This is a genomic window from Rhizobium sp. BK176 (assembly GCF_024808055.1).
Genome location: NZ_JANUBV010000024.1, coordinates 1 through 57,671 on the forward strand (window position 1 = coordinate 1; position 57,671 = coordinate 57,671).

The window sequence follows — 57,671 nt, forward strand, 5'->3', positions numbered from 1 at the left end:
ACCAGTCTTAGCGCTGTCCAGGGCCGGGCAGATGAGGCAGAGCATACCTTCGCCAAGCTGAAGGCGGATAGACAGGCGTTCATCGAAGACTTCCGGCGCGCGGCCATGGAGCAACTCGTCGATCTGCGCAGTCAGCGCGATACTGCCTCCGAGGAAGTGAAGAAGATGGAGCTGCGGCGGGACATGGTGGCGATGACGGCGCCCGCCGATGCGGTCGTGCTTGATCTCGCCGCGCGCTCGGTCGGCTCCGTGGTGCGTGAGGCGGAGCCGATCGTCACCCTCGTTCCGCTCAATGTGCCGATTGAGGCGGAGGTCTCGGTCAATACCCGCGACATCGGTCGTATCACGACCGGCAAGGAAGCTCGCATCAAGTTCGATGCCTATCCGTTCCAAAAGTTCGGAACCGCATCTGGAACAGTCAGGACCGTGAGCCGCGACGCCTTCACGCCAACACAGCAGGAGGCTGCGACCCAAACTGCGGCTCCCTACTTCAAGGCCCGCATCCCGCTGGCAGATCCAAGGTTGAAAGGGTCGGACGAACCCGTCCGCCTGCTTCCAGGCATGACGGTGTCAGCCGAGATCATGGTCGGGCGCCGCACGGTCATCTCCTACTTCCTCTATCCCATCCTGCGCGGGCTCGACAGCGCAATCCGGGAGCCGTGATATGCGCTGGCATGGGAAAATGAAAAACCATCAACACTGATCGGCGCTTGCCGTCTGCGCCTTCGTCCACGACGAGGGTGCAAACGGTCGTCGCAATATGATAGTCGCAGTTCCACCACCCAAGGAGGAACCGGTGACGGCAGCGGCGAATTCGGCACATGCAGAAGCAAGTGGGTTGATAAAGCGGATTCTCGAGGAAACCCCGCTGAAGGCCGCGGGTTTCATCGTGACGATCTACGGCGATGTCGTAGAGCCGCGCGGCGGCATTGCCTGGATCGGAAATTTGATCGAGACCTGCGCAGGCGTCGGCATCAGCGAAACGCTGGTGCGCACCGCCGTCTCCCGCCTCGTTGCTGCCGGTCAATTGTCAGGGGAAAGGGAAGGTCGACGTAGTTACTACCGCTTGTCAGAATCGGCAGGAAGCGAATTCGCCGCTGCGGCACGCGTACTGTTCGGCGCACCCGAGGACGACGGATGGCAATTCGTCCACGTCACTGGGGAAGCAGTCGAAGATGCAATGCAGATGCTAAAGCGATCCGGTCACGCGCGCATCAACAACCGCTTGGCCGTCGGCCCCGCGCATGTGATGGCAACAGCAGTTGCAGGCCTCGTATTCCGGGCGAATTCGCCGGACGACCCGAAGGCGCTGAGGGATTTCGCGTCCCAGTATTGGGATCTGTCGGCGCACGAAGAAGCCTATAAGGTGTTCCTGGCGCAGTTTGACGGCCTTTCCACTCTCAACGTGCCGCCAGCCACAGCGCTGACAATGCGCCTGCTCCTCGTCCATCGCTTCCGCACCGTTCACCTGCATGACCCGAGATTGCCGGTCTCGGCACTCCCGGACAACTGGCCAGGGGGCGCGGCAAGGCGGTTGTTCGCGAAGCTTTACCGACACCTTTCCACCAAGGCCGACGCTTATGTCGCCGAAAGGTTCGTCACGGCATCCGGTTCGCTGCCGGCGTGGACCGAAGGGACGGACCATCGGCTCGACATGCTGGAAGGCAGTGAGCGGTAAGCCATGAGGTTTTGTGAGCACTTGCGCCGCCACGGTCGTCCCCTGGCGGCGCGGGTGAAGCGAAATGCGGACGCGCGGCTCGCATCATTCGGGAACCGCGCGACAAACCCGGATGTCGGAAGATATAAGCCTGAATAAAACCCCGACCGGGAAGCCCGGTCGGGGAGGCGCGCTCGACCCCTCAAGAGACGCCGTTGAAGTCGCTGGCCGTCAGGTTGTAGTTGCCCTTCAGCATCAGCACGAAGTCGGCATCGGTGTTGCTGTCGACATTGCCGTGGATCACCGTGAACTCGTCGCCGTTCAGCACCTCGTGCGTCACCACCACCTGGCCGGCCGCCGTCAGCGCACCACCAGAGGCCAGCGAGAAGTGCTGCACCCCATCCATCCCGCTGTTGGCGTCGATCGCCGCAAAGTCGATCTTGTCGCCGGGCTGGAAGCCGTGGATCACGTCGCCATTGGCCGCCCCTGCCGACAGGAAGCGGAAGGTGTCGTTGCCGAGCCCGCCGTCCATGACGTTGACCGCAGCCGTGGCCGTGATCGTGTCGTGGCCGGAACCGGTGATGACGTTCTCGAAGCCGTAGACCACATCCGTCCCGGTGCTGCCGCCCGACACCTGGCCACGCTGCATGAAGCCGTTGCCAAGGTCGACCGTCAGGTTCGCCGTCGCCACCGCATAGTCCAGCGTGTCGTTGCCATAGCCGCCCCAGTACTGGTCGTCGCCGTCACCGGCCGAGGCGATCACCGTGTCGTCGCCGTCACCAGCCCAGACCTGATCCTCGCCGGCCCCGCCCTCGATGAAGTCGTTGCCCGCTTCGCCATGGATCATGTCCTTGCCGGCATTGCCGAACAGCATGTCGTCGCCGGCCCCGCCATGCAGCTCGTCATCGCCGGCTCCACCAGTGACACTGTCGTTGCCGTCGCCGGCCGTCACCACATCGTCGCCGTCCTCGCCGCGCAGGATGTCATTGCCCGCATCGCCGGCAACGATATCCCCACCACCACCGGCAAGGATCGTATCGGCACCAGCCGCCCCAATCAGAACATCCCCAGCAACAGTCCCGATCAATGTCCGAGCCGCAACAGGAAGCGGATCCGTGCCGCCGTCACCGGAGCCATCGTCATCGCCGCCGCCCTGGTTTTGGCCATCATCGTCACCGCCACCGTTGCCGCCACCGTCGCCACCACCGGTCTGGCCATCATCGCCACCACCGGTCTGGCCATCATCGCCCCCGCCGGTCTGGCCATCGTCGCCACCGCCGGTCTGGCCATCATCGCCACCACCGGTCTGGCCATCGTCGCCACCGCCGGTCTGGCCATCATCGCCACCACCGGTCTGGCCATCATCGCCACCACCAGTCTGGCCATCATCGCCCCCACCGGTTTGACCATCATCGCCACCACCCTGATTATCCTGCTGGTTGGTTCCGAAGATGTCTTCGGGCAGGCCAGTCAGCCCGGTGTTGCGTGCAATGATCGCGGCAAAGCCCTGTTCTTCAACGATGTCGTAGAAGTCGAGGTTTTCCACGCGGTCGAGGTAGTAGAGGCGATCGCCTTCCTGAATGCGGTCCAGTTGTTCGTGCAGGATGACCCAGAATGTCTGCCCGACGACACCGCCGTTGATGTGCTTCTCGGCAAGGCCGCCGACGAATAAGTCGACACGGTCTATGCCCTTGACGACGCCAGTGCCATCCGGCTGCATCGCGACGTCAATATTGGGATTGATCTGCTTGAATTTCGCAATGTCGCCCGCCTGCAGTACGAGGTCCGGATAGGCTTGGCGGAACTGGTTGATGACAGTGTCCGACAGGCCGTTGCGGGTCTGGAAGTCCTCCCAGGACGTATAAGGGTTGAGGTCGCCGGCGAAGCCGACAGCCTCGTGCACATAGGGATCGGTCGATGCCAGGAGATCCGCGCGGATCTGGTTCATCGAGCCGAGGCCCACATCCCATTCGCGGGCAACGTCGAAGGCGAACACGTCAGCGCTGCTGCGGACAAGATCGTTGCGCACAGCATCAACGAGGTTGACATCGACTTCTTCTGCCGGCTGCACGACGCCACCGGCAAGGATGCCGTTGATTCCGAGCTGTTCATAACCCGGTTGTGGCACGTAGCCGGGAGGCAACGGGGCAGTGAACGCGCTGACGTCATTCGTCGGATTGAGGAAGGCGTCGAACAGTGCAACCTGGGTCGGATGGCCTTGCGCATCCATAACGGTCAGGTTCTGGCCGATCAGCGAGTGGCCGAAGCGATAGGCCGCCGTCGCGAATTCGTGCGACACGCGGGCATCGACGTCGGGGTTGTACTCGTTGAAGCCATGCTCGCCGTCACCCTTCATCCCACCGAGCAGCTTGTCGGCAAACTCGGTATAGACGACACGCTGGTATTCGGCCTCGTTGATCACCTTGGCGGCCTGGAAGAGTTCCTCGGCCGTACCGGCGAAACCAGCCTCCAGCAACCCGGCCACATGGAAGTTATGGTTGCGTGCCCAGATGGTATGGATCGCCGTCAGGGCAACGTTCTCGTTGGCCCGTCCATCGCCGGCCACATAGTGATCGAGCAGGCTGATGAAGGGGTTTGTGTCGAGCAGCAGTGCAAAACCGCTGCCCATGAAGTTCTTCGTCATCTGCGGCAGCATCGTCTCATCGATGTGTCCGGTAGCATCCACCAGACCGGCGAAGTAGTCGCGGAAGGCAATATGGCCACCCGGCAACGAAGCTGCCGTAAAGACCGTGTTGTTGGCCCAGTGATGCATGATCAGTTCACGCAGGTTGGGCAGCAGGTTGAAGTCCGGGTTGGATGGATCGGGTGCACCGGCCAAGAGCCGACCGCTGAACCCACCATGACCGTCGCCTTCCCTGAGGAACTGACCGACGAGCTCATCGGAGCCGTAAGCCTGGTTCTGGTCGGCAAAGGGCGAGGTCTTGTTGAGGTTCTCCGGAATGCCGTTGGCATCGAAGCCGGAGACCGTTCCGCGGGTCAGATCCGCCGGATTGTCGGTACCAGGCGTATGTCCGGCACCTGCTGCACCGATCTGGATCGTGCCGTTGCCACCCTTCGGCAGGAAGTCGAGTCCATGGTCGAAATACTGGCCAAACGCCATGAACAGGCTGTTGGCGTGTTCGGCACTGGTCGGCAGGTTTGGTTCCTGGGTGCCGAGCGCATTGCTGATCGCACGCGGATCCAGCCCGTTGAAAAGCGGGTTGATATCCCGGTTGTGGATGGTGTCGTTGTAATCCCCGAAATGCGCACCCGTGAGACGGATGAAGGGCTGATCGGCAGATCCATAGTCGGCATGCGCGCGATTGTTGCCGGTGCCTTCGAGGTCACGAATGCCGACCGCGTCATTGTCTTCGCCGCCCGGAAGGCCGTTCACCAGGTTCTTCAGGGCCGTGAGATCGCTGGCCGTCAGATGGAAGGCGCCACTGCCTCCGGGATTGTCGTTGCCGCCGCCTCCACCATTGCCGCCGCCACCGTTTCCACCGGTGTCGCCGCCGCTGCCGGAGCCGGAACCGGAGCCGGCCTCAAAGGTCGGCGTGCCGGCGCTGGCAAAGGTGACCGAGTGCGTGCCGTTCGACATCGTGGTCATGCCATTGGCCGTCGTCGATGTGTAATCAGCCAGGGTCGAACCTGGTGCAAGCTTAATCACGTCCTGCGGACGCAGAGTGCCGACGATGGTGTCATGGCCGCCGTTCGAGGTGAACACGATCCGGTGTGCTGACGTCAGCGAACTGATGTCCACTGTATCGTCACCGGCCGAGCCGTCGATTGTGATGGTGCTGGTAAGCAATGTGGTCGGAGCGAAATTGCCGATGACCTGGAACGTATCGCCACCACCACCGCCGGTGATCTGGATCTCCTCGATATTCGCAAGTTCCGCGACGACCACATCATTGCGCGTGATCACGATCTGGGTCGCTGCCGCAATCGTGATGCCGGCCGCGATTGCATCGGCGCTGGCATAGACCTTGAAGTTCTCGGTAGTCGCGTCGCCCACGATCTGGACGGTATCGGTGTCGCGACCGCCGTCGATAATGTCACGTCCGTCGGTGGAGCCAACGATGATCAGGTCATTTCCGCGATCCCCAAGGATCGTGTCATTGCCCGGACCGCCATTGATGATGTCGTCACCACGGCCGCCGTCGATCGTGTCGTCCCCAGCACCGCCATTGAGAATGTCGTTGTCGCGATCGCCGAGGATGGTATCGTCGCCGTCGCCTCCGTCGACAGTATCGGCCCCGCGGCCTGCGTCGATCGTATCACTGCCGCCAAGGCCAAGGATGATATCATCGCCTCGGTCGCCGGTGATCGTGTCTGCAAACGCTGTGCCTGTGAGTGTGTCAGCAGCACGCGTGCCGACCAGGGTCACGCCAACACCAGGTATTGGCGGCAGCGCCGAATAGATCTGCTCCAACGTCCCATGGCCGTCCTGGTAGAGGGCACGCACACGCAGGTTAAGCCCTGCCTCCCCGTCAGTCACCGTGAAGCTCGTGCCATGGGCACGCTCCACCTCGCCGGCACCGAAGGTAAGGATGTCCTCGTAGACGCCGGATCCGGGAACCGTCTCGACCTGCCAGAAATAGTCGACTGGTCCGGTGATTGTCCCGGTCGGATTGGTGGCGCTCACATTGTCGGCATCCGTGATTCCAGCAAACGACACCGTCAATACCGTACCGGCAGCAGCCGTCTCGACAGGTGTTACACCGTCGAGGATCGACATCACGCCGGAAGGCGCAGCATTCGTAACGCCGGGAGCCGCATTCGGGAGCAAGACCGAGCCATCGGAGAACTGCAGCCGCTCGATGTTCGTCAACCGGTCGGTGCCGTCGGTGCCGACATTGTCCGTCACCGTCGTCAGACCACCGACCGTCGTGATCGTGTAGTTCGCCTGCCTGCCCGAGAAAACCGCCGTGTCAAAGGCGGCCGTGCCGGTCTTGATCTCACGCACGATGTTCAACTGGCCAGGGCTCCACGTGCCATCCAGCATCCTCGCCTGGAATTCCAGATCGGCCATGCTGTCGAAGGAGGCAATTTCCGGGCCGGTGTGGTTGGTGTCGCCTGCCGCGTAGACGGCGATGCGGACGTTCAGCCACTTGTCGCCGTCGATGACGTCGTCGCCGCCGCGACCCTCGATGATGTCACTTCCGTCACCGCCAAGGATGATATTGCCGCCGTCGTAGAAAGTCTTGTGTGCCCCGGGCGCGAGATCGGCCGCGTAGGCTGTATCGAGCAGCTCCTGCAAACCGTTGATCAGCGCGATGTTGGTCAGCACGCTGCCCGTTGCGCCTTCTGTGGGCAGGGCTGCAGCGTCGACGTCGTTGCCGTGCAGCACGTCGCCAAAATGCGAGCCGGAGATGCCTTCGACTATATCGAAACGGATCAGCGGCGTTTGCGAACCCGGCATCTGGGGCGAGTCGAAGAAGCGATCCGAGATGTCGATGTAGACGCCGCGTTCGTTGTCCTTGAAGTCGGCCCAGTCGTAGCCGGAGCCGCCGATGTAGCGGTCACCGAAGCCGGTCTTGCCGACCATGATGTCGTCGCCGCCTTCGGCATTGAACTTGTCGTTTTCACCGTCGCCGATGAAGACGTCGTTGCCGATGATCGGGTCGTTGCCAAGCGGGTCGAAATTGTCGCCAGGCGCTCCGTCCGACGTTCCTTTCTCGATCCAGTCATCACCCTCATTGCCCATATCCTGTTCGTTGGCCTTGCTGCCCAGGATGAAGTCGTTGCCCTGGCCGCCAATTGCTTCCGAGGCGTCCTCTCCGGTGATGATGAAGTCGCTGCCGAAGCCGCCGATGATCAGGTTGACGCCGTTGCCGCCCTGGATCACGTCGTCGCCGTCGCCACCCTGGATGTTGTCGTCGCCGCCGATGTCGGTGATGATGTCGTTCCCGTCACCGCCGCGAAGCTGGTCGTTGCCGTAGCCGCCTTCAATGCGGTCGTTACCTCCGTCGCCATAAACGGTGTCGTCGCCGGCACCCGAGATCAGTATGTCGTTGCCACTCGGATTGGCGAGGCTGCCAGGGTTGGTGCCGCCAAGCACGATGTGGTCTTCGCCGGTATACTTGATGTAGTTGCTGTCAGGCCCGGCAGTGTCGGGATTGTCGCGAACGACCAGCGGATTGAGATCCGTGCCTCCTTCTGTCGGGTCAGCGCGACCGTCCGCGCCAAGCCCGGTGAACTGTTTGGTCGGATCGACCTCGAGTGTCCAGGTCGGCGTCGAAAAGACAAGTGCCGACAGGTGCGTCGCGCTTGTGTTAGCCATGATGAGCTTGGCGAACGAATTCCCCTCCAGCTCGGCGTTGAAGGCCAGGCCCGCGGTGCGTTCCAGATAATAGAAGCGGTCGCCGTCCTGCAGCTTTTCGAGCTGGTTCTCGAAGATGAAGTTGAAGGTCGAACCGAGCATGCCCCCGAACGGGTTCTTCTCCTCGGCAAGGCCGCCGATCCACAGATCGATGGCGTCGAGACCTGTGGTGGTCACGCCGTTAGCGAGGCTCGCCCAGGTACCGGTGGAGTTGAGGAAGTCGAGCCGGTCGGCAGGTTCGCCAGCTCCGCCGAGCACGAGGAGTGTAGCTGCCGCGCGCTTGGCCGCCGTTGTCGTGGCAGTGGTGATCGAGTCGTGCGTGCCGTAGGCGGCAATGAAATTGATCACCGATTCCGCGTGCTTCAGGTGCTGCACCAGGTCGGCCCAGCTCGTGTACGGCTTAAGGTCGGAGTTTCCGGTCTGCCGGTAGATGTCGCGGCGAACGGCATTCAGCGAGGGAATGCCGACATCGCGGCCACGCGCGATGTTGATCGCCGGCAAGTCGAGGGGCAAACCAAGCAGATTGTTGCGAAGCGCTTCGGTCACGAACTCGTCGATCTCGTTGCCGACCTGGCGGGTGACGCCGCGTACGATAGCGCTGGTTGCATCCTCCGGAGTGGTCCCGCTCGCGGCGAAAGCCAGCGGGTTCAGGAAGGCTGCGATCAGGCCGGTCTGCTGATTGCCGGCTTCGGTCGGGTTTCCATCGCCCACAACGTTGAAATTCTCATCGTAGCGGTCGACCGTCTCGGTCAGCATCGAATGGCCGAAACGATAGACGGTATGGGCGAACTCGGCCACGATCGACGGGTCGAGGTCGGCGTCATAGACCTGCGTCGGGGCGAAGAACAGGTCGACATTCGGCTGAATGGTGCGCGCGAACTCCTCGAACACCAGATGCTGGTACTGCATCTCGGTGCCGAATTTGGCTGCCTGGAACAGGCGTTCGCCGTCCCACTGCAGGGCCGCTATCTCTGTAGGTGTCGTCGGGAAGGCAGCTGGTCCGGTACCTTCAACCAGCCATTCCTTGAGGAAGTCGAGGTTGTTGGCCGCGAGGACCGTTTCCTTGGTCTGGTCGACCAGCCGGTTGTGTTCGTGGTGGAAGATCGAGTGCACGGCGGTGAGGCCGATGTTCTCGTTCACGCGTCCGTCGCCGGCGATGTAATGGGCGTCGAGCAGTTCGTTGTCGTAAGCAAGGTTGTTGCCTCCCGGTCCGACGGGAACGGCATTTCCGGTATCCGTATCGGCATCGGGCGCGAGAACACCGGCATTGAACACCGGCACGGCGTTATGCGCGATATCGTTGAGGAAGGCGTGGCCGGTGCGCACGGCATTGGCAAGCGAGATCGGCGCAAGAGGATTACCCTCGACAAGGACGTCGTCACTCGTCCCGCCGATGCCGTCAGCCCCCTTCATCACGACCTGCGGGAAGCCATTCGGCCCGCGAATGAAATTGCCGTAGGCGTCGGTGGCCAGCAGAGGCACGTTGTCGAAGTCTGCATCGGTGAGATTGATGCCAAGGATGTCGTTCGCCTGTGCCTTGACAACCTTCCAGGTCGCCATGCCGCCGATCTCGCGATCATCACCGCCGCCGAAGTGACCATCCGCGCCGAGATCCCAGTTGGTGATCAGCTTGCCGGTGGCGTGCGCCCCGGTACCGTCCAGACTGTAGGCACGCAGGAATACCTGGTGCGATGGATGCGAGGAATAGGTCTGGTTCTGGTCGACAAATGGCGTCGTAGTGTTGGTGCCAGCGTGGGTATTGTCGGCGGATTCGTCAACGGCGGTCGCCGGGTTGTCGAGCAGGATGCCGTCTGGGCCTGCTTGCGTCGCCCGCGTCACCACCATGAAGTTCGAATTGCCGCCGGGGACATAAAGCGGATCGTCCGGCTGCAGGGGAATGTAGATGGTGCCGTTCCCCCCCTTGGTGACGAGGTCAAGTCCGTGGTCGAAGAACTGACCAAAGAACGTGAACCAGGAATTGAAAGGTGCCGAGAGGCCTACGTCAGGCGCGACCGCGTCGATCTTGAATACGTCTTTGTCATCAGCCGTGCCGAAGAGACCGTCGATTCCCGGGCTTTTGACGATCGAGACGCCGTCTTTCAGGACGTCGTCATTACCCGGTGCGCCGAAGTCAAGTTGGCCGTTGAGGCCCGGATCGAACGCGGCAGCGTAGGCCGCCGGGTTGTTGGCGGTCTGGTCAACGACGAGATTGCTGATCGTGCGCGGATCCGAATCGACGACACTGATCGATGAATTGTAGTTGGTGTTGGTGACGGGCGGCGGCCCGCCTGGTCCCAGGCTGAATGGACTTTCATCCTGCTCGTCCAGGAAGTTCGGTGGTACCACCCGCGGGAACGTGTTGTCGGCCGCCCCGAATTCGCTCTGGTCGATACCGTTGAGGTGCACGAGGTTGTTGTTTGAGCCGTCGACAGCACGCAGCCCAAGCGGCGAGCGAACGTTCGGGATCAGTGACAGGAGGCTCGCACCGTGCGCGTGGGCTTCGGCAATCTTGATCTGATCAAGAATGAACTGCAGGTCGGAGACCGCCATATGAATGCCGGCGCCGCCGGCGGTGACTTCGTTGAGCGGAGCTGCGACGGTCGGCGGGACGACAGGTGCAGCGGCGATCGCTGCAGTCGGTGCCGAGAAGACCGTTTCCGTCACACCATGGGCGTCCTGGTAGTAGGCCTTGACACGGATAGGCAAGCCAACAAGGTCTGGCGTCACGCGGAAGTTGACGCCATCCGCGCTCAGGAAAGCAAGGTCGCCCGCTGGCAGGAGGATGATGTCTTCAAAGACGCCATCGCCATTGCGATCGACTTGCCAGTAGTAGGAGACGGACTCGGTGATTGCCCCAGAATCGGGATTGTCTCCATCGGTCACGCCGGCAATCGACACCTCAAGCAACTGGCCGGCTGTCGGTGTGCCGTCTGCGGCATGCGTTGTAGCATCGCGAATCTCAAGCAATCCAACCGGTTCCGCGTTGAGGCCGGGTACGACGACCTGGGCCTCATCCGCGAATTGCAGCCGCTCGATATGGGTCAGCGTATCCGTGCCATCGCGGGCAACCACACTGTCGGCGACCGTTACGATGTCGTCGCTGAAGTCTGCCGTTCCCCTGTCGTCGATGGTGACGGTATAGTCGGCCCTGTTGCCCGAGAAGACGGCCGTGTCGAAGGCGTTTCCGCCGGTCGAGCTGCCATCCATGATCTCGCGGATCGCATGCAATTGGCCCGGATTGTAGGTGCCCGCCAGCATGAACGGCATCAACTGGACCATGTTGTCGAATGAGGCAATCGGCGTGCCGGTGTGATTTATGTCATCGGCCGCATAGACGCCGATACGCACGTTCAGCCACTTGTCGCCATCGATCAGATCGTCGCCGCCGCGGCCCTCGATGATGTCGCTGCCGTCACCACCGAGGATGATGTTGCCGGTCGCAAATCCCGTCGTCGACAGCCCGGCACCCCCGAGCAGCGCGTCGAGTTGGTCGATGAGTGCAACGTTGGTCAGTGCGCCTCCGGTGGCGCCTCCATGGTTGACGATCGTGACGGCGTCAACGTCGTCGCCGCGCAGTACGTCGGCATACCTCGAACCTGACAGGCCTTCCACCTCCGCGAAACGGTCGAGGATCGAAGCAGGCGAAGCGCCGATGGGCTGGAAAGCGCCGATGTTGGTCGCCGGTGCGCCGTGTGGTTGCGCCAACGCAGCCAGCGTCAGGTCAACGGTCACGCCGAAGCGGTCATTCAGATAGGTGACCCAGTCGAAACCCGACATCCCGTCCATCTTGTCCTGGGCGTCGCTGCCGGTGAAGATATCGTCGCCGCCTTCGCCGATCATTTCGTCGAAGCCGCCGCCACCGATGAAGATGTCGTTGCCGATCACGTCGTCGGCCAGCACAGGCGAGAAGTTGTCGCCGGGCGCTCCGTCCTGAGTACCCATTTCGATCCAGTCGTCGCCTTCATTGCCGGTCGGCGGCAGATTGGTCTTGGCACCGAGGATGAAGTCGTCGCCGGTGCCGCCGAACGTCGTCGAGATGTCTTCCGTGGTGATGATGAAGTCCTGGCCGTCACCGCCGAGGATCAGGTTGCCAAGAACCGACATGCTGCCGACGACAATGACGTCGTTGCCGGCGCCGCCTTCAATGCGATTGTCGCCAAACGAGTCGGACAGGATGTCGTCGCCGTCGCCGCCGAGAATTGTGTCGTTACCCGCGCCCCCCTCGAGCCTGTCATTGCCGCCATCGCCATAAAGAGTGTCGTCGCCTTCGCTCGAGATGATGATGTCATCGCCAGCCGTACCACCGAGAACGACATGGTCCTCGCCCGTGTAGTGGAGATAGTTCGTGTCCACTCCACCCGTCGCCGGATTGTCGCGAATAACAAGAGGAACAACTTCGATGCCATTGATCTCGAGACCGCCGGTCGGATCCGCGCGGCCATCGGCACCGAGCCCGGTGTGCTGCCGTGTTTGGTCGACTTCGAGCGTGAAGGCAGGTGTTGTGAAGATCGCGTTCGGCAGATGCGTCGCGTCGCTATTCAGCATCACCAGCTTGGCAAAGGAGTTGTTTTCCAGCTCAGTGCCGAAATGCATGCCAGCCGTGCGCGACAGATAGTAGAAGCGGTCCCCGTTCTGCAGCGATTCAAGCTGGGTCTCGAAGACGAAGTTGAAGGTCGAGCCGAGCATGCCGCCAAACGGCATTTTTTCTTCCGCAAGGCCGCCGATCCAGAAATCGACGTCGTTGAGGCCGCCAAGCGAGCCACCGGCATAGGCGCCGGTGGCGTTCAGGAAATCTAAGCGGTCGCCCGGAGCTCCGGCTCCGCCAAGGACGATCGCGGTCGCAATCGCGCGCTTGTCGACCAATGTCGTCGCGCTGGTGATCAACGGATGCGTGCCATAGGCCGCGATGAAGTTGATCAGCGACTCCGCGTGCTTGAGATGATCGGCAAAGTCGGCCCAGCTGATATAAGGCTTGAGCTGGCTGTCGCCGGTCATGGCGAAGAATTCGGCCCGCGCGTTGTTGAACGAGGGAATGCCGGTGTCACGGCCGCGCGCGATATTCAGCGCCGGCAGGTCGAGCGGCAGGCCAAGCAGGTTGTTGCGCAATGCCTCGGTGACGAATTCGTCGATCTCGTTGCCAACCTGGCGGGTTACACCGCGAACGATCGCGCCGGTCGCCTGTTCGGGCGTCAGGCCACTATTGGCATAGGCAAGCGGATTGAGGAACGCCGCGATCAGGCCGAGTTGCGGGTCGCCACCGACGGTATTGAAGTTTGGATCCAGGCGATCGACCGTCTCGGTCAGCATAGAATGGCCAAAGCGGTAGACCGTATGTGCGAACTCGGCAAGAATCGCCGGGTTGATCGTGGTATCGTAGCCGTTCGGCGCTAGAAATTCATCGACCTGAGGCTGGACTGTGCGAGCGAACTCCTCGAACACAAGATGTTGATACTGCATCTCCGTGCCGAATCTCGCAGCCTGGAATAGGCGTTCGCCATTCCACTGCAGGGCGGCGATCTCTTCCGATGTAGTCGGGAAGGTGTCTGGCCCTGTATCGGGAATCAGCCATTGCTTGAGAAACGCAAGATCGCCGGATGTCAGCACCGTGTCCTTGGTCTGCTCGACCAGCCGGTTATGCTCGGAGTGGAACACAGCGTGCACGGCGGTAAGGCCAATGTTCTCGTTCACACGGCCGTCGCCGGCGATGTAGTGCGCGTCGAGAAGCTCATTGTCGTATTGGCCGGCAGCAAGCGGGCCGGTGTTGACGATGTTGTCCGCATCCGGGGTCTTGCCGGTGGGATCGGCATTGTGCGCGATGTCGTTCAGGAAGGCATGGCCGGTGCGGGCCGCGCCGGCGAGGCTGATCGGCGCGGCCAGGTTGCCCTCGGTGAAGGAACCGTCGGTCATCATGACCAGCGGCATCCCGTTCGGCCCCTTGATGAAATTCCCATAGGCATCGACAGCCAGAACCGGCACATTGCCGACATCAGCATCGGTGAGATTGATGCCGAGGATGTCGCGAGCCTGTGCCTTCACCACGGCCCAGGTTGCCATGCCACCGATCTCGACATCGTCGCCGGTCCCGAACAGGCCGTCCGCCCCGAGATTGCGGTTGGTAATAAGTTCGCCAGTCGCCACGGGATCGCCATTGGCATTCAGCTCATAGGCGCGCAGGAATACCTGGTGCGAGGGGTTCGAGGCGTAGGTCTGGCTCTGATCGACGAAGGGTGAAGTCGTGTTGGTCGCGTCCAGTCCGCCCGCAGCTCGTTGCAGGACCATGAAATTAAGAGCGCCAGGCGCCGTGCTGAAAAGAGGATCATCCGGTTTCAACGGGATGAAGACAACTTCGGTCTGGCTCTGGCTCTTGGTCACCAGATCGAGTCCATGGTCGAAGAACTGGCCGAAGAAGGTCATCCAGGCGTTGAACGGCGCCGACAGGCCTGCATCAGCGGTGACGTTCGGGATGAAGTTGACTGGAGTGTCGTCAGCTGTACCGAACAGACCGTCCAGCCCGGGGCTCATGACGACGCTTGATCCGGGCGTCTGGGCGGCTGCGGCCTGAGCTGCCGGGTTGTTGTCCGTCTGATCGACGATCAGGTTGCTGATCGTGCGCGGCTCGGAATCCACAACCGTCGTTCCCGGTGTCGCATAGCTCGTGCCGCTCTCCGCGGCCTGAAAGGATGGGTCGGTAAGGCGCGGGAAAGCCAGATCTGCGGCGCCGAATTCGGGATGAACCAGATTGTTGAAAGATCCGTCGACGGTCCGGAGGCCCAGGGGCACCTCGGCGTTTGGCAGGATGTCGGTGAGGCTCTCGCCGTTAGCATTGCGCTCCGCAATAATGATTTGCTGCAGGATGAAATCCAGATCTGAACGAATGAATTGTACCATAACACCCTCCCCAAAGTTGCCCTTCGCCCTGGACAAAGCTTCGCCCTTCGCACAAACGAAGTGCGCTGCGGGCTGCTTACGTCGCCGAAGCTATGGCCGAGACAGTTGGTCGGTCCTCAAGGACCACCCTTCGATGATTATGCAGTTCCAGGGGTCAGTGCACGAGGGGACTAGGTCGCATAATCATCTGGACAACCGTCCAGCCATCGACGGCACTATGGTCGCTCTTTGTCGAGACTTTGGTCTGAGACCAAGGCCGCTTTTTCGGCGATAGTGACTATCCGCCAGAAGCCGCACTCCTATTGAGAGGGAAGCGATTTGGCACTGAGGTCGGAGACCGTCCGGTTCAGATCAACGACACACACTGGCCTAGCGAACAGGGTTTGGGAGAGGGAGGCGGCTGTCGTGACCGCAATTCGGGCCCCTCTTGTTGCAGCTTTCGGGCCTACGCTTTGGCAACCCCGCGCCAGTGATTGCCTTCCCTCAACCAAGGCGAGCGGGGACTGCCAATGACATTGACGAGCTACATTCGAATGGGAGTGCCGTCGGAAGGTACAGTTAGCAAAATGGTGATCGAAACGCCGACGTCGTGGCCAATGAGGCAGAATCAATGCGGCAACGACACGGGACCGCGTCTCAACGTCCTCGAAAACAAGGCCACGGCTTCCCGCGCAGTCGCGCTATGGCCTGGCGGACGGTGCCGAAGACCGCGAACTGGCCCGAGGGTCGCTGCAAGGCTCGACACGCTCGCAGCAGCGAGGATGGATCCCCCTACACTGCACGCCTTTTTTGACCGAAGGTGTTTAACTTCTTCGTCGTCGACTTCGCCTCTATGGATTCCGCACCGGTCTAGTAGCCGTATTGTTCCTGGCTATAGGCACTCTTGTTTAACACAACACCGAGCACGTTTGTCTTTTCACGCAGGCTCTGCTCGCAGATATCGACTTCACTGACCGTGCTCTGTTCGGATGCGGCAACAAGAATGACCCCGTCCACGTTCGGAAGAAAGGCGAGCACATCGTCGGTAGAGAGCATCGGGGGCAAATCATACAGGATGACGTCTGGTTTCATTTCCTGACGCATCTCTTCGAGGGACTTTGCGGCCGCGGCGCTTTGAAGGAGCTCGGCCGAAAATTGCACTGGATGCCGGTTTGGTCCGATTGCCAGGTTGTCTCCGTAACGGAAGAATGTCTCTCGCAAACCCGCATCGCCCTTCAAGAAGCTCTCGATAGAGCCTGAACTTCTGATCGAGAGCGTTTTGCCGATCTGCGGGCGCCTGAGGTCAAGGTCAATCAGGACCGTCCGGCAATCCTTTTGATTGGCGAGGCTGAAGGCAAGATTCAGCCCAATGCAGGTCTTGCCACAGGCCGGCGTGGGAGATGTTATCGCAACCGAGGTCCAGTTGTTTTGTTTGAGGATACGCAACAGCTTCGTGCGCATCATGTCGAAAGCGGCGTGGGCCGAAGACGATCGATTCAAGGTGATGATGCGATTATTGGCGGCTGCCTCATGGTCAACGACCAGCGGAGAAAGCCCTTCCCATGCCCCCCTTACAATTCCGAGCGGCTCGGACATGACAAGACTGCGATCGTCCATCTCGGAAATTCCTCTACTACGCGACGATCTGCCAACAGATTCCATTACCTGTCCTCGATCCCTACGTCGAACCATGACGTTACTCGGTTTTTAATTTGACATTAACGCACGTCATCCGTGCCTCATTCTCTGTCAGCGGAACATTCGCGTGACGCTGTTGAGCTTTCGTTTCAAGGGCGGCGTTCGATTTTCGTAAGGTGTGGGGATGAATGGGATCACCGCTAACGGCTGTGCCTCAAGCATCTGGACGAGTTCACTTGGCCGGCGGATCGTCTTGTTCAAAAATTCAAGCAGCGCAATGATTGCAAAACTCAATGCGAGCCCCGCAGCAAAACCAGCAAATACGATAAAGCGACGCTTCGATCGCATCGGTTCCAGCGGTGCCGTGGCTTCCTCTAGAAGCGAGAAGCGTCCACCATCCGACCGTGTCTCGATCTGCTTGCCGAGCGATGCCTCCGCCCGCTTGGCGATCGCCGTGTTGTACAGGGTTTGCGTGTTCGCGAGTGTGCGTTCCAGGGCATTCAATCGGATATCAGTTGCCGGCGTAGCAACGATGGATTGATTGAGGGCCGCTATCCTTGCTGTAATTTGCACTTTTTCCTTATCGATGGCGTCTATGCGCCTGTCGACGTCGGACAGCTGAAGGTCCAACCCAGATTGAGCCTTTGAATCCCCGTTCCCTTGCTTCTCTGGAACGACCTTCGCTCGCAAGGCGGCGATACGAGCTCTCAATGAAATGATGTTGGGGCTTGTCTCTGCAAATACCGTCAGCTGATCGGAGAGCGCCTTGTTAAGATCGAGCAACATCTGTTGTTCGGCAGTCAGCGGTTCCCCGGTCGGGTACTTCCCGGTCACCATGTAGGTTTCGACCAGAAGACTGCGCCTGGTGCGCAAGTCCGATTGCTCCCTATCAAGAGATATCAACCGCTCCTGCAATCCACTCTGCTCGGTACGGCGAAATGTGAGGCTTTCAGGCAGCGTGTCCCTGTTGTCATTCTTGAATTTCAGGAGATCCGCCTCGATGTGATTGAGTTCACCGTCGAGCCTCTTCACTTCCTCATCGAAAAACTGCAGCGTGTTGCCGGCACTGTCGTTTCTTTGCTTCTGATTGCTGGTCAGGATGGACGTTGCGAGTTCATTTGCGACATTTGCCGCCAGGGTCGCGCTGCCGGCCTCGAAGCCGATCGTGAAGACAGATGCTCCATCGGCGCTGCTGACCTCGCCTTGCTCAAAAATGATCCTCGAGCGAAGATTCTTAACAAGAGAATCGACCGGAGGCTGTTCCTTTTCACCGGCATAGATATTCAGTTTGGCCGCCAGTTTTACGAGATTGTCACGTGTTGTCAGTTGCTGCTTGATGATCTGCAATTGGCCAAGTGAACTTATGGGAACGGTCGATTGGACCAGAGCCACTGGAATCTGCGGTGCCTCGACAAGGATCTTCGCAGCCGACATGTAGCTGCGTGGCATGAGGGTAGCGATTGACAGAGCGATCAGCGTGGTCGCAGTCACGCATACGAGGATATAGGGCAGCCTCCGTCGCAGAATGGAAAGATAGAAACCAACATCAATGTCACCCATTGCGAATTCATCCGAACTTGAGAACCAGAGCGGCGTAGTTTGACCGACATCTTCATTCAGTTTTCGGGGCGACGATAGTTCATCTATAGTGGAGACGTTGCCTGGTGCCCGCTAGTCCATTTGGGTGATGCCATATGAAAACCAAGTCGATTGCGTCAAACCTTGCGAACAACCTTTCGTCTTGGTTCCTCCCCGAACGGGGTTAAACTGTAAGCATTATTGGTTATACGTGCGCACTTGCACATTGAATGCTGGGAAAACTAATATAACGCCAGATCATGTTGCTTTACATCGACCCGTTTGATGTCCGGCGAGTATCTTGAGTATTGTAGACAATCCGGAACCTAGCTGATGCAAGAACAGCAACGTCGGGTACGCAGCAGCAAGTTTCTCAGCGGGATCTCGCGGGCCATCACGTTCGCCGTGGCCGCTTCTTTTCTGACCGGGGTCTGCTCAGCTGTTGCGAGCCCTCTTTTTCCAAATACGAAAATCCGTCTAACGCTCGTGCAGTGGATGCCGACCAAGGGCAGTTACGAGCAATGGGCAACCGTCGGTGGCGAGTATACCGTGTCGGAGGAAGGGACCATTTCTGTTCCACTCCTCGGTCCGATTTCGGTTGACCAGCTGGACGAGGTGAGCCTGGCATCTTTCATAGCAAAGCGGCTAAAGGAAAAGATCGGACTGGTAGATGAACCCGCCGCCACCGTCGAAGTCTTGAAGTACCCACCCATCTATGTCGTTGGCGATGTCGAGAAGCCTGGCGAGTATGATTTCCACGGCGGGATCACCGTCCTTCAGGCCTTGGCAATGGGCGGGGGCCAGCGTCGCGCTGCCAGCAACTTACAGAGCTCCACCGATGTTACAAAAATGGTTGGAGACCTGAAGGAGATCGATAATTCGATCGTCCGAAGTACAGTGAAGATCGCCCGCCTCAAGGCCGAATTGGCCGGGGAGAAGTCTTTTCAAGCTCCAAAGGAGAACTCTGACGCAACGGCCTATCCGGATGCCATCTACACGCAGGAGCAAACGATTTTTTCCGCCAGAGCCAACGAACTTTCCAGACAGTCCAAATCTCTTGGTGCCCTGCGCGACCTCCTGTCAGAGGAGATAAAAGTTCTCGAGGAAAAGACCAAAAGCACGGATCTCAATATTGCGTCGATACAACAACAACTTGAAAGCACGATCGCCCTCATCGAGAAAGGTGCCATTGTCGCAACCCGTCAAGCAGACGTCGAGCGTGTCATGAGAGGTTATCAGAACGATCGCCTCGATCTGACCGTTGCAATCATGCGTGCGCGCCAAAGCATAAGCCAGACGACGCGGGATCTGGAAGGACTCTACGACAAGAGACAAACGCAAATCGCGTCCGATTTGCAGTCGGAGCAGGCAACGATAAGTCAGCTCCGATTGAAGAAAGAGACCACGCAGAAATTGTTGACGGAGGCCTTGTCGTCAAGCAGCGCCATTCAATCAAGCGAACCACCGAGGCTTCAGTTCACGATTGTCCGACCTGCCAAGAGTGAAAAGAGCGCTGAGATAGACGCATCTGAGACGTCAACGATGGCGCCCGGCGACGTGCTAAAGGTGACCTTGCGCGCGGAGTTGCAACCATTAGCGTCAAATTCGTCAGACGAAGGTGAGGTCACTGCGCCGACCCCGGGTCAATAATCCATCTGCGGTAACAACGAAATCCTGGCGAACTCGATCAAATCTGGACGAATGTTTATGACCCTCCCTGTTGGCGACGGTAACAGAAGTTACATCCAGATCATCAGATCAACCGTCCTCATTGGCGGATCATCCGTTATAAATGTGGTGTTCTCGATCCTTCGTAACAAAGCGATGGCGCTGCTCCTTGGGCCTGAAGGCATCGGCGTGATGGCACTCTACAACTCGATCGTGGACATGTCCCAGACCGTTGCTGGAATGGGGATCAATGCAAGCGGCGTTCGCCAGATCGCCGCTATCAATAAGCAAGACACTCTCCGAGTAGCAGAGGTCGTAACCGTTTTAAGACGCGTCTCGCTGCTTCTCGGGCTCCTAGGAGCGGTGTTGCTGCTGCCATTTTCCGGACTCGTGGCACAATTGACCTTTGGGGACCGACAACACACCGCCGGCGTGATGATCCTCTCGCTCGCCATCTTCTTCCAGGTAGCAGCCGGTGGCCGCACGGCACTCATGCAGGGGACACGTGATATCCCCGGTCTCGCCTGGATGAGCGTTCTTGGAGGTCTGTTCAGCCTGGTGATCGGAGTGCCATTTGTCTATTTTCTCGGAAAGCCAGGCATTGCGATTTCGCTGGCGGCAGCGGCCTGCGCAAGTTTTGTCGCTTCCTGGTGGTTCAGCCGCCGGATCGATATCCCGAGCATTTCTCTTACGGCGCGTCGGGCGTACCAGGAAACAGCGGCGTTGTTCAAGCTGGGCATCGTCTTCATGGCAAGCGGTTTCCTGACGATGGGCAGCGCATACGCGATCCGGTTAATCGTGGCGTCAGAGGACGGATTGCACGCAGCCGGCCTGTATCAAGCGGCATGGTCTCTGGGCGGCCTCTACGCAGGCTTCATCTTGCAGGCCATGGGAACGGACTTCTACCCCCGGCTGACGGCGGTCTCCAGTGATAACGTTGAGTGTAACCGCCTCGTCAACGAGCAAACTGAAATCAGCATCATGTTGGCTGGCCCAGGTCTCATCGCAACACTGACCCTTGCCCCGGCGGTGATGGCATTGTTCTATTCCTCCGAATTTCGGGATGCGGTCGACATTCTCCGTTGGATCTGCCTCGGAATGATGCTTCGAATTGTCGCTTGGCCGATTGGATTCATCATCCTGGCGAAAGGTGCCAAAGGGATATTTTTCTGGTCGGAAGTTGCTGCCACCGTTGTCCACGTCGGCATCGCATGGCTGTGCGTGCCGGTACTGGGACCTGCGGGCGCCGGCCTCGCATTCTTCTGCCTTTATGTCTGGCACACCGGTCTGGTGTATTACGTCGCGCGACGGTATACCGAGTTTCGCTGGTCACTCGCCAATCGTAGACTAATACTTGCCTATCTTCCTATCGCGACAACGGTTTTCGGGGCTTTTCAGCTTCTGCCGCTCTGGGAAGCGACGGCCGTAGGACTGGCCATCACGACGGTTGTGGGTTTCTTTTCCCTGAGGACACTCGCCAGCCTGCTGCCAGAACACGTCTTTCCGAGAATGATCCGTCCCCTCCTCGTTCCTCGCGGCGGCTAATGCACCACACTCCTCTTGTTCCGTCGGCGACAGGCGATTGGTACCTGTTGACCGTGCCATGCGGCACAAACCGGCCACGTGTGAGGCTAACACGTTGGGAGGAGCAGAAGCTGCATTCAGGCGACGGACAAGTGCGTTTCATGCCTCGGCAGGGTTCCCAAGGCTGGTATACACAATTTTCGTTGGTGAAGTGGTGCGCTACTTAGACAGCAATGGGGTGACCAGTTGGCAAGAGAGGCCAAGGGAAGAACCTTCGACGAAATCCGATCCACGCAGCCCCTCGGCGAACGAGCCACGACGCTGCTTCCCCAGATGTCCCTTGGCAGGGATTGAGGGAATTTCTGGGTTGTCTACCGTCGCTGTGACGTAAATCCCCGGTGGAAGTCAACGACAAGAAGCTTGTCGCAGCGCCGATCCCACCACGTCTCCAAGCTCGCGGCGAGGTGCCTGCAATATTGGTCGATGATGTCGTGGTTCGCTTTCGACGAAGGTCTTAGCGCTCGTCGCCTGCCGCGCATGACACTGCAGGAATTGGCGCGCAGAGTGCGCAAGGGACGTCACAAGCCGCTACGCACCGGTTTCGTGGACGCGTGCTCTCAGCTGCGACCAATGCCTGCCCGTTCTCTTCTAAGGGATGGCCGGCGGATCAACCCGCCCGTTCAACCATCTGGAACGAATAAAGCGACGCCTTGATAGCATCGACGACAGACGTCAACTCGATGTCCGTCATCTGCGCGTACAGGGGAAGTATGATGCAATGTTCCTGCGCTGCGGTGCTCTCTTTCAGGCTCGCGGCAACGCGAGACAGCCCAGGCTCGGCATAGGCTTCTTCCAGATGGATATTCATGATCCCGCGCCTGGTCGATACGCCGCGATCAAGCAGTTCCTGCATGATATCCCGCTGATCGAGATATCCAGACAGACTGACGCAGAAGCTCTGCCAGTTGCTCCGCGCCCAGGCTGGTTCAACTGGCGGCATGACATTGGCTGTTGAGCGAAGTTGTTCGGTATACTGGCGCGCAATTTCGCGCCGTCGTGCGACGATGCCCGGAAGGCGTTTGAGTTGTTCGCGACCGACCGCGGCCTGCATATCGGTCATCCGGTAGTTGTACCCCAACTCAGGGTAGGATTCGAAAATAACCTGTCTGGACCCATGCCGTACCGCGTCCGTGACACTCATCCCATGCTGACGCCAGAGACGAAATTTCCGGTCGTACTCCGGGTTGGCGGTCGTCAGCATGCCGCCATCGCCCGTGGTCACGACCTTTCGGGGATGGAAGGAAAAACAGGCAATGTCGCCGTGCGGCTTCCCAATCTTTTCCCAGCGTCCCTTCCAGAGAATCTCACTGCCTGTTGCGCAAGCGGCGTCCTCGATCACAGGGATTCCATGCCTCGATGCAATGGCAACGATGCGATGTAGGTCGCAGGGCATTCCAAGCTGGTGGACGCAGATGATGGCTCTTGTACGAGGCGTTATGGCAGCCTCGATAAGATCCGGATCGATATTATAGCCGTCCTTTTCGATATCGACAAAGACAGGCATAGCGCCACAGTAGCGGATTGCATTTGCGGTGGCGATGAATGTGTGGCTGACGGTGATGACTTCGTCACCGGCCTCAACGCCGACAGCCCTTAGGGCAAGATGGAGTGCCGTCGTACAATTGGAAACCGCGCATGCGTGTTGCGCGCCAACATAGTCTGCGAACTCCTGCTCGAACGCTGCCACTTCTGGGCCTTGCGTTACCCACCCCGACAAAATGACACGGCGGACAGCTTCAACCTCCTGCTCGTCCAGGACAGGCTTGGCAACCGGGATCTGGCTCATGCAGCTTCTCCTGCAGTCAGGGTTTTCTCCTGGCGCCACCATTCAACGAGATCCCGCAGGCCCTCTTCCATGGTCACCTCAGATCGGAAGCCGAGCATCGTCTCCGCCTTCTCGGTGGAAGCCAGACGCCGCGGCACGGCGTTGACCTTGCGCGCCGGCCCGAACTGCGGCTCCAGGGACGAGCCCATGACCTTGGTCAGCAGAGCCGCAAGCTCTCGAAGGCTCGTCTCGGTGCCACTCGCCACGTTGAACACCTCATCGCTTACGTCGGACTTTGCGGCAAGGAGGTTGGCCCGTGCGATGTCATGCACATGCACGAAATCCATTGTCTGTGTACCATCGCCAAGGATGATCGGCGGCAAACCGCCAGCAATGCGTTCCATCCAACGGATCAGGACTTCGGTATAGGCGCCGTAGACGTCCATGCGCGGACCGTAGACGTTGAAGTAGCGAAGCGCGACGTAACGCAGGCCATACATGTCCGTAAAGCTGCGCAGCAGCCCTTCGTTGAAAGCCTTCGCAGCCCCGTAGATCGTCCTGTTATTATAGGGGTGATGTGTCTCGGTGGTGGGGAAGATGTCCGCCAACCCGAGCACGGAGGCGGATGAGGCCGCGACCACTTTCGAAACTCCTGCCTGCACCGCCGCTTCGAGCACATCAAATGTCCCGCCTGCAAGGACATCGAATGCTAGTCGGGGCTCCTCCGCGCACTGTGTAATTCGGATAGCTGCCTGGTGAAAGACAACGTCGATGCCCTGGCTGACCTCTTTGAGAAGCGCCCGGTCCCGGATGTCACCCTCGACTATGGTTACAGGAGCCATCGCGATGGCATCAGCGAGATTTTCACGCCGGCCGCGAACGAAATTGTCCAGGATCAGGATTTCCCGCGGCTCCTCGCGAGCGACGAGATCTGCAATGTGCGAGCCGATAAGACCCGCGCCGCCGGTGATCAATATTCTCTTGTCTTTCATACTCAACACTCCGAATTTGTTTCGCTCGAATCCTGTTCCGCTCGCCAGCGGAGAAATTTCGCGGGAACGCCGGCCACCACAGAAAAGGGAGCGACATCATCGACAACGACCGCGCCCGCGCCAACAATCGCACCCTTGCCGATGGTCACGCCGGGAAGAATGGTCGCATTCGTGCCAATGTCTGCCCATGCGCCGACACGGACCGGCTTTATCTCGAGATCGGTCCGAATGATCGGCATGTCGACCGGTATCGCCGTATGGCTTGAGCCGAGTACCTTCGCGCCGGGTCCCCATCCGACGTGATCTTCAAGGACGAGATCACGCGCATCGAAGTAGGCTTGGGGCCCGATCCAGACGTTGTTGCCAATCCGGCAAGTGCCGTCAAAGCGTCCCTGGATGTAGGCCTGTGCGCCAACAAACACGCCGTCGCCAATTTCGAAGGTTTCGGGATGCTTGAAACCGGCACCACTTCCGACTTGCAAACCGCTGCCGCATTCGCGCGCAAGGCTCTTCCAGATTGCCCTGCGCATGAAACTGTCGACAAAACCGTCACCAGTCGCAAAGCGCGCGTAGAGTTCCACAAGCCCTGCCCTACCATAGGACTGCTTCAGTTCCTCGGCCAATTGGACGACATAGTCGGGATCTAATGCCGTTTTCTGACGGCCGTGAACGGCAAGGACAAGGCGCGCACCGGTGATGGAATCAACTGACATAGGCATCCTGCTCCACGACGGCAGCAATTCGTTCGACCTGCTTCAATGTCAGCTCCGGATAGATTGGCAGCGAAAGGACTTCGCGGGCTGCAGCTTCCGATACAGGAAGATCTCCCGGCTGATACCCAAGGTCCAGATGAGCTTTCTGCAGGTGCACCGGGATTGGATAGTGAAGGCCCGAATGGATGCCCTCTGACCGGAGTGTTTGTTGAAGCTGCTCGCGATTACCGGTGCGTACGGCGTAAACGTGGTACACGTGACGACGGTCGATTGCCGCAACTGGGGTCCGCACCGACCGCGATTGAGCCAGAAGAGCGGAGTAATGCTCGGCGCGCACGCGGCGTGCTTCTGTCCATGCCTCGAGATGCCGGAGCTTAATGCGAAGTATCGCTCCCTGTATTTCATCCATGCGATAATTGAAGCCCTTGAGGGTGTGATGATATCGCTGTTCCTGGCCCCAGTCCCTCAGCATTCTGATTTTCCTGGCATGCGCGTCGTTGTTGGTGACGACGATGCCCCCTTCGCCACAGGCCCCAAGGTTCTTGCCTGGGTAAAAACTGAAGCAGCCCGAGGCACCGATGCTTCCGGCGCGCCGTCCCTTGTATTCGGCACCGTGAGCCTGGCACGCGTCCTCAATGACCGGAATTCCGTATCTGTCAGCAATCTCCTTGATTGCGTCCATGTCGGCCATCTGTCCATAAAGATGGACAGGCATGATAGCTTTCGTTCGCGAGGTAATAGCGGCTTCCAGCTTGGCCGGGTCCATGGTGAGTGTGACTGGATCGACGTCCACAAAGACCGGACGAGCGCCGGTATAGCAGACTGCGGACGCCGTCGCGACGAATGTGAAGGCGACGGTGATGACTTCGTCTCCTGGACCAACGTCAGCGGCGAGCAGCGCGAGATGCAATGCGCTTGTACCGGTGTTCACAGCGATGGCATGACTGGCATCGCAATAGGTCGCGAATTCCTCTTCGAAACGAGCGACTTCCACGCCGAGAACGTAGTGACCCGATGCGAGAACGCGCAGCACGGCGGGTTCAACCTCATCCTTGATCGATGCGTACTGGGCCTGTAGATCGAGAAGCGGAATCATGCAATTAGCCTCGCCTGTTCGAGCTCGATAACGCGCCCACGTTGAGCGAGCGACTGTGTGGCGGCTTCGAGGATGCGGACAACCCGAAGTCCTGCGTGGCCATCCGCGATTGGTTGGCTGTTGGTGACAACGCAGTCCACAAACTGCTTGAGCTCGCGGCCGAGCGCCTCTGTCATATCGAGTTGGGGCGCATACATGTCGCCGGTCCGATATCCGACGCGCATGTCATAGACCTTTTCACCGTCAGTCTGCGGGTTACCGTTGAGAGTAATGCCCTTGTCGTAGACCTTGATCTTCTCGCTCGGCTCAAGGTCGTCATAGACGATCATCTTGCTACTGCCCCCGATCAGCGTGCGACGCACTTTGACCGGCGCCAACCAGTTGACATGGATATGCGCGATTAGCTTGCTCTCGAAGAAGAGCGTCAGGTAGGCAATGTTCTCAGGCTCGCCCGCAACATGTCCCATGCCCGTCGCTGAGACCGCCACCGGTTTTTCAGGCAGGACGTAATCCATGATAGACAGGTCGTGGACGGCGAGATCCCAGATGACGCTGACATCATGCTGGAAAAGGCCGAGGTTCACGCGCACCGAGTCATAGTAATAAATGTCTCCGAGACCATTCTCGATGATTTCACGCATCTTGCGAACTGCACCCGTATGAATAAACGTGTGGTCCACTGCGAGAATAAGCCGTCTTCGCGCGGCCTCTTCAACCATCCGCCGAGCTTCCTCGGAAGTCGAAGCCATCGGCTTTTCAACAAAGACATGCTTGCCTGCCATCAGGGCTTTCATAGCCAGCATGTAGTGAGCCGATACCGGCGTCGCGATCGCGACCGCGTCCACGCGGGGATCGCGCAACACCTCGTCAAAATCGTCTGTAATCTGGACCGTTGGGTAGCGCAGCTGGACGCCGGCGAGGCGATCCTTCTTGAGATCGCACACCCAGATAAGCTTTGCGCCGGGTGTCTCTGCAAGATTTCGAACCAGGTTCGGTCCCCAATACCCGTAACCGACGACGGCAACCCCAATCATCTTGCTCTCCCGGATGAAATGACTTCGACTGGCGCATCTTTTGCGCGACCGATGATTCTCGCTGGCACTCCAGCAACAATTGCGTAGGCAGGCACATCCTTGGTAACGACGGCGCCAGCGCCAATCTGCGCGCCTTCACCAATGGTTATGCCGGCAACGATAGTCGCGTTGCTACCGATTGAGGCGTAACGCTTCACAACCGTCGGCACGACCGACCAATCCGCATCGGACTGAAGAGAGCCATCCACGTTCACTGCGCGTGGATGCAGATCGTTGGTGAACATCACGCCGTGACCAACGAAGACTCCGTCCTCGATGGTCACGCCTTCGCAAATGAAAGAGTGGCTGGAGATTTTGCAGTTCTCCGCGATTGTTGCATTCTTCTGGATCTCGACGAAGGTTCCGATGCGTGAACCGCGCCCGATCGTGCAGCCGTACAAATTGACGAGATCTGGATGATGAATAACGACGCCGTCACCCAACGTAACGCTTGGTGCAATCATGTCGTGACGCTTCCCCTTGCTTCCTACTCAGTACGTGGAGGGAGGAGGTGACTGCGATCGCGCCGGAACCGTGCCCTCTCTTTTTTCAGAGAACAACTTTGTCGCTTGTCAGTAAATGGAACAAAAATCGGTAATTATGCTACCAAAAAGTCGTAGCACTTAGCCGGCGGATCATTCCTATAACTACTACAGTGCAAGACGTAATTGCATAGATGAAATATATCTGAGTATAATATGTTTCCATTCTTAAATATCGTGTTTTCTGAAGTGCGGAAGTGGAGTCAAACTTGCGTCTAATCGTGTATCCGCATGATCTTTCCATTGGGGGCAGTCAGATCAACGCAATTGACCTGGCAGCTGGTGTGGCAGAGCGGGGCCACGAAGTACTGGTCTACGGCGTGCCTGGCCCACTTGTGGATTACATTCGCGAGAAAGGACTACGGTTTTTACCGGCTCACGGCCTGCGATATCGGCCAGCTCCAACTCGCATTGTTGAACTAGCTACGATAGCGCGTCGAGAACGCGTAGACCTTATTCATACCTACGAATGGTCAACCTGTCTCGACGGCTATTTTGGCGCGTCGCTGGCACTAAATGTCCCGCTTTTGTGCACCGTCTTAAGCATGCAGGTCATGCCATATGTGCCCCCGTCTGTTCCGCTAATCATGGGTACTGCGGAACTTGGCGAAGAGGCGCGTAGAGGACATCGCGCTGATGTGTGGGTCCTCGAGCCACCCATCGACGTTGTTCGTGACAACCCGACGATCAATGGTGACGGCTTTCGACGCAAGCACAATGTGAAAGACGACGAGTTCCTTGTGGTAAGCGTTTCACGACTAGCGTTGGATCTCAAGTTGGACGCATTGGTCAGGGGTATCGATGCAGTGGACACAATCGCCGATTCCCAGCCAATTAAGCTGATCCTCGTCGGCGACGGCCCGGCCCGCAATGCTCTGCAAAAGCGGGCGGACGATGTCAATCGCCGTCACGGACGCACAGTGATTATCCTCACAGGAGCAGATTTGGATCCGCGACAAGCCTATGCGGCGGCAGACCTTGTCATCGGGATGGGAAGTTCTGCCTTACGGGCACTTGCTATCGGACGCCCGCTCGTTGTTCAGGGAGAACAGGCGTTCTCGGAGTTGTTCAGTCCCGAGACTTCCGAACTGTTCATGAGGCAGGGGTTCTACGGTTTGGCCGACAATGCCCGTGGAACGGATCGTCTTGCAGCGCAAATTCGATGTGTCATGGATCAGCCCAGCAGACGAGCGGATCTTGGTCGGTTTGGTCGACATTTTGTAGATGAGCGATTTTCCTTAGAGCGGGCTGTGGCCTTCCAGCTTGAAATCTACAGACGCGTCTTAGAACGCCGCGCCTCCCCGAAGCTACGAGAGGCTGTGCGCGCGGCTTATCTGGCCGCCGCATTGGAAGTAGCCAATCACAATCCGCTGCGTAAGCGCCGCAATCGTAGGCGCGAAAAGGGCCTGCTTGCCGCCGCCACGACCGGCAATTGGCCTCCCATTTTGCAAGACTAACGTTGCCGCGGCACGGGCGGTGGTTGCCGACATTGCGTCATCGATTCTTTCGGTCGGATATGCGTCGATGGGGAATGGAAACCTTGTTCACGCGCGCAATCTCAATACCGTCCTACATGACCTAAATCGCAGACCAATTGTTTCTCCGCCTAACATCGCGGCAGCGAGCGAATTTGATTGAACTTTGACTGGCTCCGATGATCAGGGAAAGTGAGCACGGAAACTCGTCGGGAGAGTTTCCTTTCCGCCCATACGAATGAGCGGGGAAGAAGACCGATCAGCACGATACATGGCGCGCTCAACGCCCTGACAAAGTAACTGCGCGTCTAAGGGCGGCTTGACGTTTCGCTGCGTTAAACAGCCTCCCTCGCGCCCTATGTATCCGCTTCTCTGTTCCACCCCTCAACAAGTGGGGAGGCTTTTCCGGACAGTGTTAGAGCCAGCATCTTTCTGGCTCGATAGAGGCGCACCCGCGTCAGCCAGGCGAAAGCGATAACCCGGCTTCTGACCCCGGCGATCCGCCCGGAGGTCAATACGTTTCGAACTTCCACAAGGGGTGAAGCCGCGACCAAAATCGTCAACGCTAGCCAGCGCATCAACGAGGACTTGCCGCTGCGCACATCGCCGAAGGCATGGGCAACGTGACGGTCCCACCGGCGCGCCAGCTCGGAGAACGACGTGCAGGAGGGAGTGAGAACCCGTGCCTCCTCCAGAAAGGCGATGCGGTAGCCCTTTGCTGCCGCCCTTTTCCCCCACTCGGTATCCTCCATCGTCATGATGCCCCCGAAAGGACCGACCGCGTGGAACACACTCCTTCGAACTGCCATGTTTCCGGTGGCGGTGTAACTATGCTTCTCGACGTAAAGGCGTGCGCGATAGCTGAATAACTCCTCATACGCTTCTATGCCCGTGGGCGACGATGCATCCTTCCGCAAAATGCCAATATCCCCCCCGACAATATCCACGCCAGGCGTCGCCTCCATAAACGAGACAATCGCCTTTGCCCAACCCGGCTGCACGACGCAATCTGCGTCGATAAATGCGATCAGATCGGAGGTCGCAAGTGACGCGCCGAGATTGCGGGCCGGTCCTGGGCCGGGGATACGTTCACGCACCAGGCGGACGTCGCTTACTCCGCTACAAGCATTAAAGGGCATTTCGTGCGAGCCGTTGTCGACGACAATGATCTCTATTCGGCCGGCAGACGCTCGCTGGAGATCCAGCGCTGCAAGACAAGCTCTGAGATTCTCCGGCTCATTAAGATGAGGGATCACCACACTTAGTTGGAAATTATAACCCATGACGGCTCCCGTCAGCATGGCAGTCTCGCTGGCGGCCAAGCCTATGCGACGACGCGCCTCTAAATCAGTACCGAGAGTCTGGCATCGGAGGCTGTGGATTAGGAAGCCTTGCCTGCCGCCAACTTTGGAGGAAACCTGCCTACGCCTTTCGATGATCGGTCGACCAGTCCACCCTCATCTGATCGTGCGGGTAGCCGGCGCGACGGATCGCTAAACCGCTCTCGGTTACAGGCACATGACTGCGCTGCTCGTTCCGCGTTGGGGCGATCCGACGGGCGCGCGTGCATCATTTTCCTACCGAATAGGACCTTATCCATAGGTGGCAGATGGTCGCCGAAGGGATTATCCGAACCTGCCGCGCGGACCGGGTGCAACGCCCATTGGGGAACTATACACCCGCCCGCGATCGCCTGATCATGTGCCAATACGACCGAGAGCGGGCGGGCCTCAGAAAGACGCTGCGACCTGCTCACTTTTCACGAAAAGAAGGAAAAGTTTATGCGGAAAATTTTGATCGTGTATGGCACACGCCCTGAAGCCATTAAAATGGCGCCGCTAATAGATGCCCTTGGCCGCTCTGCCTTCTGCCGCCCCATCGTGGCCGTAACCGGTCAGCATCGCGAGATGCTTGATCAGGTGAACCGTCTTTTCGGAATCGAGCCTCACCACGACCTCAACATCATTACCCAATCCCAGACGCTCGAAACGATCACCTCCCGTGTACTTACGGGTGTATCCGCGGTGATCGATGCGGAGCGGCCGGACGCACTTCTGGTTCAGGGTGACACGACTTCCTGTTTTGCAGCAGGCCTTGCTTCCTTCTATCAAAGAATTCCGCTCATCCATCTCGAGGCAGGCTTGCGGTCTGGGGATGACACCAATCCCTTCCCGGAAGAGATTAACCGTCGCCTGACCACTCGGCTTGCCACGCTTCACCTCGCGCCGACCAGGGTGTCGAAGCAAAACCTCCTCAACGATGGCGTGCCCGAAAACGAGATTGTGGTCACCGGCAACACCGTGATCGATGCTCTCCTTCAGGTGTCGGGACGAAACACCCCCATCGAAAACGGCGACTTTGGACTCAAGCGAACCGTTCTCATCACTACCCATCGACGCGAATCCTGGGGCGAGCCCATGAAACGCACTGCAGGCGCCATCGCCCGCCTTGCCCGAATGTTTCCAACCGTCAACTTCCTCCTGCCTGCACACCTTAACCCGGCCGTGCGATCTGTCCTTCTGCCACCGCTCGAAGGCCTCGGCAACGTCACGGTCACGCAGCCTCTCGACTACTCCGACTTTGTTCGGGCGATGCGCGATTGCTCTATCGTTTTGACTGACAGCGGTGGCGTGCAGGAGGAAGCGCCTTCTCTCGGCAAGCCGGTACTGGTGATGCGCGACACGACGGAGCGGCCAGAAGCCGTCGAGGCTGGCACGGTTCGTCTGGTAGGGACGGACGAAGACGCAATCGTTACCAATGTCGCGACCCTGCTGACGAACCGGAGCGCGTATCAATCAATGGCCCGGGCGGTCAACCCCTATGGCGACGGACGCGCATCAGAGCGTGCGGTGTGCGCCATCGAACATTTCTTTGGCCACGCCGAGCGGCCAGTGGAATTCGGCGCGATGCTGCCCGCTCTACGCTCCCGCAGGCGAAGAACGCCAGCCGCAGCACAGCAAATCCCTGCTAATCGGCCTTTTGGAGAACCGCTAACCGCCTAGCCATTTACAAAAGACAGCAGACTCCGACACTGTCGCTGTGACCAATTAAGTTTCAACGCCTTGACGTCCACACAGCCATGGCTGGCTTCGACGGCGTTGGATCAACCCGAACTCCGCCACGTGTCCATGGAAGTCGATCGGATCGCCGCGTGTTTTGTCGACTGGCGTGATCCGCACGCTTGTTTGGCAGAGCGTACCGTGATGGAGGATGTCGATCATCGGGACAAGCTACGCACGACCCAATGCTATGCTTCTGTCGAAAAATTGTTCGCGTTGTTTGCAGGCAAGTCCACGTTGAATAGTCTGCACATGCGCCCGCTGGCGAGCCGATGTGCCACCTTAGCATCGGGCCCCAAGAGGCTAGCAATTGTAGGCCTTCACCTGTTCCCTGGGGGCCCAATACCAAACCGCCTGGCGACATCGTCCGCGACCTCGACAACCCGCATAGCTCATTGCACGGCGATCAGGACTAAAGATCTTGTTACTGCTATTTGCTGCTCTGCCCGCCAAGCTGCTGCTCCACCATCGATTCCAGCGCCGGCGCGGTCAAGAATCGTCGGGCAGATCCGCGAGGCTTGCCCGACGTGCGACGCGATGGCAAGCTCAACTGGTTCGCATGCTGAAGCAGGTCCGTATTTGGGAGATGGTCATTCGCGGGCGGTCACGCCACGTCGAGACACGATTGCTTGCCATATACGCCGGCGGCGGCATGGAAGCCCGCAGCATCACATTTACTCCGACCGCAAGCGCCAGATGATGCGCGCGATCAGCTGAGGCTGTGGTTTGCCTTGCTGGGCTGCTGTCAGGATCTCTTCGTCCGCATCGGTTGGCGGCACTCGCCCCTATTGGCGCCATGCGCCACGCGTGTCGTAGACGACTTTGCCTCCAAGCCGAGTATGGCGGATCGTTTTGAATGGATCGTGCTCGACCAGGAGCACCACGATGTCCGCGTTTTCGACAGCCGAATGTGCTCCCTCGAGACGCAAGTTGTCACGGCCGGACAACTCCTTGGGAAGCTTGTCAACATAGGGATCAGCCACAATCACCTCCACCTCGGGAAGAGACTTTGCGATAAGATCGACCACCTCGATGGCGGGGCTCTCTCGGACATCGTCCACATTGGCCTTGAAGGTAAGGCCCAGACAGGCGATCTTCGGTGAACGGAACCTTTGGGCTTTTTCTACAACCTGACCCGCTACATGATGCGGCCGCTGGTCGTTCACTTCTCGCGCTGTCCGTATAAGTCGGGCCTGCTCGGGCGCTGCACCAACAATGAACCAGGGATCGACTGGAATGCAATGTCCACCGACGCCGGGCCCCGGATTAAGGATGTTGACCCTCGGGTGCCTGTTGGCGAGCCGGATAACCTCCCAGGCATCGATATGCAATGTTTCGCAAACAAGCGAAATCTCGTTTGCAAATGCAAGGTTCACGTCCCTGTAGGCGTTCTCGACCAGCTTCGCCATTTCGGCGCTTGCGGCATCCGTCAGCAGGATTTCGCCCTGCGCGAACAGACGGTATATCGAAGCCGCCTTTTCGGCGCATTTGGGCGTGAGACCACCAACGACCCGATCGTTCGTGACAATCTCAATCATGATGCGGCCCGGCAGCACACGCTCGGGGCAATGTGCGATGTAGACGTCCGCGCCGTTCTCGCCGTCAAGCGGCATCCTTAGATCCGGCCGGAGCGCCGAAATCCATCTGCATACCTGCTCGGTCGTCCCGGGGGGTGAGGTAGACTCCAGCACGACGATGTTTCCGACTTTGAGCCGAGAGGCGATCTGTTCCGCCGCCGCTTTGACGAAAGACAAGTTTGCCGAGCGATCCTCGTTGAAGGGAGTGGGTACGGCAATGATAAAGGCGTCGGCCTCTGGGAGTTCAGAGGTGGCGGTCAGTCGACCCATCGCCACGGCGCCGCTCACAGCCACGGCGAGATCGGGTTCGGTGAATGGCACCTCTCCCCGCGATACGGCCGCGACGATCGCCGGGTTTATGTCCACGCCGACGACATCGACGCCCCGGGTGGCGATTGCCACAGCAGTCGGCAGGCCGATGTAGCCCAATCCCAGGATTGCCAGCCGGCCCTTGAAAACTTCGCTCATAAACCCCTACCCCTTTAAAACACCAATGTCGCTAGAGTCCGTATTAGCTGTGCCGAAAGGCGCGGGCCGGACGAATGGCCTCCACGGCCGTCAATTGAATGAAGCGTGTATTTGTCGACAGATAACGCCACCAGAGGCGCCGTGGCTCCAGCAACACGCGATAGGCCCATTCCATGCCGACCTTCTGCCACCCGAGCGGTGCGCGACGCGTGAGGCCCGCCATCACGTCAAAGGAACCGCCCACGCCATGCAGAATCGGGACACCGAGAGAGGCGGCATGAGTGGCAAGAAAGATCTCCTTCAGCGGCGAAGTCATGCCGATGAACAATATGTCAGCGGCGGAGTCGCGAATTCCCGCGGCGATTTCGGCCGACTCGCCCGCTCCGAAATACCCGTTACGGCTGAATACGATTCTCGCTTCAGGGAAACGTTCGGCGATGACCTTTTCCAACTTGCTGAGTACTTCGGGCCGCGCGCCGAGAAGCGCGATGGAGCGTTCCTCATCGTTGGCCAGCCGGAGCAACCGCTGGAATATGTCGATCCCGGCCACCCGCTCGGGAAGCGGGCGCCGAAAGAGCTTGCTCGCCCAAACCACTGACTGGCCGTCAGCAAGCAGAAGGTCACATTCAATCAGGGAATCCCTCAGTTGCGTGTCCTTGCGAAGATTGACGATCTTGGCTGCGTTAACGACGCCGAGCATCAGTCGACTGCGCGTGTTGAGTGCCGCGCGGCACTTGTCGATGACCTCGTCCATGCGCATTGCGTCTAGATACATTCCGAATAAGAGTTGCCGACTGCCCGACATTCAGCCCTCCCGAGCCTTTTGGTTGTTTTCGGTGCTTGCTTCCAACGCAAGCTGGGTGATGACATCGCTTGAAAGCCAAGCGTAGAGCAGCCAGCCCAACTCGTAGGGGCGGCACTCGTGGTCGACACGGATCGGCGGAAAGATGTAATTGACGAGTTTCGGAGACCATAAGGCCGGGAAAACGGCAGTCGTCATCGCGGCCGCCCCGCGAACGGCCTTGCCCGGCTCGCGCCGTGCCACTTTCCGCCAGATCACCCCTCGTTCGGCATCTATCAGCTCCGCAGACGTTTCCGGATGTTCATAGATCCAGTGGAGACCCTTGACGATCGCCGAGAGACGGTCCTTGCCGCCGGCTTGATGGAGTTCATGCAGGACCATGGGCGCCATCGCATGCTGGTGCACGCTGTAGACGGGATAGCCTTCCGTGACCTGGCCCGTCCGCGCATCATAATGCCACCACCACTGTCCTTGCGGGCCTTGATGAGCGCATATTGTCTCCGCACAGGTTTCCGCGATCGTGAGCGCTTCCCTATTGTTCGTCACGACGTGAAAGCGCGCCAGCGCCTGGATCGGATAAACCTGGTCGGCGAAGGACCCGATATGACCGCGCAGCCAACCGGCTGAGGTGGACGGCAGCACGTGCGGAAAGATCCCCGAGCCCGACCAACCCGAGAGAAGCTTCCTGCGGGCCAGATGCGCCACCTCAATTGCCGGTCCCCATCCCCACGCCGCGACAGCGGCTGTTAAGGCCCAGGAGCACGCGACCGTCGCGATGGGAACGTCGGCCGCGAGGTAGTCCCGGAGCTTGAGAAAGAGAGCGGAGGGCCGGTCGCCGGAGATCTCGACTGTTGCCCATGTCGCGACCGCCAACGCACCGATGTCCTGCGACGACTCGGCACGCTGCGCGGTCATCTTGGCGAGATCTGCAGCATTGCCGAAACCGAGCACTTGCCGCTGAACCTCGTCGCTCACGCGCGAAAGGCCGAGTGCGACCATCGCTGCATAGCGAATGCTTTCCCCTTCCAGCCGCGTGTTCCACCCTGATGTCGAATGCTGACCGCGCAATGTGTGCCCGAAAATGCCGTTGCGGTGCATGGCCGGCAAACCAGCTAAAGCAAGCTGCAGAAGCGGATCCAGCCTGCTGCTGGCTGATAAGGATGTGGCGGCGAGCGCCTGCAAGCGCATGTCCGCGGCATTGATGCCGCCGGCTGCATGGCGCTCTGCGAACCCTCCGGGCATTCCCCCGTTCGACCCTCGGCTATCATGAACATCATTGGCCATAGAAAACCCTGAACGATAGAAGTGGACAACCGAACGGTTTCTCCGCCTCAATGCGCGAAACGCCAGCTGCAATAAAATCATATTAGAAAATTCGATCGCCCTAACCACCGCTCTCAAAGACTTACGGAATGCCGCAAGTGAGTAGGGTCGAAACCGATGAATGCACCAATTGGAGGTGCTATACTAAACGGGTATGCGACCTAATCCTCATGGCAAAGGCTTAAAGCCGTAGTCCCGATCGGGTGAGGACTATCTTCTCATTCGCCAATAGGATGATCTTTTCTAAAGCCCGACTAGCCTTTCAGGATGACGGCGCCTGTCTGCGTCTCGTATCCCTACCTCTCTCGACAGTCTTTCATCAGAGGCCATCTTTGGACAATGTGGCGGCATCCTACCCGCAGCCAAATCGCAACGAAAGTGAGAAAAGGCAAATGGATGCGATGTCGAAAAAGGTCCCGCTTGGTGCTGAACCATGCTTCAGCACCAATGCGGGGATTGCTCTCGTAGTCGTCACCTACAACAGCGCCGGAGTTCTACCGGGAATGCTCGATTCTCTTGCGAGCGGCCTTGAAGGCACAGATCGATATGAGATTATTATCGTCGACAATGCTTCTCACGACGATTCCGTCGCCTTGGCGCAGGCGCATCCAATCGGCGCGACGGTGATAGAAACGGGTAAAAATGCCGGCTATGCAGGTGGGATCAACGTTGCTGTCGCGACAATTGCCCCAGAGATCGATGTCCTGGTCCTCAATCCGGATATTCGGTTGCAGGCGGGCTGTGTTCGCACTCTCTCCCGGCGGCTTTCGGATGATGCGATCGGCGTAGTTGCCCCGAAACTCCTCAACGATGATGGAACAGTTGCCCATTCAGTGAGGCGCGAGCCGTCTCTCCTCACGATCTGGTCGGACGCACTCCTCGGAACGAAGCTGGCAGCCAAACTCGGTCTCGGCGAAATCGTTGCTTCACCCGATCTTTACAGACGCGGCGGCGCAGTCGACTGGGCGACCGGTGCAGCCCTGGCGATTTCAGCCAAGGCGCGCAAAACAGTCGGCTCCTGGGACGAAACCTTCTTTCTCTACAGCGAGGAGGTCGACTACATGGAAAGGGTGCGGAGTGCCGGAATGGAGGTCGCGTATGTGGCCGATGCCTGCGTAGCACATTCCGGCGGCGAGTATCACCAGAACGCCTATCTTTCAGGGCTTATGACGTCCAATCGCATACGCTACTTCCGTCGGCATCACAGTGCCTTCGCCACCTTGTTTTTCCGCCTCGGCATCATCGTCGGCGAGACGATGCGCATGACGCTTGGCCCCGGACATCGGGCAGCCTTATACGCCGCACTCTTCTCGGCCGCGGGGCCTCAAAGCGCGCCGGCGCGTTGAGACGCGTTGATAAGATCGGCGTAAATTGCGTCCATCCGGTCGAGCTTTGCCGACCAGAGTGCAGTCTGGCCCACATGCGCGTAGGCAGCCGCCCCCATCCTGTTTCGCAGATCTTGATCCACGGTCAGTTTTCGGATGGCCGCAGCGATATCAATAGCCAGAGCATCCGGTGTCGTGACCTGAAGCTTAATCGCACAGCCGGAAGACACGGCACTTCCCGGCCCGCCGCGATCGACGACGATCAACGGCAATGAGAACGCCATAGCCTCCAACGCCACGTTCCCGCCCGGTTCTCGATAGCTCGGAAAGACGAAGATATCGGCCTTACGGTAAAGCTCCGGCAACTCTTCCTTCCGCCGCCAGCCGTGCAACCGCACACGGTCGCCTAGATGGAGTTCGGCGATGAGCCGTTCGCACTCAGACCGCTCCGGACCTTCTCCGACGATATCGAGCTCAACAGGCAAATCGCGAATCAAGTTCATGGAGCGAATGATGTCGCGCGCGCCCTTGGTTCGCACGAGGCGGCCGACATAGATCAGCTTTATCGGATTAGGTCGCGCTGATCTGTCGATGGGCGCCGGGATGCCGTCAAGGCCGGTCTCGCTCATCACCTCGAAACGTTGCAACGGAATCCCGGCAAGTTGTTCACGTACATAGCTGGCGATGCCGAGGACACAATCGGCGCTTTGGAAGCTGGCGCGCAACATTGGGTCCCAGCGTAACCGCATACGGTCCAGATGCCGAAGCTTCATGAACCAAGGGCTGGACGCCTCGTCCGCAGCAAAGCCCGCTGGCGTTGACAAACCGCCACCAACCGGACCGATGATCAGCGGCAGCCCCAGCTTCGCCGCAGGTGACGGGTAGCGCATGGCAACCGGGACTGGTTGATGAACGATGTCGAAGCGTTCTCCCCTCTCTAGCGCTGAGATCAGCCATCGGCGGGCCCTGATGTAGAAGGGCACGTAGCCTGGTTTCATGAGACTGTTCAATCGCTCCGCTCGGCCAAGCAATGGCGGCTCCTGCCACTCGATGACCCTTATGCCGGTCATTTGCTCGCTGGCGGGCCTGGCTCCGCGTTTGAAATACGTCAGCAGTGTTACATCGTGACGCTCGGAAAGCCTTCGCGCCCATTGAGACGCCACCCATGCCTCGCCAACATCTTCCCCGTTGCACGTTGGCGCTACAAGCACAATCTTCGCCACGTCATTTATTCCCTTGCTTAACCGTCGAGATCCCTTCAACGAGGATTTAGTAAAGCAGTATGGATGCGGGCTTGATCAGAGACAATGCCACCTTTGGTGTGGTCTATGTACGCCCTCTTTCCATCACCCTGTGCCGAGACAGCAGTTCCTCTAAAGGATAGGGCATAGTCCGCTTTGGTCTGTCTTTTCGACAGATTCGAGATTGTATAATCATGACACTATCGAAGCGATGAAAGAGTATGCGCCCGGAGGGCCACGATGACTGCTGAGGTTTCCGTCATACTACCTACCTACAATCGGACGCACAGCCTCCCAGCAGCTATCGCAAGTGTTCTTTCACAATCCTATACCAACTTCGAGCTGATCATCGTTGACGATGGTTCGCGAGAAGATGTGGAAGGGGTCATCAAGGCGATCGACGACCCCCGGCTGCGCTATGTACGCCGGTCGATCAATGGGGGGGCAGCGGCCGCCCGCAACACCGGGCTTATGGAAGCCAAAGGACGTTTCATTGCCTTCCAGGACAGTGACGATCTCTGGCTGCCCGGAAAGCTCATGAAACAGGTAACACTGCTCTCGGGTATGCCGCATCATGTTGGCGCCCTCACGGGCGCAAAGATCGTTTACGGCCGGGACGCCCGCTTCAACTATGGCCCAGGACGCGTCGCATACGCACCGCAACCAGAAACATGCCTGCGCGTGGACGAAGATCAACTGAGCCATCTCCTGACGGAAAACCGAATTAGTGTGCAGAACGCACTTTTTCGGCGTGACTGCCTGCCGTACACCGCTTGGTTTGATAGCTGCGCTCGCGCCAACGAGGATTGGGAATTCGCGATCAGGCTCGTCCAACACACGACGGTTTACGAGGATATCGAGCCGGTCGTTCTTGGCTTTGCTTCAGCAGACAGCATTTCCTCCAATCCGCGCAAGCAGATGATCGGTATGCTCCGTATCTTGCGAAAGCATAGGGCGGTCCTGTCGCTTCGGAAAAACCAGCGGTCGTGGATGCTCATCGATCTTGCCATCACGTTCTACAAAGTCGGCAAGCCCAGGTGGGCCATGAAGTTCCTGCTGGCCGGTCTCAAGGATCATCCGGCTCATAGCCTTTTACTCGGAACAGGTTTCTTGAGAAGGGCTTGCAGGACGACAACGCGGCGGGTCCAATCCTTGCTAGTGTGGTCGTAGGTCACAACGCGACGCGGGATCAGGCAAAGGAGATTCCATGTCAACGCACAGTCCTTTTTCGGGGGTGGGAAACTCGCTCGACGTGGTTCTGATAAACGCGGTGGCGATTGGATCGCGGACCTGGCGCTCCAAGTGCCCTCCTAATCCTTAGTGTGTAGTGCGCTAGAGATCTGCGACCGTGATATCAAAGTGAAATATCAGCAATCCAGACTGCGGTTTATTATGAGGGCTTCAGCCAGAACAAGGGTAAATACGGACACCGCCATCCTTGAGGACGGCCCTGCCCCCCTTTCGCGCCAAACGCTTCGCCGGCGAGAGACTGCCGCTGCGCCCACCACCCGGCTGGCATTGGCCGTTAAGGCTTTCATCATTTGTGCATTCCTTCCTTGGCTATGGCAGATCGGCTCCGTCTGGATTTCTCCGTACCGGCTTGTGTTGATTCTTGCTGCGGTGCCCTGCATCTTCATGTGGTTGACCGGTCGAGCAGGCACCATTCGCGCCGCCGACATTTCCATATGCTTTTATTGTCTGTGGTGTTTCATCAGCCTGTCCGTCGTGCATGGCGTAGATGCTGCCCTTCAGCCCGCCGGAACGATGACCGTCGAAACCGCCGGAGCCTATTTTTTGGGACGGTGCTTCATCCGTACGCCCGAGCAGTTCCATGCGATGTCCCGCCTGCTATTCTGGATCATCGTCATGATCTTTCCCCTCGCGATCATTGAGTCCGTGTCGAACACGAACATATCGCTGGATGTCTTTTCGAAACTTTTCCCGACTCACGTCGTTGCGGAAAACATTCCGCGCTGGGGGTTGCGGCGCGTGCAAAGCGTCTTCGAACACCCGATACTGTTCGGCGTAACCTGCGGCGCCATCCTCGCCCTCGTCCACCTCGTTGTATGCGAGAAAGCGTCACCCGTGCAGCGCTGGGGTGCGACCGCAGTTGTGCTCGTGACCGCAGCTCTTTCGCTATCTTCAGGCCCGATAACCGCCCTTATGGTTCAGATTCTCATCTTGTTCTGGGACCGGGTTTTCAACGCTTATCCGAAGCGCTGGCGCGTGCTCTGGATCCTTCTCCTTGCAATGTACGGGATGATCTCGCTGGTCTCCAACCAGTCGGTCCCAGAATTTCTAATGACCCATTTCACCTTTGATGCGGCCTCGGCTAACTATCGTACCCTGATATGGCACTTCGGATCCGGTTCAGCCCTCAATCATCCGCTCTTCGGGGTGGGCTTCAACAGATGGGACCGACCGGAATGGATGCCAAACAGCATCGACATGTTCTGGCTTTATCATGCCGTCCTGTTCGGCATCCCTGCCGGTCTGCTGATGATATTGGCCTTCTTCATGATGGTCATTCCGGTTGCTTTCAAGCGCGGTCTCGAGCCACAGCTCGTCCAGTATCGCACGGCCTATCTGGCTGTCATGAGCGGTTATTTCCTCGTTGGTTGGACTGTGCATTTCTGGAACGCCACCTACGTGCTTTTCTTGTTTTTCCTGGGAAGCGGCAGCTGGCTTCTCGATGCCGGCAACCAGCATCGCAAAGCAAGCCGCGACGGGCCTGGCGCCATTCCGAACCGTCGACCTTCCGGCCGCCTGTCATCACGCCCGTACGCAACCGAGTCGGGCGGCCTTTTGTAGGCACCGTCGACTGGCGTTGACTTTACCTATCGAAACGGAACAGGGAGGAATGGGACGGCTTGAGCTTGTCGATAGCGGCCGGTGGCGACGGTTCGGCAACGAGATGAAGTACAGATTGTCGCGGCGATCTCTTCGGAACTTGGCTCGCGTGTGACACAGGCACAGTCACAGGGATTTTGCGTTCGCGGTCATGAATGGCGGCGGCATAGGGTCATTGCCGAATGCCGGCCATTGAGGCTGTCAGCACGGATGGGTCCTGTGCCCGTGGACCGCGATGTCGACATGGCCGCCGCCCTCTATACACTCCGTCCCCAGGTTGCGCAGCGTTGCCTACTCGGCGCGGCGTGCGAGCATGCGGCCGAGTTTGACTGAGGTCAGCTGTCGAATTTTCCGAATCGCCCGATTCGGAGATGCCATTGCGTTACGCGCTATCCTCGCCCTGTCGCGCCAATCGCCATAGCGATTTATTGGAAGCGATAGCAATTCCGGCCACGTTTGTTGGATCCCCTGCACTATGAGGCCGTTGTTGCGTCTGAGGGATGGTGGCACAGACAGCATCGCCATATAGATATCTCTTGAAACAAGCGGGTTCACCTCGACTATCCGCGGCGCAGCGTACGACTGCGAGAAAGCCCAGCAACTCATACGGAGTTCCATATAGGCAAGATCTAACAGGAAGAGGCTGTCATAGTGCCTGAGCGGTTCGAGCCAACGCTGCACCTCCTTAAGTAACAAAGGATGCTGCGGAAGCTTCAGCCTCGACACGATGCCAGGCGCATCAATGGCTATTCCTTGTTCTGAATTCAACCAAAGGAAGCCGCGGCCTATCTCGCCGCCGAGGCCTCCGATGAATATCCTGCCGTTCAGTGGCTCTACGCTTGGATGCATCGTCATATTGGAGCCGGTGATGCAATGGCCGACGCGCATCTGCCAAGCTCTCGCTCCATTCGCGTCCGCTTCTACATATTCGAGCAGGCGATGCTTCAAGTCGAAGCGCCTTGCTAGTTCCCTCGAGCGCGTGACGTCCAGTTCCGCACCCGGGGCCTTGACTGTGACGAAGTCAATATCTCCGGCAAAACTACGGCAACAGCCGAGAAGAAGCCGCGTCTCGTTGCCCGCTGTAAGAGCCATTGTCCCAAGTCCGGTCCGCTGGATTGCCCGTATTGTGCGTTCGACTTTATCCACTATCAAGGCGACCGGTTCTGAGAGATTCTTGGCTTCCTCAATCTTGCCGGCAGGCCAATGCCGCACCGTCTGCATAGTTTCCATATCAAGATAGTGGTTGCACATTAGGCGTCTGATGCCGGTATGTGCAGTCAGTCCTGCTGGAAACCAGCCATCCTCATCAACGGTCAATCCTCGATACAGCTCGTTATCGAACCGTTGGCGGTAGGCTGCTGGGTCGAGAAGCAAAGCGGTCGTGGCGGCTGCAGTTTTGGTTTGAGGGTCGTAAACCAGGGAATTGCTGCCGTTCGCATCGAGATAGATACGTTGCGCAGAGGTTGTATCGAGTACGAAGACAAAACTGCCCGCTAGCCGGTAGATCTGTTCCTCAACCCACTGGTCGATATCGTTGATCTGATCCAGTGAATCGTCCAACCGTATGGAGGACGTGAGAATTTCCTCCGCGTCGGTATCGATGACGGTTCCTAGAAAAAGTCCTATTGAGCGGCCGGAAGCATCCAGCACCTCAACCCTGTTCAGTGGTTCAAAGACGTCAACGCATAGCGTTTCTAGACAGTGGCGCGTGGCACTCGCAGCCGTCGGGCAGTCGCCCCGCGAAACAATGAACTGTCCTTGGAAATCAGGGAGGGGAAACATGTGGCTGGTTCCAATCATCATTTTGCTAGTCAGCTTGACTTCCTATTTTGCTTTGGACTGGGAACTACTCGCCGCTCAAGGGGCGAAGATCCTCGTCCCAGGCATTGCCGGCCCAGTCACTGCGGTTGGTTGGAGCGAACGTCGCGATCTGACCGTAAATTCCGCAATGGCCATTGTGGCCGTAGATTTTTGAAAAACGGTTGCCAATGATCCGGATGTGGCCACTACTGGGCGCGAATGCCCCGGATTCGCCACCGTACACGCAGTAGGAACCGCCCGAAACAAGATTGCGTGTAATCGTCACGTTGCGCGCCGGGGCGAAATCCGAATAGACAACGATCGGAGCTGAAACGCCCTCCTGAGAAAGCAGAACCGTATTGTGGTCGAAGATAACATCGGTCGCTCCGCCATGATTGGAGATGCCCGAATGATGGTCGCCCGCCTTGTGGCCAAGATCGCGCACGAAATTTCCCTGTACTAGGCCCTCGCGCTCGATCGTAATACCGTTGGACACGTTCCAGATATTGTTTCCGCGAACGATCAGGCCCCTTGCACTGCCATAAACATCGCTTACGCCGCGGCTAGCCCGCTGATCTGCCGCGCCATCGCATCCCAGGAGATTATTCTCGATACGCGCGTCGTCGGCGTCATAGCCATCTGCGGGGCGACCGGCACGGACGGCAACGATGGAATCTGTGTCGCACGCGACTATCTTACTGTCACGCAGTGTGACATTCGGTGCGTCGATGACGACCTGTCCATGCACTTCGACGGCTTCGATCGTTGCTCCCGGCCCCGTGACGCGTAGCCTGCCCATGTTCGGCTCCCACGCCCATCCTGGGCCTGACGACACATCTTGCGGCACCCGTCGGAGGACGGTTCCGCGTGCAGGCCCGGTATTAGTCTCATCGGGATAGCCGCATACAGATGGGCGCTCGGCGCAATGCGTCTGTTCGGGGGCGGGCAGGCATGGTGACGAGCCGCCGCACACGTCATCTTTGCCCTCGGCAAGGGAGGCGCCAGACGCTGATAAAGTGGCCGACATAAGCATGGCAATGCTCCCCCACGCAGCATTGCGCAGCCTGACCGGTCGGAAGATGTTCCATGACGATCGGCTCAACCTCGGTCTGTTCGTCGGACAGCTGCCAATGGCATCGGCTCTACGCGATTTGCGCGCCAGAAATCCGATGACGCGATGGCCGAATCTGACTGCCTTCATTGCCCGGTTCTCCGCTCTATTAACCTTGCGACGGCTCGGTCACTGCCTTCGCAATTGTTGCTGTAGGGTCCTCCCCAATCAACCTCTACCAAGGACTCTAGGTGACGACTTTTGTGATAGTCACCGGCGCATCGACATGCTCTCTAGCGAACCGTTGTTTTTAGAGATCGCACCCATCACTGTCCTTAAAAAGGAGATGAAAGCTTTCTCCAGTGGCAATTCTGTTTGAGAGGCGGCGCCTAGTTCCTCTTCGTAAAATAGATCAATTTATATTGTTTTGTTCAATATATCCGCTGCTACGCAATTTGACCTAGAGCACGTCTGCAAGATGAACAAAAGTAAAACGCGTACGCAGGCGCGCCATTATAAAGTCTCGTCGTAACCGGAACCAATTTGTCATGCCGGATAGGCACACCGACGCCTGGTCGGGCAAAGACCCGACGCGCGGCCGAGAAGGCGCTTACTGCAACGCGAACAAGCAGCGACCATCGACGGTCGAGGCCATCGGCGACAAGCCAGTTATGTTGCCCGTCTGCGCCTCCGAACAGTTCAGGAGCTAGCCGGCCATATCACAAACACGCTACACCGGATTTGTGTTTGCGACGACGCGAGCTATATCCGTTTCGAGCCCCTTTCAAATTGCCGCATTGAGATCTATTGCTTTGCTCCCTATAAGCATTCGCGTCAGCGAAGGAGAGGCGGTTGCAGGCACGAAAGGCGATGATCATGCTATGGATGTTGCGCATGACCTGCGCAATCGCCCTGCTGCTTGTCAGCTTCGCCCATCAAACGCCATCCCTTGCAAAAGAGGCGTTCGCTCCTGCCGAGTTTGCAGAATATATCCTTCCTGACGGCACGCTTCCCGTTATCTGCATAGCGCACAAGGCAACCGGGATGGACAAGCATACGGCGCAGCAATTGCATGGCTGTGAAGCTTGCCGGATTGCCGCCTCGGTTCTATTGCCGGTTCCTGACAATGATCGCAGCAAACATCTTCCTGCCGCGACCCTTGCTTTGTGGCATTATGACGTTGAAGTGTCTTTCAGACGGATCATATCGCCAAACACTGGGCCCAGGGCACCACCCGGTCCGCCCGCATTTGCTTGAACCGGCAAATCGGCTCATCCGCAATGCCTGGCACAATAGGCGCCGATTTGCGCTGCGGATATCCGTTCGGCCATTGGTAGATCGAACCGCATCCAATTTCCATCTCACAAGGGGCGTTTTTCTTCCGACCGTCGCTTTCCGTCGTTGCGAGGAATCCCTCTGCTAGGAACACATTTTGAAAAAGCTGATCATTCTCATAACAAGCCTGTCTTTTGCCGGCCTGTTTGCTGCAGTCGCTACCGCCAATGACGTCAAGGTGGGCGCCATCGATATCGGACACCCCCGTGCGCGGGCCATGGTGCCCGGTGCAAAGGTGGGTGGCGGTTACCTTGAGCTTACCAACACCGGTTCTATCGATGACAGGCTTGTCAGCATTACATCCGAACGCGCGGCAACGGCGGAGGTCCACCAGATGAGCGTCGCCAATGGAGTGATGACAATGCGGCCGGTTGTTGACGGATTGACGATACCAGCCGGCAAAACGGTAGAACTCAAGCCGGGCGGTTTTCACGTCATGTTCATGGATGTTGCTAAGCCTTTCAAGGAGGGCGAAACGATCAAGGCGACCCTGACCTTCGAAAAGGCCGGTTCCGTCGACGTAGAATTCACTGTCGGAAACGCTGGAGGTGTAAAGTCGACTTCTCCGGACGGTCATCACGATATGGGCGGAATGGATATGTCAAAGCCGCAATAGCGTGCTTGTCGGCGAGTTTCAAAATGTCTCAGCAAGGGGAATTTCAATGACCCATTCTCGTTTCACAGCCCTGTTGCTCGTAGCGCTTCTCTTCACTGCAGGCCGCGCTTTGGCACACGCCCATTTGACTGACAGCCTCCCCGCCGACAAGGCAACCGTCGCGGCAGCGCCCGCGGAAATCGATTTGCATTTTTCCGAGGAACTCAACATCAATTTCTCGGGCGCAAAGGTCACCGGCCCCGGCAAGGCATCTGTCAAAACAGGCGATCCTGTTCTCGTCGACGAAGGCAAGACGCTAAAGGTCCCACTTTCGGAGCGGCTAGGTCCAGGGGCCTACTCGGTGGACTGGCATGTTCTTTCGACGGACGGACACAAATCAAACGGCAATTATAGCTTCACGGTCAAGCCGTGACTCCCGACTCTGCGCTCATCCTGTGCCGCTTTTCCCTTTATGGCTCTGCCATGTTCTTGTGGGGAGCGTCCGCGTACCTCGGCTGGTTCGTTCCATCGGGATTGTCTGCACAGGTGGGCCAGCAGTTGCACACCTGGTATCGGCTCGCACTGTTCCTGGTCATCATCACGACCGCCCTGACGCTTCCGCTGCAGGCTGCCACGATTGGCGAGGGGTGGGCCGACGCGTTTCAGCCGGAGATGCTTAAGTCTATCCTAGGCGAGACCAACGTTGGCCAGGCCTGGATTGGCCAGGCCTGCGCGACCGTCTTTCTGCTCCTGTCGTTCGTGGTGCCATTTGTCGGGCGACGCGCGGTAGCCGTCGGTGCAGCACTGCTTTTGATCAGCACGACGATGACCGGTCACGCCGCCATGAACAGTGGCTGGCTACGACCCCTGCACCGCATCAACGACGGTCTTCATCTCCTGTCGGGAGGCGCCTGGATCGGTGCGCTTCCCGCCATCGTGGTTATCCTTCCTAAACTTCGTGAATCAATGTGGCAGCAGGACGCTCGTCTTGCATTGACACGGTTTTCGACAGCGGGACATGTGGCCGTCGGGCTGGTGATCACAACAGGTATCGCCAACACCATCCTTGTCGTCAAAGCCCCTCCATTGGACTGGCAGATAGACTATCAACGTCTCCTCGGTATCAAGATCTTTATCGTCTGCCTTCTGGTCGGGATCGCGATCAACAATCGCTATATCCTTGTTCCGAGGCTCGGCCGGAGCGCGACGCTGGGATGGTTGACGTGGGCCACCATTGCGGAAATCGCTTTCGGCTTCCTTGTCCTTGGCCTTGTTGCCGTCTTCGGCACGTTGCAACCGACGTGAGCTTCTCGAGAGACCTACGTCAAATGACGGTGGCAGCACTTTTTTTTAGCTTTATCCTTGCCGTTCACCGTGCCATTTTTCCCGGCAAAGCTGCATTGATAGGGGACACAATGTTTTCAAAAACGAAAAGATTCAGCATTGCACTCGCGGCTTGCGTTCTTGTTCCCTCGCTTGCCCTCGCCCATCCAGGCGACGGCCAAACGATCGGTTTTTTTCATGGCTTCGTTCATCCGGTGACGGGACTTGACCATGTGCTCGCGATGGTCCTGGTCGGCATCCTCGCATGGCAGCTCGGCGGTCGTGCGCTATTCACCGTCCCGACCGGTTTTGTGTCGTTGATGGCTCTCGGCGGCGCACTTGGAGCAGCGAAGATCTCCGTGCCCTTTGTTGAAACCGGCATCGCCCTGTCCGTCATCGTGCTTGGTGCCGCTATTGCAATCGGAGTACGGACGCCGGTTGCCGTCGCGACGGGCGTCGTTGGTCTATTTGCAGTCTTTCATGGACATGCGCATGGCCTTGAGATGCCCGAAGCGGATGGCAGGATCGCCTATGCAGCCGGGTTTTTGGTGGCAACCGCAACACTGCACGGCCTTGGGATCCTGGTGGGCTGGCTAGTAGGCAAGGCAACCGAGCGCCACGGGAAGATTGTCACCCGCGCGGGCGGAAGTATTGCAGCACTGGCCGGTTTCGGCCTGCTCACCGGAATTATCTGACAATTTGGCGACAATGATCCCGGCCAATCCGAGCTCTATACCACGCGGCGCGCCTCGAGTGCCTCCTGTAGGGACCTCTGCACGATTGACGGTGTCGCCGGTTTTTTGACGACTCCGAGCGCGCCGCGGACACGACCCTCGACCATCTCGGGATTTCCCGTCATGAACACAACCGTAACGCCATACTCGTCGACAAGACGCTGACCAATATCAGGCCCCGTCGCGCCGTCTGCAAGATTAACGTCCACAAACGCAATGTCGGCCTTAGGCGCAAGCGATAGAGCCTGCTCGGTGTCTCGCGCGAGACCAACCACATCGAGGCCCATTTCCGTAACGGTCGCTTCCAGATCAAGCGCGATCAGGAACTCGTCTTCCACGATCATGACTTTGCGTGCGCCGTCTTCGGTGAACTTGTTTTCCACACGGCCGAACATAAGTGCCCCTTTAAACTCAAAACATCCACATCCACTTGACCGCCTTGGGCAGGCCTTTCGGAAACGGGACGAGGGCGAAATGGTTCCGGAATGCAGAGCTGTTGGTGCAAAACCGGTCGGAATTGACGAATTCCGGCTATGCATGCTCGCGGTCCGTGGGGTGTCTCTCAGACAGCGTTTTGCCAGTGTTGACAACTGGATAGAGAGTGCCGAGAGTGCAGGCCTGATCAGCGCCAGCATCTTGGGGGACCTATGTTTGTACGCGCGTTTTTTGCCGTCGCCGCGACCCTTATCTCGGTCAGCTCACCGGCAGCAGCTGCCGAGACCACACGTACCATACAGACGATACAGGATGCCGATTACTTCGGCTTCGACCTGCGCACGGAACAGAACCTCACCCTGGATCAGTGCAAGTCGTCCTGCATAGGCGACAAGTCCTGCAAAGCCTTCACCTACAATCCGAAGGTGAAATGGTGCTTCCTGAAATCCGACTTCAAGACGATGAACCCCTTCCCCGGCGCCATCGCTGGCAAGATCGTCGAGACTTCGGCCGCTAAGAAGGAACCGGATATTGGTGCCGCTCCCCGCCTCACCTTCCTGTCCGGCGACGTTATCCAGCAGGCCCGCGACGACAAGTCCAATCTTGAAGTGGCTGACGATCAGCAGAGCCAGAGTGCCGACAGCCTGATCGCCAATGGTCGCCTCGACCTGACATCAGGCAACGCCATCGACGCCGTGAAATCCTTTCGAAGTGCGCTCGCTCTCTCCGCTGATGATGCCGCCCTGTGGCTGGAGACGGCCCGCGCGGCTGACAGCTTCGTCAAGACCGACGACAACAATGGCAGCGACCTCTACGGACAGGCCGTCCTTGCCGCCGTCAACGGCTATGAGCTGACGCGGACGACGACGAGCCGTGCGGAGGCGCTGGCCGTCCTTGCCGCCGCCCTCGACAAGAACGCAAATTATCGCGCCGCACTCAACGCCTACAAGGCGAGCCTGGCACTGGTCGGCTCGAAGGATGTCCAGGCGGCGTTCCTGCAGCTGAAGGCGGCTCAAGGGTTTCGCATGACCGAGCACACTGTCGATGCCGACGGTGCAAACCCTCGCGCCTGTGCGACATTCTCCGAAACGCTGGTCAAGACGATCGACTACACCGCCTTCGTGACCTTGAACGGCGCCGCGCCCAAGGCTCTCGAGACCAATGACAAGCAGATCTGCATCGAGGGGCTGGCACACGGAGAGAACTACAAGATCGCCTTTCGTACTGGCCTTCCGTCTTCCGTGGACGAGGTCCTGGAGGCGCCGGTCAGCCTCGATATCTATGTCAAGGATCGCACGGCAAGCGTGCGCTTCACGGGGGACAGTTTCGTCCTGCCTTCGACCGTTCGTCGCGGGATCCCGATCGTTTCGGTCAACATGGCTTCCGCCAATCTCAAGCTCTATCGCATTGGCGATCGCGGTATCGCGCCGCTTTTGACGAGCTCGCAGTTCCTGACACAGCTCGATGGCTATAGCGCGCAGCGGATCGAGGACGAAAGCGGCGAACTGGTCTGGCAAGGCTCGATCGACGTCGCCAATGATCTCAACAAGGATGTCGTCACCAGCTTCCCGGTGGACGAGGCGCTGCCAGAGCGCAAACCGGGCGTCTATGTTCTGACGGCAACGGCGCCAAATGCCCCGAACCAGGACTGGAATGCCCAGGCGACGCAATGGTTTGTCGTTTCCGATATCGGCATCACGACTTATGCAGGTACGGATGGCCTCAATGTTTTCACCCGCTCGCTGGCCTCGGCAAAACCGATCGCTGGGGTCCAGCTGCAGCTTCTGGCGAAGAACAATGAGGTGCTCGGCACCGCGACCACGGACGAGAACGGCCGCGCAAAGTTCACCGCGGGTCTGATGCGTGCGACAGCTGCCCTGACGCCTGCTGTTATCACCGCCAGAAAAAATGATGCAGATTACGTCTTCCTCGACATGACCCGAGCGGGATTTGACCTCTCCGATCGGGGCGTCACAGGGCGCGCGTCTCCTGGCGCAATCGACGTCTTGAGTTGGACCGAGCGCGGCATCTACCGCGCCGGCGAGACGGTCCATGCCGCTGCTCTTGCCCGCGATACCGATGGCAAGGCGATCGAGAATCTGCCACTGACCTTCATCTTCCTGCGCCCCGATGGTGTCGAGGACCGCCGGATCGTCAGCCAGACCAGCAACGTCGGCGGCTATGCCATTGACCTGCCCGTTCAGGAAAGCGCCATGCGCGGTACCTGGACGATGAACATTCATACCGACCCAAAGGGCTCGCCGATCGCGACAAGAACCTTCCTTGTCGATGATTTCGTGCCCGATCGCACCGACATGGAGATCAGGACCGATGCAAAAATAATCGGTCCGGAGACCTCCGCGACAATCAACATCAGCGGCAAGTATCTCTACGGCGCGCCAGCGGCGGGTCTGTCGCTCGAAGGCGATGTCGTGATCAAGCCGACCCGCCAGGCGAAGGCCTTCCCCGGCTACTTCTTTGGCCTCGCCGACGAGGAAGCAGCCGAAGACACACGCCAGACCATAGAAGGTCTGCCCGACCTCGACGACAACGGCGAAGCCATCACCGAGTTGACTGTCGGCGATCTGCCGGGGACGACGCAACTTCTGAGCGCCACCGTCTACATCAGGATGCAGGAAGCCGGTGGTCGCGCCATCGAGCGGTCGCTTGTTCTTCCCGTCAAGAACCAGGGCCCAATGATCGGCATCAAGCCGGAATTCTCGGGCGACCTTGGCGAAAATTCGATCGCGAACTTCACGGTTATCGGCCTCGATGCGGATGGTCAGAAGCAGGCGATGAGTGGGCTGCGCTGGAAGCTCTATAGGCTGAACCGGGACTATCAATGGTACCGCGACGGTACAGCCTGGAAGTACGAGCCGATCTATACTGCCGAGCAGGTTTCCAACGGCAATGTCGATGCGTCTCTTGATGGTGCGAAAATATCGTCTGCAGTCGCCTGGGGGCGCTACCGCCTTGAGGTCGAAAGCACCGAGACCGATGGCCCTGTGACGAGCGTGGAATTCGACGCAGGCTGGTTCGTCCAGGCGACATCGACGGAAACGCCCGACGGCCTTGAGATCGCACTCGACAAGGACAGCTACAAGATTGGTGAGACGGCCAAGCTGAAGGTCTCGTCGCGCTACGCCGGCGAATTGATGATCGCCGCAGGAACGGAAAATCTCGTGGCCGTGCAGAACGCTTCAATCGGCGAGAAGGGCGGCGAAGTCGATATCCCCATCACCTCCGACTGGGGTGCCGGTGCCTACGTGACCGCCACGCTTTTTCGCCCGGGTGATGCGCAGGAAAGCCACATGCCGATGCGCTCGATCGGCGTGAAATGGCTAAAGGTTGATCCGGCGGAGCGTGCGCTTCAGGTCGCGATCAATGCGCCTGAAAAGATGCTGCCGCGCTCGTCCTTGCCAATCACCCTTGCCGTTGCCGGTGCCAAGGCCAGCGAGGACACTTATGTGACCGTTGCCGCGGTCGATGTCGGTATTCTCAATCTGACCCGCTACGAACCGCCCAACCCAGAAGACTGGTATTTTGGCCAGCGGCAGCTTGGGCTTGAGATCCGTGATCTCTACGGACGGCTGATCGACGGTTCGCTCGGCGCTACCGGCAAGCTGAGGACAGGCGGGGACGGAGGTGCCGTGGCACTTCAGGGAAGCCCGCCGACGCAAAAGCTTGTCGCCTTCTTCTCCGGCCCCGTGAAACTCGATGCCGATGGCAAGGCAACCGTCAACTTCGAAATTCCGCAGTTCAACGGCACGGCCCGCGTCATGGCGGTCGCCTGGTCGAAAGCCGGCGTTGGCCACGCAACGAAGGACGTCGTCATCCGCGATCCGGTCGTGGTGACGGCGAGCCTCCCGCGCTTCCTGGCGCCTGGAGATACGTCCGAACTTCGGCTCGATATTGCCAATACGGATGCGCCAGCAGGCGATTTCAAGCTGACTGTTGCCGGTAATGAGGCTGTGGGGGTCAATCAGCCCGCCCAGACGATCCATCTGGAGGCGGGAGCCAAATCAGCCGTCACGCTGGCTGTCGTCGGCAAGCAGCCGGGCAATGGCAGCGTTTCGATCAATCTTGTTGACATGGCCGGGCTGCCGCTGGATCAGACGGTCGACGTCCCTGTCCGACCGGCCGTCCTGCCGATCACCGAACGCCGTGTGCTCGCGCTCAATCCCGCCACCAAGCTGACCGTCGACAAGGCATTGCTGGCAGACAGCGTATTGCCGGGCGCCTCCGTCAGCGTCAGCGTCACACGTTCTGCCGCCTTCGACATTCCGGCTTTGCTGATGTCCCTCGACCGCTATCCGTTCGGTTGCGCCGAGCAGACGACCAGCCGGGCCTTGCCACTCCTATATCTGAGCGAGCTGGCAGGACAGGCTGGCCTGGACGATGATGCGGATGTCAAGAAACGGGTACAGGATGCGATCTACCGCGTGCTTTCCTATCAGGCTTCGGCGGGAAGTTTTGGCTTGTGGGGACCGGATAGCGGCGACCTCTGGCTCGATTCCTATGTCACCGACTTCCTGACCCGCGCACGCGAGCAGAGATATGATGTCCCCGAGCGTGCTTTCGCACAGGCACTTGAGAACCTTCAGAACGCGCTGAGCTACGACGTCAATGTCAAGGATCAGGGCGACCAGATCGCCTATGCGCTCTATGTTCTTGCCCGCAACAAGAAAGCCGCGATCAGCGACCTGCGCTACTATGCCGACACTGCCATCAACGACTTCCCGACGCCACTAGCCAAGGCTCATATTGCTGCGGCACTGGCCCTCTACGGCGATGCGATCCGTTCGAAAAACATCTTCGTCGACGCCCTGCAGATGTCTGAGCAGTCGATGGTAACGCGCGTCAACCTTTCGAGGACGGATTACGGCTCGATCCTGCGGGATGGGGCTGCAATCCTGGCGCTTGCCGCCGAGAGCCGTCCTGTTCCACCCGTGGTTCCGGAACTGGCGAAAGCAGTCGCCAAGGAATGGAACCGCAGCAAGTACACAAGCACGCAGGAACAAGCCTGGATGCTGCTTGCCGCGCGGGCCATCCAGGGCGGTGATGATTCGATCAAGATCGATGTCAACGGCGCGTTGCACAATGGCGCCTACATGGCAAAGATGACAGGCGACGCCTTGCTCGGCAACAGCCTTGCGCTCATCAACCAAACCGGCGAACCCCTATCGGCTGTCGTGACGACGGTTGCAGCCCCCGTCGTGCCGCCGCCCGCGGGTGGTGATGGCTTTGCCATCGAACGTAACTACTACACGATGGATGGCGAGGAGGCGAATGTCACCGGGGCCACGCAGAACGAACGCTATGTCGTTGTCCTGCACATCACGGAAAGCAACAACTGGCCGTCGCGGATCGTCGTGACGGACCTGCTGCCTGCCGGCTTCCAGATCGACAATCCGAGCCTGGTCGACAGCGCCCAACTGACGAACTTCGACTGGATCGGCGAGGTGACGGCTGCCCATACCGAATTCCGCAATGACCGCTTCGTGGCCGCATTCAATCGGTCGGCGGACGACAATCGTGAGATCAATGTCGCCTATGTCGTGCGTGCCGTGACCCCCGGCACCTACGATCATCCGGCGGCCGTGGTCGAGGACATGTATCGGCCGCAGCTGTCTGCGCGTACAGCAACCGGCAAGATGGAGGTCACCGCAGCGTCGAAATGAGGCTTGGAAGAAAGCTTGCGATCGGAAGCGCTGCCGGCATCGTCCTTGCCGGTGCCGGACTGGTTTTGCTCGATGCCGCCGACCGGACCTATCCGCCGCCTCTCACGACGGCGGACATGGTCTCGGCCGAAGTGCTCGACCAGGACGGTCAGCTGCTGCGCGCCTTCGCAATTCCCGGGGGCCTCTGGCGTCTGAAGACGACCGTGGCCGACGTCGATCCGCGGTTTCTCAAGATGCTGGTCGCCTATGAGGACCGGCGGTTCTACACCCATGCGGGCATCGACCTGCAGGCCATCGGACGTGCCGCTCTCCAACTCGTCACCCATGGCCGCATCGTCTCAGGTGCATCGACGCTGTCAATGCAGGTCGCCCGGCTCATCGAGCCGCGGCAGGGCCGCTCGCTGTCGGCGAAACTCCTGCAAATGGCGCGCGCCATCCAGATTGAGCGGCGGCTTTCCAAGGAACAGATCCTCAATCTCTATCTGACGCATGCGCCTTATGGCGGGAATCTCGAGGGAGTGCGCGCCGCAAGCCTTGCTTACTTTGGCAAGGAGCCGCGACGGCTGACTGTTGCGCAGGCCGCTCTCCTTGTCGCGCTGCCACAGCTGCCGGAAAGGCGCCGGCCGGACCGCAATCTGGTGGCAGCCGAAACGGCTCGCAAACGGGTGCTGGAGCGCGTCGCCGTTGCCGACGTTGTCGGCGAAGGTGAGACGGCGCGTGCGGACGTCGTCCCCGTGCCATCGGGACGCATGCAGCTCCCGGCGCTTGCGGCCCATGTTGGCGAAGCAGCACGACGCACGGATCCAATGGCGCTGCGATACCAGACAACCCTGAAGAAACAGGTGCAGGCCGGATTGGAAGCCGTCGCCCGCGCCTCCGCCCCGAGACTCGGCCCGAAACTGTCGATTGCCATGGTCATGGCCGATGCGCAGACCGGCGACATCGTCGGTGAGGTTGGCTCGGCCGACTATTTCGACGCCAGTCGGTCTGGCTGGATCGACATGACGCGCTTCAGCCGTTCGCCGGGCTCCACCCTGAAGCCATTCATCTACGGCCTCGCCTTCGAGGAAGGTCTTGTCAGCCAGGAGACGATCATCGAGGATCGCCCCGCCGATTTTTTCGGCTACCGGCCGCGCAATTTCGACATGAGCTATCAGGGCGATGTCACGGTGCGCGAAGCGCTGCAATTGTCGCTGAACGTTCCGACGGTCAAGTTGCTCGATTCCATCAATCCGGCCAAGCTGCTGATCCGCTTTCGCCGTGCCGAGGTGCGGCCACTGTTGCCACCGAACGAAACACCTGGCCTCGCAATCGGGCTCGGGGGCCTCGGCATCACGCTGAAGGATCTGGTGCAGCTTTACACCGCCCTCGCAAACCGCGGCCAGCCAGTCCGCATCGGCGATGGCGTCAACGACCAGCCGGGCAAGATCGATGGCGAGGGCATGCTGGATCCGGTGGCCACCTGGAATGTCGCCGACGTCCTCTCGGGCGTCATTCCGCCGGCTGGCGCTCACAAACGCGGCATCGCGTACAAGACGGGCACCAGCTACGGCTATCGTGATGCCTGGTCCGTCGGATATGATGGCCGTTACGTGCTCGGCGTCTGGGTCGGTCGACCCGACAATGGTGCCGTGCCGGGCTTGACGGGCTACGGAACTGCTGCCCCCATCCTGTTTGAAGCCTTTGCAAAATCAGGAATTGCGACGACGCCCCTTCCCCGCCCGCCCTCGGGAGCGGTTCGCATTGCCCAGGCCGACCTGCCGATCAGCCAACGGCGCTTTGCCATCAATCCGGGTGGCCTCCTTGCGATATCGGGCCGCGAGCAGGCACCGCAGATCGTGTATCCGCCCGAGGGGGCGCACGTTGATCTTGGGGCACGGCGCGGAGATGGCTCGCCGCTGATGCTGAAGCTGCAGGGCGGGCGGGCACCCTTCCGGTGGTTAGCCAATGGCAAGCCGCTGCCGGATGTGTCGAAGCGGCGGACCAACCAGTGGATCCCGGACGGTGCCGGCTATTCAAAACTCACCGTGATCGACTCCATGGGTCGGGCAGCAAGTGTCGGCGTCTATATCGAGTGAGAAGGGTCGCCCCTGGATCAACCAGGGGCCAGATTTCGGTGTCGGAGGCAGGATGAAATCCCCTGCTCTGGACGTGACACCTCCAACTAGCGACTGAACGGGTGAAGTCGGCGTAGACGGTTGGCTGCATAGCCAAAAGCGACACCGATCGTTGCACCGAGAGCCTTCACGGCAGCATCGTCGAGCCTGGCATGACGGCTGGCGGACAAATATTGCAGCAGTTCCATTGCCGCTGCCCCTGCTATCACGAGGATCGCGCAGGTTAGAAATTGGCGAGGATAAGCCATGACGAAAAGCCCGGCCATCAGCGTGAAGGCAAGGGCCCGATCATAATTGACCGGCATCACGTCATGCGGTCTCATCCCGATCGGTGAAACGGTCACGAACACAATAGCGCCAAGCCACAGCCACGCTGCTGTCTTTATCAGTCGATCCATCGGCGCACGATAACCGACAGGACCTGCGGCCTCCAGTCAGTCGAATTGCTGAAACCATTTTTGGGCGAGAATGACCGATATTTCACCGCTCCGTCTGATTTTCTATTTTTATTCAATACCTTGGCCGCGCTGTCGCCGCGGTAAGCCGAAGGAGGTACGTGTCACGAAAAAGTGTTCTGGCTATATTAGACCGACCTTAATCGGTTGATTGTTGGAATCGTCTGGGTCCCCTTGTTTGCGTTCTGTTTCCCACCTGCGTCATGACCGGCACACGGCCCCCAAAGAGGTGAGCATGAACGAAAACGACGAACCGCTGTGGGAGCTTGATGAAGAGCTCTCGACATTGACGATCAGCTTTCCGACGGATCCACCGGTCGCACTCGTTCTCGACGCGGCAGCTGTTTCGGAACTCATCGAGGGTGCCGGCCAGGTCAGGGCGAAGATGGCGACGCCCCATTCCGAGGATTGGCAGGCAGGTCAAATGGTCGACGCCGTCCTCGATCCACGGTGGTATTCGGAGCCCGACGCCTTGCTGGAAGAATCGCTCCTCCACATTCGCGATCCCCGCTATGGCTGGTTGCACTATG

At 59.0% G+C, this 57,671-nt stretch carries 35 protein-coding genes (1 of these 35 running past the window's edge); 16 read left to right on the forward strand and 19 right to left on the reverse strand.

The features are described 5' to 3' along the window. The coding region (locus tag FHT76_RS35370) for an HlyD family efflux transporter periplasmic adaptor subunit (protein WP_259186344.1) at positions 1-663 on the forward strand (663 nt) is incomplete at its 5' end. Positions 664-796: 133 nt separating this feature from the next. Beyond that, positions 797-1,678 carry a PaaX family transcriptional regulator C-terminal domain-containing protein gene (locus FHT76_RS35375; protein ID WP_259186347.1) on the forward strand — a complete coding sequence of 294 codons (882 nt, stop codon included), beginning with the start codon at positions 797-799 and terminating at the stop codon, positions 1,676-1,678. Positions 1,679-1,859: 181 nt separating this feature from the next. On the opposite strand, the gene FHT76_RS35385 is transcribed toward FHT76_RS35375, so the two are convergent. The 3 genes from FHT76_RS35385 to FHT76_RS35395 all read right to left on the reverse strand — a co-directional run bounded on the left by FHT76_RS35385 (position 1,860) and on the right by FHT76_RS35395 (position 18,044). Next, positions 1,860-14,867 (reverse strand): peroxidase family protein, encoded by a 13,008-nt coding sequence (locus FHT76_RS35385; RefSeq protein WP_310503302.1) that lies wholly within the window; start codon positions 14,865-14,867, stop codon positions 1,860-1,862. Between the two features lie 849 nt (positions 14,868-15,716). Further along, positions 15,717-16,463 carry a CpsD/CapB family tyrosine-protein kinase gene (locus tag FHT76_RS35390; RefSeq protein WP_183756515.1) on the reverse strand — a complete coding sequence of 249 codons (747 nt, stop codon included), beginning with the start codon at positions 16,461-16,463 and terminating at the stop codon, positions 15,717-15,719. Positions 16,464-16,595: 132 nt separating this feature from the next. Then, positions 16,596-18,044 (reverse strand): Wzz/FepE/Etk N-terminal domain-containing protein, encoded by a 1,449-nt coding sequence (locus FHT76_RS35395; RefSeq protein WP_183756516.1) that lies wholly within the window; start codon positions 18,042-18,044, stop codon positions 16,596-16,598. 351 nt (positions 18,045-18,395) lie between these two features. On the opposite strand from FHT76_RS35395, the gene FHT76_RS35400 reads away from it, so the two are divergent. Further along, positions 18,396-19,712 (forward strand): polysaccharide biosynthesis/export family protein, encoded by a 1,317-nt coding sequence (locus FHT76_RS35400; protein WP_183756517.1) that lies wholly within the window; start codon positions 18,396-18,398, stop codon positions 19,710-19,712. Between the two features lie 57 nt (positions 19,713-19,769). After that, a complete protein-coding gene (locus FHT76_RS35405) occupies positions 19,770-21,275 on the forward strand; it encodes an O-antigen translocase (protein ID WP_183756518.1) in 1,506 nt (501 codons plus the stop codon). 646 nt (positions 21,276-21,921) lie between these two features. Here the strand turns inward: FHT76_RS35405 and FHT76_RS35410 are convergent. From FHT76_RS35410 to FHT76_RS35435, 6 genes are read right to left on the reverse strand one after another with little or no spacing between them, the layout of a single operon-like run. Beyond that, positions 21,922-23,100, reverse strand: coding sequence for a DegT/DnrJ/EryC1/StrS aminotransferase family protein (locus tag FHT76_RS35410; protein WP_183756519.1), 1,179 nt, complete (start codon positions 23,098-23,100; stop codon positions 21,922-21,924). Further along, on the reverse strand, positions 23,097-24,071 hold the full coding sequence (locus tag FHT76_RS35415) for an NAD-dependent epimerase/dehydratase family protein (protein ID WP_183756520.1): 975 nt from the start codon (positions 24,069-24,071) through the stop codon (positions 23,097-23,099). The genes FHT76_RS35410 and FHT76_RS35415 overlap by 4 nt, the downstream gene beginning before the upstream one ends. A 2-nt stretch (positions 24,072-24,073) precedes the next feature. Then, on the reverse strand, positions 24,074-24,784 hold the full coding sequence (locus FHT76_RS35420) for a DapH/DapD/GlmU-related protein (protein WP_183756521.1): 711 nt from the start codon (positions 24,782-24,784) through the stop codon (positions 24,074-24,076). Then, positions 24,774-25,880, reverse strand: coding sequence for a DegT/DnrJ/EryC1/StrS aminotransferase family protein (locus tag FHT76_RS35425; RefSeq protein WP_183756522.1), 1,107 nt, complete (start codon positions 25,878-25,880; stop codon positions 24,774-24,776). The genes FHT76_RS35420 and FHT76_RS35425 overlap by 11 nt, the downstream gene beginning before the upstream one ends. Next, positions 25,877-26,914, reverse strand: coding sequence for a Gfo/Idh/MocA family protein (locus FHT76_RS35430; RefSeq protein WP_016557437.1), 1,038 nt, complete (start codon positions 26,912-26,914; stop codon positions 25,877-25,879). Before FHT76_RS35430 ends, FHT76_RS35425 begins: the two co-directional genes overlap by 4 nt. After that, positions 26,911-27,417, reverse strand: a complete 507-nt coding sequence (locus tag FHT76_RS35435) for an acyltransferase (RefSeq protein WP_183756523.1) — start codon at positions 27,415-27,417, stop codon at positions 26,911-26,913. The genes FHT76_RS35430 and FHT76_RS35435 overlap by 4 nt, the downstream gene beginning before the upstream one ends. A 287-nt stretch (positions 27,418-27,704) precedes the next feature. On the opposite strand from FHT76_RS35435, the gene FHT76_RS35440 reads away from it, so the two are divergent. Further along, positions 27,705-28,952 carry a glycosyltransferase family 4 protein gene (locus FHT76_RS35440; protein ID WP_183756524.1) on the forward strand — a complete coding sequence of 416 codons (1,248 nt, stop codon included), beginning with the start codon at positions 27,705-27,707 and terminating at the stop codon, positions 28,950-28,952. A 374-nt stretch (positions 28,953-29,326) separates the two neighbouring features. Here FHT76_RS35440 and FHT76_RS35445 read toward each other — a convergent pair whose 3' ends face one another. Then, positions 29,327-30,253, reverse strand: a complete 927-nt coding sequence (locus FHT76_RS35445; RefSeq protein ID WP_246712809.1) for a glycosyltransferase family 2 protein — start codon at positions 30,251-30,253, stop codon at positions 29,327-29,329. A 498-nt stretch (positions 30,254-30,751) separates the two neighbouring features. Between FHT76_RS35445 and wecB the strand changes: the two genes are divergently transcribed. Beyond that, positions 30,752-31,972: a non-hydrolyzing UDP-N-acetylglucosamine 2-epimerase gene (gene wecB / locus FHT76_RS35450; RefSeq protein ID WP_183756526.1), complete on the forward strand. Its 1,221-nt coding sequence runs from the start codon at positions 30,752-30,754 to the stop codon at positions 31,970-31,972. 842 nt (positions 31,973-32,814) lie between these two features. Here the strand turns inward: wecB and wecC are convergent. Genes wecC through FHT76_RS35465 form a run of 3 tightly spaced genes read right to left on the reverse strand, consistent with a single transcriptional unit; the run spans position 32,815 to position 36,118 of the window. Beyond that, the gene (gene wecC, locus FHT76_RS35455) at positions 32,815-34,074 is read right to left on the reverse strand and encodes a UDP-N-acetyl-D-mannosamine dehydrogenase (RefSeq protein ID WP_183756527.1); all 1,260 of its coding nucleotides are present in this window, start codon (positions 34,072-34,074) and stop codon (positions 32,815-32,817) included. A 43-nt stretch (positions 34,075-34,117) separates the two neighbouring features. After that, positions 34,118-34,849: a WecB/TagA/CpsF family glycosyltransferase gene (locus FHT76_RS35460; protein WP_259186349.1), complete on the reverse strand. Its 732-nt coding sequence runs from the start codon at positions 34,847-34,849 to the stop codon at positions 34,118-34,120. Between the two features lie 30 nt (positions 34,850-34,879). Continuing rightward, complete coding sequence (locus tag FHT76_RS35465) at positions 34,880-36,118, reverse strand: hypothetical protein (RefSeq protein ID WP_246712810.1); 1,239 nt, start codon at positions 36,116-36,118, stop codon at positions 34,880-34,882. A gap of 482 nt (positions 36,119-36,600) precedes the next feature. Here FHT76_RS35465 and FHT76_RS35470 point away from each other — a divergent pair, with 482 nt between their 5' ends. After that, the gene (locus FHT76_RS35470) at positions 36,601-37,545 is read left to right on the forward strand and encodes a glycosyltransferase family 2 protein (RefSeq protein ID WP_183756529.1); all 945 of its coding nucleotides are present in this window, start codon (positions 36,601-36,603) and stop codon (positions 37,543-37,545) included. On the opposite strand, the gene FHT76_RS35475 is transcribed toward FHT76_RS35470, so the two are convergent. Then, on the reverse strand, positions 37,524-38,747 hold the full coding sequence (locus tag FHT76_RS35475; RefSeq protein WP_183756530.1) for a glycosyltransferase family 4 protein: 1,224 nt from the start codon (positions 38,745-38,747) through the stop codon (positions 37,524-37,526). The two genes, FHT76_RS35470 and FHT76_RS35475, sit on opposite strands and share 22 nt — an antisense overlap. A gap of 258 nt (positions 38,748-39,005) precedes the next feature. Here FHT76_RS35475 and FHT76_RS35480 point away from each other — a divergent pair, with 258 nt between their 5' ends. Continuing rightward, a complete protein-coding gene (locus FHT76_RS35480) occupies positions 39,006-39,935 on the forward strand; it encodes a glycosyltransferase family 2 protein (protein WP_183756531.1) in 930 nt (309 codons plus the stop codon). A 390-nt stretch (positions 39,936-40,325) separates the two neighbouring features. On the opposite strand, the gene FHT76_RS35485 is transcribed toward FHT76_RS35480, so the two are convergent. Beyond that, a complete protein-coding gene (locus FHT76_RS35485) occupies positions 40,326-40,598 on the reverse strand; it encodes a hypothetical protein (RefSeq protein ID WP_246712811.1) in 273 nt (90 codons plus the stop codon). A gap of 3 nt (positions 40,599-40,601) precedes the next feature. On the opposite strand from FHT76_RS35485, the gene FHT76_RS35490 reads away from it, so the two are divergent. Next, a complete protein-coding gene (locus tag FHT76_RS35490; protein WP_246712812.1) occupies positions 40,602-41,576 on the forward strand; it encodes an O-antigen ligase in 975 nt (324 codons plus the stop codon). Positions 41,577-41,906: 330 nt separating this feature from the next. Here FHT76_RS35490 and FHT76_RS35495 read toward each other — a convergent pair whose 3' ends face one another. After that, positions 41,907-43,418 carry a hypothetical protein gene (locus tag FHT76_RS35495; protein WP_246719934.1) on the reverse strand — a complete coding sequence of 504 codons (1,512 nt, stop codon included), beginning with the start codon at positions 43,416-43,418 and terminating at the stop codon, positions 41,907-41,909. 43 nt (positions 43,419-43,461) lie between these two features. Further along, positions 43,462-44,214 (reverse strand): hypothetical protein, encoded by a 753-nt coding sequence (locus FHT76_RS35500; RefSeq protein WP_183756532.1) that lies wholly within the window; start codon positions 44,212-44,214, stop codon positions 43,462-43,464. A gap of 1,684 nt (positions 44,215-45,898) precedes the next feature. Here FHT76_RS35500 and FHT76_RS35505 point away from each other — a divergent pair. The 4 genes from FHT76_RS35505 (at position 45,899) to FHT76_RS35520 (ending at position 48,414) form a co-directional block, all read left to right on the forward strand. Then, positions 45,899-46,417 carry a copper chaperone PCu(A)C gene (locus tag FHT76_RS35505; RefSeq protein WP_183756533.1) on the forward strand — a complete coding sequence of 173 codons (519 nt, stop codon included), beginning with the start codon at positions 45,899-45,901 and terminating at the stop codon, positions 46,415-46,417. 46 nt (positions 46,418-46,463) lie between these two features. After that, positions 46,464-46,829, forward strand: coding sequence for a copper homeostasis periplasmic binding protein CopC (copC, locus tag FHT76_RS35510; protein WP_183756534.1), 366 nt, complete (start codon positions 46,464-46,466; stop codon positions 46,827-46,829). After that, complete coding sequence (gene copD / locus FHT76_RS35515; RefSeq protein ID WP_183756535.1) at positions 46,826-47,701, forward strand: copper homeostasis membrane protein CopD; 876 nt, start codon at positions 46,826-46,828, stop codon at positions 47,699-47,701. Before copC ends, copD begins: the two co-directional genes overlap by 4 nt. 110 nt (positions 47,702-47,811) lie before the next feature. Then, on the forward strand, positions 47,812-48,414 hold the full coding sequence (locus tag FHT76_RS35520) for a HupE/UreJ family protein (protein ID WP_183756536.1): 603 nt from the start codon (positions 47,812-47,814) through the stop codon (positions 48,412-48,414). Between the two features lie 35 nt (positions 48,415-48,449). Here FHT76_RS35520 and FHT76_RS35525 read toward each other — a convergent pair whose 3' ends face one another. Beyond that, positions 48,450-48,848 carry a response regulator gene (locus FHT76_RS35525; RefSeq protein WP_183756537.1) on the reverse strand — a complete coding sequence of 133 codons (399 nt, stop codon included), beginning with the start codon at positions 48,846-48,848 and terminating at the stop codon, positions 48,450-48,452. A 252-nt stretch (positions 48,849-49,100) separates the two neighbouring features. Here FHT76_RS35525 and FHT76_RS35530 point away from each other — a divergent pair, with 252 nt between their 5' ends. Beyond that, on the forward strand, positions 49,101-54,569 hold the full coding sequence (locus tag FHT76_RS35530) for an alpha-2-macroglobulin family protein (protein WP_183756538.1): 5,469 nt from the start codon (positions 49,101-49,103) through the stop codon (positions 54,567-54,569). Beyond that, positions 54,566-56,647: a penicillin-binding protein 1C gene (pbpC, locus tag FHT76_RS35535; RefSeq protein WP_183756539.1), complete on the forward strand. Its 2,082-nt coding sequence runs from the start codon at positions 54,566-54,568 to the stop codon at positions 56,645-56,647. The genes FHT76_RS35530 and pbpC overlap by 4 nt, the downstream gene beginning before the upstream one ends. Before the next feature lie 86 nt (positions 56,648-56,733). On the opposite strand, the gene FHT76_RS35540 is transcribed toward pbpC, so the two are convergent. Next, the gene (locus FHT76_RS35540; RefSeq protein WP_183756540.1) at positions 56,734-57,084 is read right to left on the reverse strand and encodes a VanZ family protein; all 351 of its coding nucleotides are present in this window, start codon (positions 57,082-57,084) and stop codon (positions 56,734-56,736) included. Positions 57,085-57,376: 292 nt separating this feature from the next. Between FHT76_RS35540 and FHT76_RS35545 the strand changes: the two genes are divergently transcribed. Continuing rightward, positions 57,377-57,671: the 5' portion of a hypothetical protein gene (locus tag FHT76_RS35545; protein ID WP_183756541.1), read on the forward strand. It continues 95 nt past the right edge of the window; 295 of the gene's 390 nt are visible here — the first part of the coding sequence; its start codon is at positions 57,377-57,379; the stop codon falls past the right edge of the window.

Excerpts from the sequence above, each read along its gene's own strand:
- FHT76_RS35465 (WP_246712810.1), bottom strand. The coding sequence starts at position 36,118 with ATGCCCGGAGGGTTCGCAGAGCGCCATGCAGCCGGCGGCATCAATGCC.
- FHT76_RS35445 (WP_246712809.1), bottom strand. The coding sequence starts at position 30,253 with ATGGGTTATAATTTCCAACTAAGTGTGGTGATCCCTCATCTTAATGAG.
- FHT76_RS35395 (WP_183756516.1), bottom strand. The coding sequence starts at position 18,044 with ATGGGTGACATTGATGTTGGTTTCTATCTTTCCATTCTGCGACGGAGG.
- FHT76_RS35415 (WP_183756520.1), bottom strand. The coding sequence starts at position 24,071 with ATGAAAGACAAGAGAATATTGATCACCGGCGGCGCGGGTCTTATCGGC.
- FHT76_RS35385 (WP_310503302.1), bottom strand. The coding sequence starts at position 14,867 with ATGGTACAATTCATTCGTTCAGATCTGGATTTCATCCTGCAGCAAATC.
- FHT76_RS35525 (WP_183756537.1), bottom strand. The coding sequence starts at position 48,848 with ATGTTCGGCCGTGTGGAAAACAAGTTCACCGAAGACGGCGCACGCAAA.
- wecC (WP_183756527.1), bottom strand. The coding sequence starts at position 34,074 with ATGAGCGAAGTTTTCAAGGGCCGGCTGGCAATCCTGGGATTGGGCTAC.
- FHT76_RS35530 (WP_183756538.1), top strand. The coding sequence starts at position 49,101 with ATGTTTGTACGCGCGTTTTTTGCCGTCGCCGCGACCCTTATCTCGGTC.
- FHT76_RS35425 (WP_183756522.1), bottom strand. The coding sequence starts at position 25,880 with ATGATTCCGCTTCTCGATCTACAGGCCCAGTACGCATCGATCAAGGAT.
- wecB (WP_183756526.1), top strand. The coding sequence starts at position 30,752 with ATGCGGAAAATTTTGATCGTGTATGGCACACGCCCTGAAGCCATTAAA.
- FHT76_RS35400 (WP_183756517.1), top strand. The coding sequence starts at position 18,396 with ATGCAAGAACAGCAACGTCGGGTACGCAGCAGCAAGTTTCTCAGCGGG.
- FHT76_RS35470 (WP_183756529.1), top strand. The coding sequence starts at position 36,601 with ATGTCGAAAAAGGTCCCGCTTGGTGCTGAACCATGCTTCAGCACCAAT.
- FHT76_RS35540 (WP_183756540.1), bottom strand. The coding sequence starts at position 57,084 with ATGGATCGACTGATAAAGACAGCAGCGTGGCTGTGGCTTGGCGCTATT.
- FHT76_RS35405 (WP_183756518.1), top strand. The coding sequence starts at position 19,770 with ATGACCCTCCCTGTTGGCGACGGTAACAGAAGTTACATCCAGATCATC.
- FHT76_RS35410 (WP_183756519.1), bottom strand. The coding sequence starts at position 23,100 with ATGAGCCAGATCCCGGTTGCCAAGCCTGTCCTGGACGAGCAGGAGGTT.
- FHT76_RS35500 (WP_183756532.1), bottom strand. The coding sequence starts at position 44,214 with ATGGGCAGGCTACGCGTCACGGGGCCGGGAGCAACGATCGAAGCCGTC.
- FHT76_RS35460 (WP_259186349.1), bottom strand. The coding sequence starts at position 34,849 with ATGTATCTAGACGCAATGCGCATGGACGAGGTCATCGACAAGTGCCGC.
- FHT76_RS35430 (WP_016557437.1), bottom strand. The coding sequence starts at position 26,914 with ATGATTGGGGTTGCCGTCGTCGGTTACGGGTATTGGGGACCGAACCTG.
- FHT76_RS35420 (WP_183756521.1), bottom strand. The coding sequence starts at position 24,784 with ATGTCAGTTGATTCCATCACCGGTGCGCGCCTTGTCCTTGCCGTTCAC.
- FHT76_RS35495 (WP_246719934.1), bottom strand. The coding sequence starts at position 43,418 with ATGATGATTGGAACCAGCCACATGTTTCCCCTCCCTGATTTCCAAGGA.
- FHT76_RS35435 (WP_183756523.1), bottom strand. The coding sequence starts at position 27,417 with ATGATTGCACCAAGCGTTACGTTGGGTGACGGCGTCGTTATTCATCAT.
- FHT76_RS35520 (WP_183756536.1), top strand. The coding sequence starts at position 47,812 with ATGTTTTCAAAAACGAAAAGATTCAGCATTGCACTCGCGGCTTGCGTT.
- copC (WP_183756534.1), top strand. The coding sequence starts at position 46,464 with ATGACCCATTCTCGTTTCACAGCCCTGTTGCTCGTAGCGCTTCTCTTC.
- pbpC (WP_183756539.1), top strand. The coding sequence starts at position 54,566 with ATGAGGCTTGGAAGAAAGCTTGCGATCGGAAGCGCTGCCGGCATCGTC.
- FHT76_RS35480 (WP_183756531.1), top strand. The coding sequence starts at position 39,006 with ATGACTGCTGAGGTTTCCGTCATACTACCTACCTACAATCGGACGCAC.
- FHT76_RS35390 (WP_183756515.1), bottom strand. The coding sequence starts at position 16,463 with ATGGACGATCGCAGTCTTGTCATGTCCGAGCCGCTCGGAATTGTAAGG.
- FHT76_RS35485 (WP_246712811.1), bottom strand. The coding sequence starts at position 40,598 with ATGGAACTGCTCGGGCGTACGGATGAAGCACCGTCCCAAAAAATAGGC.
- FHT76_RS35490 (WP_246712812.1), top strand. The coding sequence starts at position 40,602 with ATGTCCCGCCTGCTATTCTGGATCATCGTCATGATCTTTCCCCTCGCG.